Genomic DNA, 57,671 nt, shown 5'->3' with positions numbered 1-57,671 from the left:
CATGATTCAGGCCGACGCGCTCGCGGTGTTCTGCGCGCACGTCCTCGGCTGCCAGAAGCGGGTCCCGGTCGCCGGGGCCACCGTGATCGTCCGGATGAACCTCTCGGACCTCGAAACCGGCACCGGATCCGCGACCGTGGATGGTCTGGATCAGCCGGTCAGTGTGGGGGCGGCGCGGCGGATGGCCGCCGGCGGAGGGATCATCCCCTGCGTCCTCGGCGGGAACAGTGAAGTGTTGGACTGGGGGCGGGAGAAACGCCTGTTCACCCGGGCGCAACGCCTCGCCCTGGCCGAACGTGACGGCGGGTGCGCGATGTGTGGGCTGCCACCCGAGATGACGAAAGCGCACCACATCCGCTGGTGGAAACGCGACCACGGACCCACCGACCTCAGCAACGGGGTGTTGCTGTGTGAGACGTGTCACCACCGCATCCACGACAACGGATGGGACATCCACATCGACCATCCCCGATACGGGACCGGGACCGGGACCGGGGGACGAGTGTGGTTCCTCCCACCCCCGCACGTCGACCCCACCCGCACCCCACGACTCGGCGGACGCGCTCGCTTCGACATCGCCGCATGACCATGCATCCGCGGGGACCGGGCTCGGGGCACCGGGCAACGGTCGTGGCCCGCGTCACCTCAGGATCGTTGCGAGCGGCGACCGCCCACACCGGCCTTGCGGAGCTGATCGGCGATGAGGATTCCCAGGGCAGTGGTACCGACGCAGCTGGCCAGCGTGATCGTGAAGAACAGCGCCTGCACGGCGAGCGAGAAGCTGCCCAGATCGAACGACGCCCACGCCAGCACCGGATACACGAAGCTCACCACGACAGCGCCGACATAGTGCATCCACGTGCCCCAGTACCGCCAGATCACGAAGAGGAACGGCAGCTCGGTGAACGCCGCCCACCACAGATTCGTCGCCACGCTGCCGAACCCGTATCCCGAGAACGGCACGATCACGAGGCCGGCGAGCAGGCCCACCAGGAGCCCGACCAGCGGGCGTCGCAGCAGACGCAGCGCGATGACCGACGGCAGCATCCAGAGCCCGGCCAGCGCCACGCTCGCGAAGGGCGCCACGGGGAAGAGCAGCGTCGACAACCAGTTCGCCGGCGCCAGCAGCAGGCCGCCCGCCACACCGAGCGCGGCACAGGTCAGCAGGATCGCCGTGGGAAAGCGGAACCGCCCACCCGGCTTTCGCGCGGTACCGCCCGATCCTCGCCGGGAAACCGCCGCGTCCGTGCCACTCATGCCAGCGGCTCCGCTGCCGCCTCGCGAGCGGCCTTCGATGCCGGAGAAGCCGCGCCGATCTTCCAGTACCCGCAGAAGCTCACGGCGTTCTTGTCGACACCGCGCTCGCCCACCAGGTGCTTGCGGGCGCCCGAGGCGAGCGCCTGCTCACCGGCCGCATACGCGTGGAACGGGGCATCGGGCAGCGCGGTGCGGCCCAGCGTCTGCAGCGCCAGCACACCGGGAGCGACATCGTGAGGGCGCACGATCCAGACGACCTCGAGACCGGACGGATGCGGGAACTCCAGCGCATCGTCCTCGCTCGGCACCTCGATGATCGCGGTGCCGGTGGCATCCACGGGCAGCGATGCGCTGATCGAGGCGATCGCCGGCAGTGCCGTCTCGTCCCCGACGAGCACGACGCGATCCGTGCCGCGCTGCGGGTTGAAGGTGAGCCCCTCATCGATGATCAGCACATGCTCGCCCGGCTGGCAGGTCTCCGCCCAGCGCGATGCCGGACCGGCCGTGCCGTCGGCTGCCGAGCCGTGCAGCACGAAGTCCACGTCGATCTCGGCGCCGGCCTCCGCTGTCGCCGCACGATACGCGCGCACGCTGTAGTTGCGCATCACGGGCCGTTCGCCGTCGGGGATGCGCAGGAACTTCAGATACCCGAACATCTTGTTCGCCTTCGCGGGCACCCGCTCGAGGCCCGCATCGCCGCCGATCGGCAGGAACAGCCGGAACCACTGGTCGAAGCCCATCGGCCGGAACTTCTCGATCTCACCGCCGCCGAGAGTCACGCGGATCCAGTGCGCCGAAAGCCGCTCGGTGCGCAGGACCGTCAGATGGATGAGCTCGGTGGTCTCGGGTTTGACCAGCTTGCTGTATGCCATGGGGCGCCTTTCAGGGAAGCTGCCAGGGGAAGAAGGCGACGAAGATGGCGGCGGACGCCAGCAGTGTCGTGAGGGTGAAGACGGTGTCCCGCGTGCGGAACGGCACGAGATGCCGCTCGGTGCGGGTGGGATGGGCGCCGAAGGCCCGGGAATCCATCGCCAGGGCGACGCGCTCCGCATGGCGGATGGCACCGGCGAGGAGCGGCACGATGTAGCCCCAGCCGCGAGCGATGCGGGCGAACGGCCCACGCCCACCGTGGTATCCCCGCACACGGTGGGCCGCGCGGATCACGGCCAGCTCATGCCCGAACCTCGGCACGAACCGGAACGCTGCCAGCGCCGTGTACCCGACGCGGTACGGCACCCGCAGCTGCTGCACGCTCGCCCGCACGAGATCCGGACCGCTGGTGGTGAGTCCGCCGACGAGGGCGAGCGCCATGATCGAACCGAGGCGCAGCGCCGTCGCCGACCCGATCACCAGAGCCCCGCTGTACAGCGTCCAGTCGCCGATCCGCACGAGCGGCGTGCTGCCGTCGACGAGTCCGGCATCCACCCACAGCGAGAATCCGACCGCGACCAGCAGCATGCCCGCCGGGAGTCCGAGCAGCAGCAGAGCGAGCAGTCGACGCGTGAGGCGGGCGCCGACCAGGATAAGCACGTACGCGAGCAGGAGGAACGCGGCCGGGGTGGCGAGGTCGCGGACGAACACGAGCAGCACCATCGCCGGGGCGAAGCCCGCCACCTTCGCGAGCGGATTCAGGGCATAGAGGAACTGGCGCGGCGAGGTCGCCGTCATCCGGGCATAGGGATCGAACGCACGATCTCCGGCGGCGTCGGGAACGCGGCGTGCAGCGCTGCCCGTGACGTCGGCGCTCATCGGGTCACCTCGAGGCCTGCGGACGCCAGCACGCGCTGCAGCGCCGGCATGCGAAGCCCGGCGTCGGCGAACAGCTGCTGGTCGCGGAACAGCGACGCGGTGGGTCCCGACGCCCGCACCCGCCCGTCGGCGAGCATCACGATGTGCGTGCTGTGCTCCGCCACGAGCTGCAGGTCGTGCGTGACGATCACGATCGTCGTGCCTTCGGCGCGGAGGTTCTGCAGCAGATCGAGCAGCTCGGCCGCCCGCGCGCGGTCCTGCCCGAACGTCGGCTCGTCCAGCGCGAGGACGCGCGGCCGCGTGATCAGGGCCGTGCCGACCGAGAGTCGTCGCTTCTCGCCGCCCGACAGCAGGAACGGGTGCACGTCCGCCTTGTGCTCGAGGCCGAACCGCGTGAGCATCTCCTCGACGCGGGAGGCGATCTCCGGATCCGGCACATGCCGCAGCCGCAACCCGTGCGCCAGCTCGTCGAACACGGTGTGCGCGATGAACTGGTGCTCCGGGTTCTGGAACACGAAGCCGATGCGCGCGGCGAGGTCGCGGGGCGAGGCCGTGCCCGGATCGATGCCGTCGACCGACACCTGGCCCCGTGGCGGCGGCACGACGCCCGCGAGAGCCTGGATCAGGGTGGTCTTGCCGGCACCGTTCGCGCCCACGATCGCGGTGAGGCTCCCTGGTTCGAGGTCGAGGTCGATCCCGTGCAGGATCTCGGTCCGTCGGCGCCGCACGGTCAGCCCGCGGGCACGGATGATCGCCTCGGTGGCGCGTTCCTTCTCCTCGCCCTGCTCATCGCGCAGCTCCTCGCTCGACGACCGAGGCGGTGTTCCGCTCGTCGAGCGACCGGAGGAGGAAGAGGCGGCACCCTCCGCGAGGGCGGCGCCGAGCTCGTCCGGAGTCAGCGGCAGGGGATCGAAGGAGAAGCCCTGATCCCGCAGTCGCAGCGCGGCGAGCGTCGCCGCCGGCAGCCAGACGCCCATCCCGACGAGCTCGTCGGCATGCGCACGGATGATCTCGGCCGCCGGCCCGTCGAAGACGACCCTGCCTTCGCGGTCGAGCACGATGGTGCGCGTGACGAAGTCCATCGCCGCGTCGAGGTTGTGCTCGACGAGGAGGATCGCGCGGTCTCCGGCGGCCACCACATCGGTCAGTGCCGCGTAGACGTCATCGATGCCCTGCGGGTCGAGGTTGGCCGTCGGCTCGTCGAGCACGATCAGCGGCGAGCCCATCGCGAGGGCGCAGGCGATCGCGAGTCGCTGCCGCCCTCCGCCGGACAGGTGATCCGGGTTCTCGTCGCGCCGATCCCAGAGTCCCACCCGGCGCAGCGCCGCTTCGACGCGGCCCTGCACGACGTCGAGCGGGAGCAGGAGGTTCTCCGGCCCGAACGCCACCTCGTCGTAGACGGTGCCGGTGACGATCTGCGCATCCGGGTCCTGGAAGACCATGGCGACGTGCGTGCTGAGCGTAGCCGGCTGCGCGGTGGCGGTGTCGATTCCGCCGGCCTCGACCGTGCCGGTCATGGTCGCCGGCAGGGCGTGCGGGATCAGTCCGTTGAGGGCGAGCGTGAGGGTGGACTTGCCGGATCCGGATGGTCCGAGCAGCAGCACGACCTCTCCGGGGTGGATGTCGAACGTGACGTCGCGGGGCGAGGGGTGCGCGGCATCGGCGTGGGTGAGCGAGAGCTCACGCACGCTCAGCAGGGGCGCGGATGGGCGCACGGCGGAGTCCCGGGTCGACGGATCGTACCCGTCTAACTTAGCTGAGCCTTACCTGATCCGCCATCGACCAGAAACCCGGCGGTCAGCGCCGAGCGACCCCGGCCCTGCGCAGCGCCGAGCCGATCGCGAGCCCCACCGCGGTCCACGCGATCGGGCCGAGCACCGAGATCGCGAGGTACAGGATCTGTGCCCACACGGGCATGACCGACAGGTGCGCGGCGAAGAACACCACGACCGCGACGATCACACCGATCACGGCCGCCGAGATGAAGAAGCGCCACGGCCCCCAGGACCGGTAGCGCGTAAGGGCGGCGACGCCCTCCTGGATGAGCCCGAACAGCAGGGCGGTGCCGATGAACCGCAGCGCCCACGCCGGGTTGAAGGCACTCGCGATCAGCGCCGCGAACACGTGCGTGATCAGGGCGACCAGCGGCAGTCGCAGCACCTCCTGCGCGATGATCCCCGGCAGCACATGCGAGCCGAGCACGAGGCCGTAGAGGAACAGCAGAGGACTCGCCAGCAGCACGGGGGTCACCCATCCGGCGATGCCCGCGAGGATGCCCGTCGCGACGCCGATCGCTGCGCAGACGAGCAGTACTCGGGTCGTCAGGACGGGGGTGCGGGCCACCTCTCCAGCTTACTGTCGACCTATCGGGAGGGCGGCCGTGCATAACCCTGGCCGATCGGCGAAGGCCGGTTGGCCGATCGACCAGTTCTCTCTCCGGCGGCGAAGAGCGGGGCTATGTTGGCCGCGGTGCAGCAACGCGGTTGCACCGTGATCATCGGGAGCGGCACATGGGTCGAACACCCCTCCGGATGGCAGCAGCCACCACCCTGGCGACTCTGTTCATCGCATCGACGGCAACAACCGGCTACGCCGCGACCGAGGAGGTGACGCATCCTGTCCCGGTCGCGGGCACCCCCGGCCACTACATCGTGGTCATGAAGGCCGATCCGCTCGCCAGCTACGAGGGCGACGTCAAGGGCCTGAAGGCCACGAAGCCCGCCGAGGGCGAGCAGCTCGAGACGCAGTCGCAGGACTCCCAGCGCTACGTCAAGCACCTCCAGACCCAGCAGACCGACCTGATCAGCGATGTGGGCGTCACGCCCGACAACACCTATCAGGTCGCACTCAACGGCTTCAGCGCCGACCTCTCCGGCGAGCAGGTCGATGCGCTCCGTGCGTCGAAGGACGTCCTCGGCGTATACCCGGACGAGGTCAGGCACCCCGACGCGCAGACGTCCACCGACTTCCTCGGGCTCGGCGACGACCGCAAGGGTCGCGGCGGCGTGTGGCAGCAGACCGGCGGCGTCGAGAAAGCCGGCGAAGGCGTCGTGGTGGGCGTGATCGACACCGGCATCGCGCCGGAGCACCCCTCCTTCGAGGGCAAGAAGATCAAGAAGCAGAAGAAGCAGCAGAGCCGGCACAAGGGCAACCAGCCCTACACCGACGGCACCTACGTGTACTTCGACAAGTCCGACGGCGGGCAGTTCCAGGGTGCGATGGTCGAAGGCCAGGACTGGGACAAGAGCGACTACTCCTCGAAGCTCATCGGCGGACAGTACTTCTACACCGGAGCCGAGGCTGCCGGCTTCGACTTCCAGTACGACTACCTCTCGCCGCGCGACGGCGACGGCCACGGCTCGCACACCGCGAGCACCGCGGCGGGCAACTTCAAGGTCGACGCCGCGATCGAGGACGTCGACTTCGGCACGGTCTCGGGCGTCGCGCCCGGTTCGAAGGTCGCGGCCTACAAGGCCTGCTACGTCGGCCCGGACACGACCGTCACCACCGACGACATCTGCGCGCTGAGCGACCTCGTCGCCGCGATCGATCAGGCCGTCGCCGACGGCGTCGACGTGATCAACTATTCCATCGGCGGCGGGGCTGCGAGCACGGTGCTGGCGCCGGAGGACATCGCGTTCTTCAACGCCGCGGCTGCGGGCGTCTTCGTCGCGACGAGTGCCGGCAACGACGGCCCCGACCCGGTCACCGCCGACCATGCCTCGCCCTGGTACACGACCGTCGCCGCATCGACCATCCCCACCTGGGAGGGCACGGTGCAGTTCGACGGGTTCGAGCAGGCCGGAGCATCGGTGAGCGTGCCGTTCGGTGAGAGCGTCACCGGCCCGTCGATCGCCGCGGTGGATGCCGCCGCGGCCGGAGCCGTCGACCCGCAGCTCTGCCTGCCGGGCACCCTCGACCCCGCGAAGGTCGCCGGACACATCGTGGTCTGCGACCGCGGCGGCAACGCGCGCGCCGAGAAGTCGCAGGTCGTGAAGGACGCCGGAGGCATCGGCATGGTCCTCGTGAACGTGCCGGGTGGAGCGGACTCGCTCGACAACGACTTCCACGCCGTCCCGACCGTGCACCTGAACGCCGTGCACCGCGCCGCCGTGCTCGCCTACGTGCAGGGCGGCGTCGACCGCCCGATCACCCTCGTCGGCGAGAACACCACCGGTGTGACCACCCCGACCCCGCAGATCGCCGGCTTCTCGAGCCGCGGGCCGATGCTGGCCGACGGCAGCGATGTGCTGAAGCCGGATGTCGCCGCCCCGGGCGTCGCGATCCTCGCGGCGACGAACAACGGACCCGATGAGGAGCCGACCTTCGGCATCCTCTCCGGCACCTCGATGGCCTCGCCGCACGTGGCCGGTCTCGGCGCGCTGTACCTCGGTGAGCACCCGAAGGCGACGCCAGGTGAGATCCGGTCGGCGATGATGACCACCGCCTACGACACCGTGCTGCCCGACGGATCGAAGAACACCGACCCGTTCGAGCAGGGCGCAGGTCAGGTCGACCCGAAGCGGTACCTGAACCCCGGTCTGCTGTACCTCAACGGGGTCAAGGACTGGGCGGCGTTCCTCGATGGGAAGGGCCTGTCGGACTTCCCGGGGATCGAGCCCATCGACGGCAGCGATCTGAACCAGGCGTCGATCTCGATCGGCTCCCTCGCCAGCGCGCAGACCGTCACCCGCACGGTCACGTCGACCGAGAAGGGCACCTTCACCGCGAAGGCCTCCGTCCCGGGTGTCGACGTCAAGGTCACCCCGCAGCAGCTGAAGTTCGACAAGCCGGGTCAGACCAAGTCCTTCACCGTCACGTTCGACAACAAGAGCGCGCCGGTCGAGGAGTGGGCGACGGGTTCGCTCACCTGGAAGAGCGCGAAGAACTCGGTGCGTTCGCCGATCGCGGTGTTCCCGGTCACGGCGGATGCTCCGGCAGAGGTCACCGGCACCGGCGTCGACGGCAGTACGTCGGTGGAGATCATCCCCGGTCTCGACGGCGACCTGGCCCTCAACCTCTCGGGCCTCACCGCCTACGAGCTGCTCAGCGACCCGGACAACCCGGTCGAGGGGCACTCGGGCGACGAGAACTCGGGTGATGCGAATAAGGACGTCGCCTGGATCGTGGACGTGCCGGAGGGGACGACGCTCTCCCGGTTCGACCTCGACTCGTCGGACGACGACGGCAGCGACCTCGACCTCACCGTGTACCGCGTGGTGAGCCCGGACGACCTGCGGTACTACGAGAACTGGCAGTCGGCGACCGGCTCGGCAGACGAGCAGGTCACGGTTCCGGCACCGACCGCCGGGACGTACCTGGTGGTGGCGAACGTGTACTCGACGACGGGGCCGATGACCTGGGACATGTCCTACGCCAACGTGCAGCCGGGCGGCGAGGGCGCGTTCACCGCGACGCCTAATCCGATCCCCGCCGTCCGCGGTGAGAAGACGAGCTACGACCTCAGCTGGACCGGCCTCACCGCCGGCACCCGCTATCTCGGACTCGTCCAGTACGGCGACTCGGCCGTCCGCACCGTCGTGACGGTGACGACGCCGGACGCGGAGAAGCAGACGCCGCCGGCCGAGGCGCCGGAGACCCCGGCACCGGAGACGGATGCACCGGAGGCGGAGGCCCCGGAGACTCCCGCACCGGAGACCCCGGCGCCGACTCCGGCACCGGAGACCGGGGCACCGGAGACGCCGAAACCGGAGTAGCCCCCACAGCACAGCGCCCCGCGGTCTCCCTTCCGCGGGGCGCTGTGTGCGCACGGGCATCCGTTCATCGCGTGATCGGTGCCGCTCGTCGCAGCATCCGCTTCCGGCTCCGTGTCCGGCCTCCGCACTTTCCTAACGTGGGGGAACGCAATGTCGCGTATCCCGAGGAGACTGCCATGACCGCACCGGGCACCGAACCCGTCATCGTCACCGACCCGAAACTCCCCTCCGTCGCCCTCACCGAGGAGCATCACGAGAAGGCGAACCGCTGGACCCTGCCGAAGATCATCCTCTGGGCGGCGATCGCCCTGCTGGGTGCCGTCGCGTGGACCATGCTCGCGATCGTCCGCGGCGAGACCGTCAACGCGATCTGGTTCGTGTTCGCCGCGGTCTGCACGTACCTGATCGGCTACCGCTTCTACTCGAAGGTGATCGAGAAGTACATCACGCGGCCCGATGACCGCCGGGCCACGCCCGCCGAGGTCAAGCAGGACGGCAAGGACTACGTCCCCACCGACCGGCGCGTGCTCTACGGCCACCACTTCGCCGCCATCGCCGGCGCCGGACCGCTCGTCGGACCGGTGCTCGCCGCGCAGATGGGCTACCTCCCCGGCACCATCTGGATCATCGTCGGCGTCGTGCTCGCCGGTGCCGTACAGGACTACACGGTCCTCTTCTTCTCGATGCGTCGCGGTGGACGCACGATCGGCCAGATGGCCCGTCAGGAGCTCGGCAAGATCGGTGGCACGGCGGCGATCATCGCCTCGCTGCTGATCATGCTGATCATCGTCGCGATCCTCGCCCTCGTCGTCGTCAATGCGCTCGGCGAGAGCCCGTGGGGCGTCTTCTCGGTCGCCATGACCATCCCGATCGCGCTCTTCATGGGCGTCTACCTGCGCTACCTGCGTCCCGGCAAGGTCACCGAGGTCTCGATCATCGGCTTCGCACTGCTGATGGCCGCGATCATCGGCGGCGGCTGGGTCGCCGGCACCGAGTGGGGTCAGGCGATCTTCCACCTCGACCGCACCACCATCGCCTGGGGCATCATAATCTACGGCTTCATCGCCGCCGTGCTCCCGGTGTGGCTGCTGCTCGCCCCGCGTGACTACCTGTCGACCTTCATGAAGATCGGCGTGATCGTCATGCTCGCCGGAGCCATCGTGCTGGTGCGCCCCGAGATCACGGTCCCGGCGATCAGCATCTTCGGCGAGAACGGCATGGGGCCGGTCTTCGCCGGTCCCCTCTTCCCCTTCCTGTTCGTGACGATCGCGTGCGGAGCGCTGTCGGGATTCCACGCGCTGATCGCATCCGGCACCACGCCCAAGCTCATCGAGAAAGAGCGCCAGACGCGCTTCATCGGCTACGGCGGCATGCTCATGGAGTCGTTCGTCGCGATCATGGCCCTCGTCGCCGCGATCTCGATCGACCAGGGCATCTACTTCGCGATGAACGCGCCGGCCTCGGCGACGGGCGGCACGGTCGAAGGGGCCGTCGCCTTCGTGAACTCTCTGGGCCTGACGGGGGTGAACCTCACGCCCGAGATGCTCACCGGCACGGCCACGCTGGTCGGTGAGGAGTCGATCGTGTCGCGCACCGGTGGGGCTCCGACCCTGGCACTCGGTCTCGCGCACATCATGCAGCAGGCCCTCGGTGGCCAGGCGCTCATGGCGTTCTGGTACCACTTCGCGATCATGTTCGAGGCGCTGTTCATCCTCACCGCGGTCGATGCCGGCACCCGTGTCGCGCGCTTCATGCTGCAGGACTCGATCGGCGCGTGGTTCCCCAAGTTCCGTGACGTCTCGTGGCGTCCCGGCGTCTGGATCTGCACCGCGATCATGGTCGCCGGCTGGGGAGCGATCCTCATCCTCGGCGTGACCGACCCGCTCGGCGGCATCAACACCTTCTTCCCGCTGTTCGGCATCGCGAACCAGCTGCTCGCCGCGATCGCGCTCGCCGTGGTGCTGGCGATCGTCGCCAAGCGCGGCCGCAGCTACTTCAAGTGGCTGTGGATCATCGCGCTGCCGCTCGCGTTCACCGCGGTCGTGACCATCACGGCGTCGCTGTACAAGATCGCGTCCCCGGTGCCGGCCATCGGCTACTGGGCGAACCACTTCAAGTACGTGACCGCCCGTGACTCGGGCGACACCGCGCTCGGTGAGCCCGAGGTGCTCGACGCCGTCATCCGCAACACGGCCGTCCAGGGCACCCTGTCGATCATCTTCGTCACGCTCGCGATCGTCGTCATGGTCACCGCCGTGATCGCCACGGTGAAGGCGATCCGCAACGGCGGCGGCGAGAACACCGAAGACGAGCCGGTCGCCTCGCGCCGCTTCGCCCCGGCCGGGTTCCTGCCCAGCTCCGCGGAGCGCGAGCTCGAGAAGCAGTGGGAGCCGATCCTCGCCGACGAGCGCAAGGCCTCGTCGCACTGAGATGGCCGACACCATGAGTCGGACGGATGCCGCGACCACCCTCCTGCGGACGCTGCTGGGCGCCGTGGGGCGGGTGGGCCGCGGCATCCGCTGGTACATGACGAACCTGATGGGCGACAGTGCCTATGCGACCTATGTCGCCCATCAGCGGCGCGTGCACCCGGACGAGGAGCCGATGACCGAGCGGCAGTTCTGGCGGCAGCGGATGGACGACCAGGACCGCAACCCCGGTGCGCGCTGCTGCTGAGATCTGCGGCGGCGCCCTAGGCAAGCTATGACGAACATTCTGGTCATAACTCCGCGTTATGGCTAGTATGTTCGTCATAGCAACGTCGAGGAGGTGGCACGCATGGCCGGATATCGCATCACGCGGGACATGGAGGCGTTCGGCGAGCACGTCCGCGGATGGCGCATGGTGCTGGGGTTGACGGCCCAGCAGGTCGCGGAGCGAGCGAACATCTCCCGGGACACGCTGCGCAAGATCGAGACGGGCAACGCGTCGGTGACGTTCGAGAACGTCGCTCAGGTGCTGCGGGCGCTCGGCATCCTCGAGGCGGTCGTGAACGCCGCCGACCCGTTGAGCACCGACATCGGTCGGCTCCGCGCATCGAGCCTCGAGAAGACACGCGCGCGATGAGCGACTACGAGGTCTACAGCGACGACCGTGGTGACATGCAGCTGGTCGGACAAGCGCATTTCACGACGGGCAGGTCGCTCGCCACCACCTTCCTCTATGACGCTGCGTACCTCTCACGTGGCGGCGTGAACATCGATCCGTCGCTGCAGCTCGTTCCCGGCCCCCAGTATCAGCCGGGGATGCTGCGGGCGTTCTCGGACAGTTCGCCAGACCGTTGGGGCCGCAACCTCATCGACAAGGCCGAGCGGATAGCCGCCCGCGAGGCCGGTCGGGCTCCGCGGAGCCTCGACGACGTCAGCTACCTCTTAGGCGTCAGCGACGACACCCGCCAGGGCGCGCTGCGCTTCCGCGCCGTGGGGACGGAGAACTTCCTCGGTGCGGAAGCTCATGTCCCGGCGATCGTCGAACTTCCGAACCTCCTGCGCCGCAGCGACGAGCTCGCCGGCGACGACGACTACACCGAGGCGGTCAAGCAACTGCTGGATACCGGGACCACCGGCCTGGGAGGCGCGCGGCCGAAGGCATCGGTGCGACTCGAGGACGGGTCTCTCGGGTTCGCGAAATTCCCGCATTCCAGCGACGATTGGGACGTCATGGCCTGGGAGGCGACCAGCCTCGGTCTGTTGTCGGATTGCGGTATCGCCGTGCCGGAGTTCCGTCTCACACGACTGGGGGAACGCTGCGTTCTCATCCTGCGCCGCTTCGACCGGGACGCGACGCAGCAGCGCGTCGGATACATCAGCGCCATGACGGCGATCGGCGCCGCGGACGGCGAGCACCATGACTACGTCGAGATCGCCGACGCCATCCGCGACATCGCGCGTTCGCCTCGCGCCGGGCTCGCCGACCTCTACGACAGAGTGATCGCCAACGTCGTTCTCGGCAACACGGACGACCACCTGCGCAACCATGGTTTCCTCAGCGATGGCAACGCCTGGACGCTCAGCCCCGCCTTCGACGTCAATCCGAATCCGGATCTCGCCAGGAGCCGGTCGACCTCGATCGCCGGAGCCGACACGTATGACACGGAGATCGAGGGTCTTCTCGCGCTCGCGGACGACTGCGACCTGACGCAGCGCAGGGCGCGGGAGCACTTGGCGAGGGTGTCCGAGACGCTCTCGTCGTGGCCGGATCGTGCGCGACGCAATCGCATCTCCGAGAAGGAGATCTCACGCATGGATGAATCGGTCGCACCGAGGCTCGACCTCGTGGCCGCGGCCGGTCGAAAGTAGCTGAACCCATGACCGACGTCGTCCTCGCAGCGGTCCTCGGCGTGCTCGGCGGCGTCGTCCTGACGCTGCTGCTGCTGCTCGCCCGCCGGCTCGCGCGCGGGGCGACCTACCTCGGCAGCGACGCGGAGCAGGCGGCGCTCACGGCTCTGCATCAGGCGAGCCTCGCCGCTCCGCACCTGCGCGCAGGGCTCGCGGGCCCCGATGTCGTCAAGGCCACGCGCCATCTGCGGGTGCTGCTCGGCAGTGCCGCGGTGGCGATCGTCGGCTCCGACGACACCGTCTCGTTCGACGGCTCATCCGACGGGCTGGAGTCGGCGGCGGTCCGCATCGCGGCGCAGGTCAGGGCCTCCGGGCGTCGGCAGGTGTTCCCCGCATCGGGCCGTGACGACGCCCTCGAAGCCGTCGGCGCGCCGATCCGTGTCGACGGCCGGGTCGTGGGCGTCGTCGTGGCGTTCGCGGCACCCGTGGGGGCGGCACTCGTGCGGGCGGCCGAAGAGGTGGCCGACTGGTGCGCGGCGCAGGTCGAGCTCGGCGGACTCGACGCATCGAGGACGCAGTTGGCCGAGGCGGAGCTGCGGTCGCTGCGGGCGCAGATCTCGCCGCACTTCATCTACAACGCCCTCACCGCGATCGCCTCGTTCATCCTCACCGACCCCGAACGCGCCCGGGAGCTGGTGCTCGAGTTCGCCGACTTCACGCGCTACTCGTTCCGGCGGCAGGGGGAGTTCACCACGCTCGCCGAGGAGCTGGGCAGCATCCACTCCTACCTCGAGCTGGAGCGCGCACGCTTCGGCGACAGGCTGCGGGTGACGCTGCAGATCGCGCCGGAGACCCTCGCGACGGTCATCCCCTTCCTGTCCGTGCAGCCGCTCGTCGAGAACGCGGTGCGACACGGGCTCGAACCGGGCGAGGGCGGGGGAGAGATCCGCATCGCCTCGCGCGACGACGGCACGCACACCGAGATCACCGTCGAGGACGACGGCGTGGGGATGGACCCCGAGGCCCTGCGGGCCACGCTCACCGCGAGCGACGACGGCGTGCACGTCGGCCTCCGCAACGTCGACACCCGGCTGCGCCAGCTCTACGGTGCCGACGGCGGTCTGGTGGTCGAGACGAACACCGGCGCGGGTACCCTGGTGCGTATGCGGGTCCCGAAGTCCCAACCGCAGCACGATCCGGACACCGAGTGACGACGATGACGATGCCGACGAACAGCGCGCTCCCGGTCGATGTCCTCGTCGCGGATGATGAGACCCCCGCCCTGGACGAGCTCGTGCACCTGCTGCGCACCGATCCGCGGATCGGCGTGATCCTCACGGCGTCGTCGGGGGCCGAGGCGCTGCGGCTGATGTCGGAGCGCGCGGTGCGGATCGCCTTCCTCGACATCCACATGCCGGGGCTCAGCGGCACCGACCTCGCGCGGGCCCTGATGACTCTCGCCGTGCCGCCGGCGGTCGTTTTCGTCACGGCCGACGATGCCAAGGCGGTGGAGGCGTTCGAGCTGCGCGCGGCCGATTACCTCCTCAAGCCCGTGCGGGCCGCGCGGCTGCGCCAGGCGGTCGACCGGGTGGTCGAGGTCGGCGACGCTACGGCATCCGGCGACGACGAGGTGCTGCCGGTCACGGTCGGATCCGCGGTGCGGTTCGTGCGGCGCAGCGACGTGACCTGGGTACAGGCGCAGGGCGACTACTCCCGGCTGCACACCGGCGACGGTGCGGGCCATCTGGTGCGCATCCCCATCTCCGAGCTCGAGACGCGGTGGACGGATGCCGGGTTCCTGCGCATCCACCGCTCGTCGCTCGTGCGCGTCTCCGCCGTGACCGAGGCGCGTCTCTCCGGCGCGGAGGCCGCCGTCTCGATCGGCGGGCTCTCGCTTCCGGTGAGTCGGCGGATGGTGCCGGCCGTGCGCGAGGCGCTGGTGCGCGGAGAGGGCGCCGGATGACCGAGAAGCCGAAGCGGGTCCGCGTCACCGCCGACCTCCCCGATCGGCGACCGGCGACCCTCACCCGCGGCATCGCACTGCCCGGGGCTCCCGTGGACGAAGCGGATGCCGTGTACGCGCGGGCCCTGATGCGCAGCCAGCTCCGCCTCGCACTGGGGACGGTTGCCGGGTTCGTGGTCGTGGTCGTCGCGCTCACCCTGGCGATCGCGCTCATCCCCGAGATCGGCCGCATCCTGGTGTGGGGTCTGCCGCTGTCCTGGCTGCTGCAGGCGTACGCGTTCTACCCGATCATCGTGGTGTTCGCGGTGCTGTACGTGCGCACGGCCCGCCGCAACGAGCGCCGGTACCGGTCGCTGCGGGATCGCGAATGAACGCGGTGCTCGACCTCATCGGGGTCGCGCTCGTCATCGTCGCGACGCTGCTGATCGGCATCTACGGTCTTCGCATCTCGCGCACGACGAGTGACTTCTTCGTCGCCTCGCGCACCGTGCGGCCGGTGTGGAACGCCTCGGCGATCAGCGGCGAGTACCTCTCGGCCGGCACGTTCCTCGGCCTGTCGGGGCTGGTCCTGCTCGATGGTGCGCGCGGCTTCTGGTTCCCGATCGGTTATGCCGCCGGCTACCTCCTGGTCCTCGTGTTCGTGGCCGCCCCGTTGCGACGCAGCGGCGCCTACACGATCCCCGACTTCATCGAGGCCCGGCTGGAGTCGACCTCCGCGCGGCGCGTGACGAGCATCGCGGTGCTCGTCATCGGCTGGCTGTACATCGTGCCGCAGCTGCACGGAGCCGGGCTCACCCTGCTGGTCGTCGCCGGTCTGCCGGAGTGGGTGGGAGCGGTGACCGTCGCGGTGCTCGTGGCGGCGGCGGTCGCGGCCGGCGGCATGCGGGCGATCACCTACGTGCAGGCGTTCCAGTACTGGCTCAAGCTCACCGCCCTCCTGGTGCCGGTGGTGTTCATCGCCTTCGCCCTCAGCGGGGGCCCGCACGACTTCGATCCGGCACTCGTGTTCCCCGTCGAGGCGGGGCCCTCGGGGTTCGACGTCTACGAGACCGCTTCCCTCCTGCTGGCACTGCTGCTGGGCACGATGGGCCTGCCGCACGTCCTGGTGCGGTTCTACACGAGCCCGACCGGGGTGTCGGCGCGTCGTACGACGGTGATCGTGATCGGCATGGTGAGCGCGTTCTATGCGGTGTCGAGCACGATGGGGCTGCTGGCCCGCATCGCCGCTCCCGACCTCGCCGTCCCCGGGGTGGCGGACACGGTGGTGCTGCTGCTGCCCTCCCGCGTCTTCCCCGGGCTGCTCGGGGAACTGCTGACCGCGCTGATCGTCGCGGGGGCGTTCGCGGCATTCCTGGCGACCTCGGCCGGACTCGTCGTGTCGCTCGCGGGCGTGATCAGCCAGGACGTGTTCTCCGGCTCGGTGCGATCGTTCCGCCTGTCGGCCGTGCTCTGCGCCGTCGTGCCGCTCGCGGTCGCGCTGCTCACGGCTCCGGCGGGCCTCGGATCGAGCGTCGGCGTGGTGTTCGTGGTGGCGGCGTCGACGCTGTCGCCGGTGGTGCTGCTCGGCGTGTGGTGGCGCGGGCTCACGGCTCGAGGAGCGGTGGCCGGGATGGTGTCGGGCGGTCTGGCCGCCGGTCTCGCGCTGCTCGTGCACGCGGCGGTCGGGGGAGTGGGGGTCGCGGCGCCCTACCTCGCGCAGCCCGCGGCCTGGACCATCCCGCTCGCCACGGCGGTGACGGTCGCGGTGTCGCTCCTCGACCCGCGGGGGCCGTCGCCGCGCACGGAGCGGTTCCTTGCGCGCGTGCACACCCCGGAGCGCGGCTGAGTCAGGGATCTGGGGGAGTCAGGTGGAGAAGTCACACGAGCAGGCCTGCGCATCAGCGTCGACCGTTGGCTGGCCGCTCACGATGCCGAGGTGCGGCCTGGTGTCGTAGCCGAGGAACCGGAAGGCCGGAGTCTCACACCTGACGAGATCAACGCCCTGCCGGCCGGAAGTGTTGTGATGGCGGACCCGATCATCGAGTCACATTCGGGGCGTACGAGCAGCGCGTGTGGCAGAAGTTCGACGGTCAGCCGGACCGGCAGTTCGGAGTCCTGCGGCACGAGTGGCAGTCGACCGATGACGGTTTCGAGCGCGTTGACGAGCTCGACCGTCTCCGCGGCCGGTTCGGATTCAACCGCCGCGTCAGTCTCCTGTGGGTGCCTGTCAAGCAGGAAGGAGCGACAGGATGACGAGTGATTAGCGTTGCAACTCGTCGCGGCGTGCGTCGAGGGCTTGCACGCGTGAATCACAGCGGTGAGCACCTCGCGTGTCTGTTCGACACGCCGGCCCGAGCTGTGAGGGTCCCCAGCTTTCAACAGGGCGTCGGAGATATCGAGCGCGGCGTTGAGATCGTCAGTGATCTTGCCCATTCCCCGAAGCTAGCGAATCCTCACGCCGAGATCGACGAGTCGATGGCCCGGCAGCGGACATCCGCCCTGTGTCTACGGCTCTAGCACCGAAACCCGTATAGTCGGGCTCATGGAACCGCATCCAACGCGTGAACTCGTTGCCGTACTACAGCGACTGCTGGAACGTCCTAGGTTCTCGAAGCGTAGTGCCGAGGTAGTCGTCTCCAGCGAAGGAAACGAGCGGAGACTCTCGGTGCTCTACGACTACGAGTGCCGCCGGTGGTCGGTGTCTGATGGGGACACTGTCCGTGAGGGAGGTCCAGAGCGCAAGGTTCCGGATGCGGCCGCGCTTCTTGCCCCGGCTAACCTGCCGCTTTGGGGTAGGTCATATGATTTTTTCTTCCCTCGGACTGTTGAGGCCGTTGGAGACGATTTCAGGGTAACCGCGCAACAGCGCAATCACCCTGAAATCGTCTGTCAGGTCTTTATTGACTCATCTCGGGGGATTGCTCAATCATATTCGACGCCCCTCGAGTCATTCCATCTGCTGTCGACGACGCCCGAATTTTAGGCCCACACCGCTTCGTTTCCGTCAGGCCAACGGCACTGATTCTGGCCGTTATCGTCATTGCGATTGCAGACGAATCGGTAGCCTTCGTACACCTCCGGAAGATATTTGCTGAAACCGAACATCGGGACCTCGATCTGCATCTTGTTAATACGGAAATGGAAGATTCCCGTTTCGACCGAGCTGGTGTTGTAAAGGTATGTGGGGCCGCCGATGGACGAACCGCCCAAGATGCCTTGGTACTGGTGGAAATCGACCTCCTGAAGTCCGAATCCGGCAACATTTCGAACCAGGGCGACTTCGAAAGTCACCGACCCGGGGTTGGTGTAGGCCACGTCTGCCGCGCCGGTCAACATGTGACCGTTCCACCCGGGCCAGTTGGTGCCCCCAAAGTAAATGGCATCCCACCAGACCGTCTCGCCGCTGGGCTGGCGCTGGCCGTAGATCACGCAGACCGAATATTTCTCCTCGAGGGGGTTCGTAATCCATCGGGAATACGGCGTTGCTACGGAACACGGGAATGCCGAGCGGCTACTCGCCTGCCCATCATCACCTTCCGCGGCATGCTGAGTCGAGAGTTCAATCGACTCCGGCGTTGCAAGTTCAACAGTCGCCCCGGCGGGGGTGCACGAGAAGTCGATTGCCTTTCCCTCTAGACCGGCCGACTCCACGGCGGTATCAACCTGCTCGTCGCAGCTTTGCGCGCTCGACTCCGATGCGCTGCTCGGGACGGGCGAGGCGGCTACCGCCGGGCTCGCCAATGAGAACAGCGATAGAGCCATAAGCGATACGCCGATTCCGGCGATCGATCTCTTCATCCTCATGCTTGAACACTCTCCTTTAGGTGGACACTCACGCAGCGTCCTGTTGATCGTCGCGGGACTGCTCTGTCTGGATACTCGAAGGCTATAAGGTGCTGGCCGGAAAGCGCTGTCCCCTCTTAGGGGGACACGAACAGCGATATCCGCGTCCCGTTTGGCCAGCTCAGCTCAGTGGGCACGTGAGCTGCAACACCGAATCCGACAACCCAGAGACAGGAGAACCGACGATGAGCATCGACACGCTGGAGAATCCGGAGACGCTCGAGGGCGCGCACTGTTCATGCGCACGTCGTAGGTTCGAACCCCGCTCCCCGAGCCGTGGAGGTGCGGGCCCTCCACACATCTTCGAGAACAGCGGATCACTCGTCGAACGCGCTGAGCCCCACCAATCGGGTTCACCCGCGGGCCGCAGCAGCACCCGCACGAGGTCCGGACGTGAACGCGCGCTGCTGGGAAGTGACGACCTACTTCACGGCGGATACCCGTACGCGCTCGCCATCTGTCACGACTTCACGAGAGGCCGCGTCGGCGCAGAAAGACAGTGGGACGAGGACGAAAAACGGTGGCGATCATTCGCCTCGCCAAGACGCGCCTCACCCCGCTCATCATCATCCACGACCGGCCCATCGAAGACCACATGCACTCCGGAACGAAGAGTTCGCGCACCTCATGGGAGCTCGGTGCCGCAGTGCTGAACATCTTCTTCGCAACATTCGCGGGTCAGGAGCCTCACCGTGGGTAGCAACGACAAGGTCGCCGCAACGTTCCGCTCCTCAAGCGAGGCAGTGAAGACCGACCTGCAGGGCCGCCGCGAACTCAAGGCCATGACGAAAGCCGCAGCTCATCGACTACATCTGCGGCGACACCCACCCCTCCGCCCGCGAGCCCATCCTCTGCGAGGACCGATGCCTCGACGAGGAGAAGGACGCCCGTTGGCCTGACCGAGCGGTCATGCGACCCGCAGCGTTCTGGGAAGACGACTGATGGTCGACCCGAACCCGGTCATCACGTTCACGGTGACGGCCGACAACCTCGAAGAAGCCGCACAGTTCGCGAATCGACCAGGCTTCATGCTTCCTGAACTCACCGCCGAGTTCGTCCTCGCCAACGGCGACCAGCGGGACCACTGCTTCGAGCTCAAGGCTGAATTTCTTCAGCAGATCCCGGCATCACTCTGACTGCGCTGTGGCACGCTCCTCAGCGATCCGCTTCGCTACGTGTTCCCTAGTCGCCATGAATCGCTCGTACGCCTCGGCAGAGTCGTCGCCGCCCCCTCGAGCGGCATCCGCAGCCAAATCCCCGCCCAAGCGCAGCATGGTGACCATCTGCTCGTAGCTTTCATGCCCCTCCCGCTCCGCGAACTTCTTGACATCGGGGAGAGCGTCAAGGATATGGAGTACCTTCTCGCGAAGCTCCTTGGGCCCCCCGACCGCTACCGCTTTCCGTACTGAGTTGTCGAACTTTTCCGCCCGCCGATCTTCATAGGCGTCCCGTATATCTACCCATGACCAATCAACGGGAAAGCTCGCAAAGAAGTCGATCATGCCGTAGAACACCTCGGCGATAGCAAGGCACTCGGCGCGATTCTGCTCGGCGTGACGCGCCGTTCGCTCTGCATCGCGAGCGTCAGCGGCGTCGGTTCGTCGCCGCTTCTCCTGGTTTCCAGCAATCACGAGTGTCAGCAGGCCGCTCATTAGCACCGCGAGAGCGGATATCGCAGCCGCCGCAACCGTTGAGTCCATGACTCAATCATGGCAGCGCACCCTAGGGGCGCCCACGAACCAAGGGGGAGCAGACCACATGCCCAGGGCCCGTCGCCAATGCCCGACCCCGGGTGCGACAACCGCATCACCACCCCTCGCTACTGCCCGGAGCACACCGTCCACCGTTGGACAGGGCGCTGTCACGCAACAGGGACCGGACAAACACAGTGGCGCAAGGCCGTCCCGTGCCGAGCTAAAGGCATGTGCGAGATCCGTGGTCCCGGCTGCACACACAGAGCCAAGGACGCAGACCACAAGACACCAGTAGCCGAGGGTGGTGCGCGCTACGAACTCGGCAACGGCCAAGCCGCATGCGAACCGTGCCACAAGGCCAAGACGCAAGAAGAAGCAGCAAGAGGTCGCCCACAACGACGCGGGTAGGCCCCCTACCCCCTCTCCTGGCTGCCGGGCAGGGCGGTAGCCGGAGCGGCTGAGTCAGGACCGGGGAGTCAGGACTGGGCGGACCGCAGGGTCCAGGCCGGCCACCAGCCGTCGGGGAGGCGTGCGAGGAGGTCTGCGGCATCATCCAGCTGCTCCGCCGAAAGCGAGGGGTCGGGTTCGCCGCCGCCTGACCGTCTGCCACCGTCCGGAGTGCGCAGCTCGGTGTGCAGCCAGCGTCGCTGTCCGACCGGGAACACCTCCCGCAGGCCGCCGGCGGCGATCGCGAGCAGGGTCTCCTCGACCTGGTCGGCCACGGACTCCGCGGTCTCGTCGCACGCGTCGCAGGTGCAGCTGGGGACGATCTCCCGGGTCAGGGCTCCGGCCTCGATGCGGATGGAGTCGGCCGGCCCGGTGAGGGTGACCGTCGCCCCTGTCGTCGGTCGCAGGTGCCAGACGCGTTCTCCCGACTCTTCGGTCCGTCGATCGACGCCGACCTCGTACCAGGTCTCGAGATGGTCGACCAAAGCGTCGACGACGGACACCACCGGGGCGAACCGCTCCGGATGGGAGACCCGCGAGTAGGCGTCTTCCGGCGGCGAGTCGTCGCCCCAGCGGGATCCGTATTCGATCACCTGGCCGGACTCGTCGACGAACTCCGGGATCGCGAGCGCCGGACGCGTGAACGGCACCGGGGCGACGACGAAGTCGATGTCGACCTCGTCGCGCGAGAGAGCTGCGAGCTCCTCCGCGTCGCGGTCGGCCTGCGGCCAGGAGGCGAGCATCTCCAGGAACGCCTCGCGCTGCTCCGGGTGCTCCACGATCCCCCGCAGCAGACCGGCGACCGGAACCGACATGGTCGAGGTGCCCACCTCCGGCTCGCTCATGAAGCGCCACCCCGCCGCCGGATGCACCACGGCGATCGCATTCCCCAGGAACCGCGCCGTCGCCTCCGCCGTCTCGGGAGCATCGAGGAGCGCGGGATGCGCCCCCACGAAGTCCCACAGCGCGCTGAAGTCGGCGGCGAGGGCGGCGGGTTCCGCGCCGGCGACGCGCGCGAAGTCCTCGAAGGGCTCGAAGCCCTCCACGAACCGCGGGGCCGCGGCCGGCTCGACGCTCGGCCAGATCAGCATGGCGGAGGTCGTGGCGTCCGGCATCGGCGCGAGCGCGCCGGGGAAGATGTTCGACGTCGGCATCGGGCTCAGAGCTTCCGGCTCCGCGGCATGAGCCGCACGTCGGGAAGCGGCGGGGCCGGGATTCGCACGTCGTGCCCCTCGACGGCGCCGAAGCGGGGGGATGCCGCGCCGGTCGCGGACTCCGCCTCCCACTCCTCCCGCGCCGCGAGGATCTCGTCGTGCGTTCGTCCGGCGAAGTTCCACCACATCACGATGTCGTCCTCGAAGGGCTCGCCGCCGAGCAGGAACAGCAGGGCGCCCTCGACGCTTGCCACCTCGACCCCCTCGCGGGAGTCGCCCAGATAGAGCAGACCGTTGCGGTCGAGTGGATGCTCGGCGACCACGGCATCGCCCTCGACGAGCATGAGCGCGTGCTCCCAGTCCGCGCGCAGCGGCAGGCGCACCCGCGACCCGGGCGCGAGCACGATCTCCGCTCCGACGATCGGGGTGTGCACCGTGGCGGGAGAGCGCACGCCGGCGAACTCGCCGAGCACGACCGTGGCCTCGGCATCCGCTCCATCGTCAGCCGGGAGTGCGACGGAGGGCAGCTCGGTGTGCCGTTCGAATCTGGCCGCACCGTGGCGGGCGGAATCGGGGAGCACGACCCAGAACTGCAGGGCGTCGAGGGGCACCGGACCCTCGCCGATCGAGTACTCGGAGTGCGAGATGCCGTTGCCGGCCGTCATCAGGTTGAGCTGACCGCGCCGCAGGTCGGCGTCGCTGCCGAGCGAGTCGCGGTGGCGGATCTCACCGACCAGCGGCCAGGTCACCGTCTGCAGTCCGATGTGCGGATGCGGCTCGACCCGCATCTTCGTGTCGGCGGGCCCGAACCGGTCGAGGAAGCACCAGGCTCCGATCGTCGGCAGGTTGCGGTGCGGCAGTGCCCGCAGCACGTTCATGCCGCGCACTCCGCCGAGCGGCACCTCGCGCGGCTCGAGGATGAGGCGGCGCTGCCCGATCATTCGGCTCGACCCGTCGGGTCCTCACCTGCGGATCCGACGGGTCCGGAGGGAGACTTCGGCCAGCGGATATCGGCGCCGGGCACCTCATGCGTCTCGAGGTACTTGGCGATGTAGGGGCACAGGGGGACGATCGCCTCGCCGCGCTCGGTGGCATCCGCCAGCGCGGCCGCCGCGAGCTTTCCCGCCAGTCCTTGGCCCTGGAACGCCGGGTCGACCTCGGTGTGGAGGAAGCGGATGGTCCCGGGGCGCAGGTCGAACACCGCGAAGCCCGCGAGCACGTCGTCGGAGCGGATCTCGTAGCGCGACTCTTCGTCGTCGCGGGTCACGGTGATGTCGGCCATCGGCTGCTCCTTCGAACGGGGTGCCTCCAACCTACGCCCGCCCGTCGGGGGTGGGGGTGGTCAGCCGACCTTCTCCATCACGGAGGTTCCGTGCGCATCCTCCCGGCTCTTCTTGGGGAACAGGAAGGTCAGCGCCAGGAAGGCGACGAGCATGATCGCGGGGACGATCAAGGTCTGCTGATAAGCCTGCGCCGCCGTGCCCGACCCTGCGGCCTCGAAGAACACCGAGGCGAAGATCGCGACGCCGACCGCGCTCGCGATGGCCTGCACGGCCGTGAGCACGCCCGACGCCGAACCGATCTCGTCATCCTTCACCGCCGCAAGGATCGTGCTGAACAGTGCGGCGATGATCGCACCTCCACCGACCCCGAAGAGGGCGATGCCGGGGGCGATGGTCCAGATGCTGAAGTCGCCCGGCTGCTGCAGCTCGAACCACAGCAGCCCAGCGCCCAGCAGCTGGGTCACCGCGCCGAGTTGGAGCACGGATCGGCCGATCTTCTCCGCGAGCCACGCGCCGCTGATCGCACCGCCGACCGCGGAGCCGAGCGCGAGCGGAAGGTTGCCCAACCCCGCCTCACCCGCACTGAAGCCGTTGCCGACCTGCAGGAACAGCGTCAGCACCAGCTGGGTACCGGTCAGGCTGCTGAAGAACAGGGCGATGCCCACCAGTCCGAATGTGTAGGCGCGGCGGGTGAACATGGTCGCCGTGACGAGCGGGACTCCGCCGCGGGCGAGCAGCTGTCGCTGCTGCCAGCCGAAGATGACGAAGCCGGCCAGACCCGCGGCCACGCACGCCCACGCCCACACCGGCCAGTCCAGCTCGGGGCCGAAGGTGAGACCGAGCACGAGAATGCCGGAGGACGCGACGATGACGGCCGCGCCGAGCATGTCGATTCGGACGGCACGATCTCCGGATCGTCGCGGCAGGATGCGCCACGCCACGATCAGTGCGATGACGCCGATGGGGATGTTCACGAGGAAGACCGATCGCCATCCGAGACCGAGGATGTCGGCCTCGATCAGCCCGCCGCCGATGATGGGGCCCAGGATGCCTCCGAGGCCCAGCGCCGGACCGAAGATGCCGAACGCGACGGCGAGCTCAGTGCCGGAGAGGTTCTCGCGCAGCAGACCGAGGCCCTGGGGGAGCAGCAGCGCCCCGGCCGCGCCCTGGATCAGGCGGAACGCGATCAGCAGCTCAGCGGTCGGAGCGAGGGAGCAGAGCAGCGACGCGATCGTGAATGCGGCGAGTCCGAGGAGGAACATCCGCCGTCGTCCGTAGCGATCACCGAGGCGGCCGCCCAGGATCAGCCCCGCCCCCAACGCGAGCGCATAGCCGCCGATGACCCATTGCAGCCCCAGGGCATTCGTCCCCAGGGAGGACTCCAGCGAGGGACCGGCGACGTTGACGATCGTCGCGTCGAGCATGTCCATGATCTCGGCGGCGAGCATCACCCCGAGGATCGCCCAGCGCCAGCGATACGGAGTTTCGGTGGCCTTGTTCATTTCATCTCAATTCTTGATTATCAATCAAATTAGCAATAAGAAGTATTACCATGGAACGCATGGATGTCAAACGGCCCGAGCGGGCGCCGGAGGCGGGTTCGGCGTACGATCCGTCACGTCGGCACGACGCTGGCGAGATTCACGAAAGCGACATCCGCACCCGCGTGCAGCAGCTCACGATGAGGCAGCAACGCTTCGAGCGATCGATCGCGAAGCAGCTCGAACTCGATGCGCCGGGCCTAGAGGTGCTCGACCATCTCATCTCGCGTGGCCCCACGACTCCGACCGAGCTGGCTCATCGCGTCGAGATCTCGACCGCCGCCATGACCCTTGTCCTCAACAGGCTCGAGGACCGGGGGCACGTGCGTCGGGACCGGCATCCCTCCGACGGGCGCAAGCTCATCGTGACGGCGTCGGAGGATGCCGCAGCCGATGCCGAGCGCCTGATCGAACCGCTCATCGGCGAGGTCGAAGCGCAGATCGCCGCCATGAGCGACGAGGAACGAGCGACGGTGGCGAAGTTTCTCGACGACCTCATCCGCGCCTACGACCGGTCGACCGCGGGCTGAACCTCGTCGGCTGTGGATGACGCGCCGCCCGCGTCGGCGGGGGTCGTTACGCTGGAGGGATGCCGCAGACTCCCCGTGACCCGTACGCGGATCTGCCGTACGCCGACGAGCCCTACGACGACGGCTGGGAGTCGTCCGCACCGCCCGAGCCCATGGACTGGGAGCCGCAGGGCGCGGGCTACGAGCCGCCGCTCGACTGGGGGCAGGGGCCGGTCACTCCCGTGGCGCCTTCTTCATCCGCCGGCCGTGCGCCCGCCGTGCGCCGAGCCACCCCGAGCCGCTATCCGACCGCACGCGAGGCGCTGCACACCGTCTTCGGGTACGACGAGTTCCGCGGAGACCAAGCCGACATCGTCGAGCAGGTCATCGCCGGGGGAGACGCCGTCGTGCTGATGCCGACCGGTGGCGGAAAGAGCATCACGTACCAGGTGCCCGCGCTCGTGCGAGAGGGCACCGGGCTCGTCATCAGCCCGCTCATCGCGCTCATGCACGACCAGGTCGACGCGCTGCGTGCGAACGGCGTCAACGCTGCGTACCTCAACTCCACGCAGGCGATCGACGAGCGTCGTGAGGTCGAACGGGCCTACGTCGCCGGCGAGCTCGACCTCATCTACGTCGCCCCCGAACGTCTGTCGAACGCGCAGACCACGGCCCTGCTGCAGCGCGGAACGCTCAGCGTCATCGCGATCGACGAGGCGCACTGCGTGTCGCAGTGGGGTCACGATTTCCGCCCCGACTACCTGGCGCTCGGCGACCTGGGCGAGCGGTTCCCGGGGGTGCCGCGCATGGCGCTCACGGCCACCGCGACGGCCGCGACGCACAAGGAGATCACCGAGCGGCTGCACCTCGAGGGGGCTGCGCACTTCGTCGCGAGCTTCGACCGCCCGAACATCCAGTACCGGATCGTGCCCAAGGTCGACCCGCGCAAGCAGCTGGTCGCGTTCATAAAGGCGCAGACCCCGGTGAGCGACGACGGCGCGCAGCCCGCGGGCATCGTGTACGCGCTCAGCCGCAAGTCGGTCGAGCAGACGGCGACCTACCTCGCCGCTCAGGGGCTCGACGCGCTGCCGTATCACGCGGGTCTTCCCGCCGAGGTGCGGGCGGCCAACCAGGCACGCTTCCTCCGCGAAGACGGCGTGGTCATGGTCGCGACCATCGCGTTCGGCATGGGCATCGACAAGCCCGACGTGCGCTTCGTCGCGCACATCGACCTGCCGAAGTCCGTCGAGGGGTACTACCAGGAGACCGGTCGTGCCGGCCGCGACGGTGAGCCCGCGGTGGCCTGGATGGCGTACGGCCTCGGCGACGTCGTGCAGCAGCGCCGACTCATCGACCAGAGCCCCGGCGACCGCACGTTCAAGATGCGCATGGGGCAGCACCTCGACGCGATGCTCGCCCTGTGCGAGACGGTCGAGTGCCGTCGTCAGAACCTGCTCGGGTACTTCGGCCAGGAGTCGCAGCCCTGCGGCAACTGCGACACCTGCCTCGACGACACCGAGACGTTCGACGGCCTCGTCCCGGCGCAGAAGCTGCTCTCGACGATCGTGCGGCTCAAGCGCGAGCGCAACCAGTCGTTCGGCGCCGGACACCTGATCGACATCCTGCGCGGAGCCTCGACCGAGCGCATCCGACAGCAGGGGCACGACAAGCTCGCGACGTACAGCATCGGCAACGACCTCTCCGACCAGGACTGGCGCAGCGTCGTGCGGCAGCTGCTGGCCCGCGGCATCCTGGTGGCTCAGGGCGACTACGGCACCCTCGCGCCTGGCGAGCAGGCGGCGGGCGTGCTGCGCGGTGAGACCGCGGTGCCGCTGCGCAAGGACACGATCGGGCGTCCGACCTCGTCGTCGCGGGCACGCAAGGCGAGTGCTGCCGATGCGCTGGATGCCGGTGACCGCGGGCTGTTCGAGGCGCTGCGCGCCTGGCGGGCCGAGACCGCTCGTGAGCAGGGCGTACCGGCGTACATCGTGTTCGGAGACGCCACGCTCCGCGCCCTCGCCGAGCATCGTCCGGCTTCCCTCGCCGACCTCGACGGCATCACCGGCATCGGCGCCAAGAAGCGCGAGGCCTACGGCGAAGGCGTGCTGGCGGTCATCGCCGCCGCCTGACCGCCGCTGCGAAGGGTGCTCCTGTCGTGAGGTGACAACGCGAGGCGGGGGCATCCCGGTCCGCCGTTGGAGGATGCTCACAGCGCACTTCGTCTGGCTTTGTCGCAGACCTACCATGGGGGCACCCCTACTTTCCTGGAGGAATGCCATGGTCGACGCTGCCGTCCGTCCTTCGACGACACCCGATGAAACGCCCGCGACCGCGCTCGCCCCGCAGCTGGACGTCGCCCGAGTGAACGAGGCGCTGATGGGCACCTGGGGCGACGTACGCCGCCAGGCGCGCGAGATGATCAAGGACTCCGCATTCTGGCGCAAGGACGAGCTCGGCAAGGACGAGCACCGCGAGCGCGTGCTCAGCCAGCTGCACCTGCTGGTCGAGAACAAGGCCGTGCACCGCGCGTTCCCCAAGTCGCTCGGCGGCGAGGAGAACAACGGGGCGAACATCGCCGGCTTCGAAGAGCTCGTGGTCGCCGACCCGAGCCTGCAGATCAAGTCGGGCGTGCAGTGGGGTCTCTTCGGCTCGGCCGTGCTGCAGCTGGGCACGGCGGAGCACCACGAGAAGTGGCTCCCCGGCATCATGGACCTCTCCATCCCCGGCGCCTTCGCGATGACCGAGATCGGCCACGGCTCGGATGTGGCCGCCGTCGGGACGACCGCGACCTACGACGCGGCCACCGAGGAATTCGTCATCAACACCCCGTTCCGGGCCGCCACCAAGGAGTACCTCGGCAACGCGGCGCTGCACGGTGTCGCGGCGACCGTGTTCGCGCAGCTCATCACCAACGGCGTGAACCACGGGGTGCACTGCTTCTACGTGCCGCTGCGCGGTGACGACGGCAAGGACCTCCCCGGCATCGGCCGCGAGGACGACGGCCTCAAGGGCGGACTCAACGGCATCGACAACGGCCGCCTGTCGTTCGACCACGTGCGCATCCCGCGCACGAACCTGCTCAACCGCTACGGCGACGTCGCGGTCGACGGCACCTACTCGAGCGCGATCGGCAGCCCCGGGCGTCGGTTCTTCACGATGCTGGGCACCCTGGTGCAGGGCCGCGTGTCCCTCGACGGCGCGGCATCCTGGGCATCCGCTCTGGGCCTGCACATCGCGATCACCTACGCCACCCAGCGTCGCCAGTTCGACGGCGCGGACGGGCAGGAGGTCGTGCTCATGGACTACGGCAAGCACCAGCGTCGCCTGCTGCCGCGCCTGGCCACCACGTACGCGCAGATCTTCGCGCACGACGAGTTCCTGCAGAAGTTCGACGGCGTCTTCTCGGGTCGCACCGACACCCCGGCCGACCGCGAAGACCTCGAGACGCTCGCCGCAGCCCTCAAGCCGCTGTCGACCTGGCACGCTCTCGACACGCTGCAGGAGGCCCGCGAGGCCACCGGCGGTGCGGGCTTCATGTTCGAGAACCGCCTGGTGGGCCTGCGCGCCGACCTCGACATCTACGTCACGTTCGAGGGCGACAACAACGTGCTGCTGCAGCTCGTCGGCAAGCGCCTGCTGACCGACTACGCCAAGCAGTTCCAGGGCAAGGATGCGGCGGCGCTCGCCAAGTTCGCGGTCGGGATGACCGCGGGCAAGCTGTTCCACGGCGCCGGGCTCCGTCAGCTCGGCCAGGCCGTCTCCGATTTCGGGCAGGTGAGCCGCTCGGTCGAGCGAGGACTCCGTGAGGAGCAGCAGCACGATCTGCTCGCCGGACGCGTGCAGCAGATGGTCGCCGACATCGCGTCCCGCCTGCGTCCCGGCGCGAAGGACAAGGCTCTGGGCGCCCGCCTGTTCAACGAGAACCAGGCCGAGCTGATCGAGGCCGCCCGCGCGCACGGCGAGCTGCTGCAGTGGGAGGCGTTCACCGACGCCGTGCACCAGATCGACGACGCCGACACCAAGAAGGTGCTCACGTGGCTGCGCGACCTGTTCGGGCTGCAGCTCATCGAGAAGCACCTCGCCTGGCACCTGATCCACGGGCGTCTGTCGACCCAGCGCGCCGCGGCGGTGTCGAGCTACATCGACCGGCTGTGCGCGCGGCTGCGCCCGCATGCCCTCGACCTGGTGAACGCGTTCGGCTACGAGCCCGAGCATGTGCGGGCGCCGATCGCGAGCGGCATCGAGAAGCAGCGGCAGGACGAGGCCCGGGCGTACTACGCCGACCTCGCCGCCACCGGCAAGGCGCCGATCCAGGAGAAGGCGCTCAAGAAGCAGCAGCGCTGACCGTTCTGCAGCGGTTCATCTGTCGGGAGATCGTGCAAGGTGCAGGACGAATCCGCACGATCCTCCCGACAGATGTGCATCCTCCCGACCGGTGTACCGAGCGAGCCGGATGCTGACCGAGTCCGGCGAGACCGTGCCGGTCAGGATGACCACTTCGTGAGGTCGATGCCGCGCTCCTCCGCCAGCGCCCGGAGGTGCTCGGCGGAATCCGTCTCGACGCAGACGCACGCCTGCAATCCCGCGTCGTCCTCGTCGCGCAGCAGGTAGTAGCTGTTCGCGTCGGTCAGCAGCTCTCCCGCGGCGTCGCGGAACAGCCACCGGACCTTCACCAGGACGAGTCGCTCGGACAGCTCGTTCGTGTCGAGGAGCTCGTGGCTGACGGACGCGAGTCTGAGTTCGCGGTACAGGGGGTACGACTGCTTCAGCCCCGCGATCATCTCCTCCCGGGTGTCCAGGACGCCGGAGACCCGGTCATCCGCGATCATCCCGGGCGTCGACCACAGCGCCACCGCGGCCTCGGCGTCGAAATCCGACAGAGACGCTGCATAGCGGCCGAGGTACCCGTCGATGCGTTCGATGTCGATGCTCATGTGCCGAGGGTACGGAGTGCCCGCACGGACCGTCAGGGGCCTTGACGGACCGGGGTGGACGCCCCTCACGGGTAGGACGGGCGGCACGCGATGCGTAGGGTGGATGCCGCCACCAGAAGAAGGAGTCCCCGTGACCCGCGTCCACGCCTACGCCGCACCCCGCGAAGCCGCCCCGCTGGAGAAGACCGTGATCGAGCGGCGGGAGCTCGGACCGCTCGACGTGCTCATCGACATCGCGTACGCCGGCATCTGCCACTCCGACATTCACACGGTGCGCGGCGACTGGGGGCCGCAGAGGTATCCGCTCGCACCCGGACACGAGATCACGGGAACCGTCGCGGCGGTGGGCGAGGCCGTGACCCGGCACGCGGTCGGCGACCGCGTCGGCGTCGGCTGCCTGGTGAACTCGTGCGGCGAGTGCCGCAACTGCCTGCGCGGCGAGGAGCAGTACTGCACCGAGGGCGCGGTGCAGACGTACGGCAGCACGGACCGCGACGGCACCGTCACACAGGGCGGCTACTCCGAGCAGGTGGTGGTGACCGAGGCGTTCGTGCTGCGGATCCCGGACGCGCTGCCCTTGGATGCCGCAGCTCCCCTGCTCTGCGCCGGCATCACGACGTATTCGCCGCTGCGGCACTGGAACGTCGGTCCGGGCACCCGCGTCGCTGTGGTGGGTCTCGGCGGCCTCGGCCACATGGGCGTGCAGATCGCGCACGCGCTCGGCGCCGAGGTCACCGTGCTCTCGCAGACCCTGAGCAAGAAGGACGACGGCCTGCGACTCGGCGCCGACCACTACCGCGCGACGAGCGACCCGACGACGTTCCGCGAGCTGCGTTCGTCGTTCGACGTGATCCTGAACACGGTGAGCGCGGTGATCGATGTGCGCTCGTACCTGAGCCTGCTCGACGTCGGCGGCGCGCTGGTGTGCGTCGGCGCTCCCGCCGAACCGCTGTCGGTCGGTGTCATGTCGCTCATCGGCGGACGCCGTTCGCTCGCCGGATCCAACATCGGCGGCATCGGCGAGACCCAGGAGATGCTCGACTTCTGCGCCGAGCACGGTCTCGCCGCCCAGATCGAGGTGATCCCGGCATCCGAGATCAACGCCGCCTACGAGCGGGTGCTCGCCTCCGACGTGCGGTACCGGTTCGTGATCGACGCGGCCACCTTCGCCGACTGACGTCGGTGGGGGCCGATACGTTGACACGATGACCTCTCTTCTCACGGGCCCGGACGCCCGCGACCGCTGCGCCTGGGTGGGCGACGACGACGAGTACCGCCGCTACCACGACGAGGAGTGGGGTGTGCCCCTGCACGGCGACCGCGCACTGTTCGAGAAGATGGCGCTCGAGGGCTTCCAGGCCGGGCTCTCGTGGATCACGATCCTGCGCAAGCGTCCGCGGTTCCGAGATGTGTTCGCCGGCTTCGAGCCCGAGGCGGTGTCGGAGTTCGATGAGGCCGATGTCGAGCGGCTCATGACGGATGCCGGCATCATCCGCAATCGCGCCAAGATCCTGGCGACCATCGGCAACGCCCGTCTCGTGCGCGCGATGGCGCCGGGCGAGCTCGACGAGCTGATGTGGTCGTTCGCCCCGGTGGCATCCGCCACCCGTCCGGCGTCGTTCGCGGAGGTTCCGGCCGTCACCCCGGCATCGACGGCGATGAGCAAGGAACTGCGTCGACGAGGGTTCCGCTTCGTGGGGCCGACCACCATGTACGCCCTCATGCAGTCGGCCGGGATGGTCGACGATCACATCGCGGGGTGCTGGCGCGCCTAGCAGGTTGCCGTGGGGACTTCTCCCCATCGAGCGGAATATCAGTGCACGGTTAGGATGTACGAGTGCTCAGCGGCCAGTCGGGCCCGCGCACGAGTAATCGGAGAGTGTGACCCTGGGGGGGAACCGGGCATGAAGGCCTTGTCATGGATGCGCGCGCGACCCAAGACGCTGGCGTCCGCCGCGGGCGTCACCGTCGGCGTCATCGCCATCACGACCATGGCCTTCACCTATGAGGGGTTCCCGACCACCAAGGTCGACCTGAACGACGGCGGCGTCTGGATCACCAAGACGTCGAGCCTGCTCGTCGGCCACTTCAACAACGAATCCACGATCCTCGACGGCGGTCTGCGCACCACCAGCGAGAACTACGACATCCTCCAGGCCGCTGCCAACGTGCTCGTCGTCGACGAGAGCGCATCCACGGTCACCGCGATCGATCCGGCCAGGGTCTCGCTCGGCGACTCCACGATCATCCCCTCGTCCGCCAAGGTGGCGATGGGCGCCAACACGGCAGCCATCCTCGACGAGAAGTCCGGTGACCTCTGGGTCGTGCCGGTGCAGGGCATCGCCTCGTTCGAGATCGAGGCGGCCGAGCCCATCGTCGAACTCGGCGAGAACTCCGATGTGACGGTGGCCGAAGACGGCACCGTCTTCGCGCTCTCCGGGGAACGCGGCGAGGTCGTCACCGTCCCCGTCGACAACGAGGGTGCTCCCGGCGAGGCATCGGCCGCGTCGGTCGGCGAACTCGACCTGTCGGTGCGCCCCACCATCACCGCCGTCGGACGCACGCCGGTCGTGTTCGACGAGGCGGCCGGGGTCGTCACGACTCCCGGAGGCCTGCGCACCGAGCTTAAGGGCGCGGCGGACGCCGTGCTGCAGCAGGCGTCGGCCGAGACCGATGCCGTCGCGATCGCCACCCCGACGGCACTCGTGCGCGTCCCCCTCGACGGCGGTGAGCCGGAGCAGACCTCGGCGGGCGGCGACGGCACTGCGGCGGCGCCGGTCTGGCTCCGCGGCTGCACCTACGGGGCCTGGGCGGGATCGGCCACCTTCATCCGCGAATGCCCCGGCGACGGCAACGATGTGAACTCCCCGATCGACGGCGCCGAAGACTCCGCGAGCCTGACGTTCCGCGTCAACCGCGACGTGATCATCCTCAACGACGCGGTCGGCGGCGCCGCCTGGATGGCGAACGAGAGCCTGCAGCGCGTCGACAACTGGAACGACCTGACCCCGCCCGAGGGCGAGACGGAGAACCAGGAGGACTCGACCGAGGAGACGGTCGAGACCACGCTCCCGGAGCGCAGCGAGGAGAACACGCCTCCGATCGCCGAAGACGACTCGTACGGCGTGCGCCCCGGCGCCACGACGCTGCTCCCGGTGCTCGACAACGACAACGACCCCGACGGCGACGTGCTCGTCGCGGCGCTCGCCGAGGCACAGCCGTCCATCGGCACCGTGCAGCCGATCAACAACGGCGGCTCGCTGCAGATCACCGTGGGGGAGAAAGCCTCCGGCACGGCCAGCTTCACCTACGAGGTCGACGACGGCCGCAAGGGCAAGGACACGGCGGTCGTGTCGCTCGCGGTGCACGACTGGAACGAGAACGCCGCCCCCACGTCGAAGCGGAAGACCTCACTCGCGGTCGAGACCGGCGGCACGATCTCGTACAACATCCTCCCGGACTGGATCGATCCCGACGGTGACGACATCTACCTGAAGGAGGTGCTCGCCGCCCCGGGCGACGAGGTCGACTTCAGCAAGGACGGCCAGATCACCTACAAGGCGACCGCGAGCCTGCAGGGGCGGAAGGACGTGCAGGTCACCGTCGCAGACGCCTTCGGCAAGCTCGGCACCTCGACCATCGCCCTCGACGTGCGCCCGCAGGGCTCGACGAACCCCAAGACCAACGCCGACCACGTGATCACGCGGGCGGGCGAGCAGGTCACCGTCGCCCCGACCGCGAACGACACCAGCACCTCGCGCGAGCAGCTGCGTCTGAGCCGGGTGCTCGACACCCCCGGCGCCACGATCGTCCCGAACACGGCCAACAAGACCTTCTCCTTCATGGCCGAGAAGCCGGGCGTCTACTACGTGCAGTACCAGGTGACGACGGGTCCGAAGAACGGCGAGGGCATCGTCCGCGTCGACGTGATGCCCGAGTCGGAGACCGATCTGCCACCCGTCGCCGTCCGCGACGTCGCACTGCTGCCCACCGGCGGCGACGTGCTGCTGGGCGTGCTCAACAACGACACCGACCCCGCCGGCGGCATCCTCGTCGTGCAGTCGGTGTCGCTGGAGCCGAGCAGCGGCATCTCGGTGTCGGTCCTCAACCACGAGACGCTGCGGATCACGGATCAGGGCGCGCTCGAGGAGCAGGTGCGCGTCAAGTACCGCATCTCGAACGGCTCCAAGTCGGCCGAGGGCGAGGTGGTGGTCATCCCGATCCCCGCGCCGGAGGAGCTCCTGCAGCCGATCGCCAACCCCGACACGGCGACCGTCCGCGTCGGTGATGTCGTGACGATCCCTGTGCTCGACAACGACACCCACCCGAGCGACGACGTCATGCACGTCGAGCCCGAGCTCATCGAGCCGTTCGTCGACCCCGAAGACGGCGAGGCCTTCGTGTCGCAGGATGCGGTGCGCTTCAAGGCGGGCCCCGAGGCCAAGACGGTGTACCTCACGTACGAGGTCTCCGACTCGCGCCAGCAGAAGGCCGCCGGCTACGTCACGATCCAGATCCTCCCGATCGACGAGGAGAACAACGCGGCACCGCGTCCGCAGGACCTCGTCGCCCGCGCGCTCGCCGGCACCGAGGTGAACATCGCGGTGCCGCTCGACGGCATCGACACCGACGGCGACTCGGTCGAGCTCGTGGGCATCGAGTCGAGCCCCACCAAGGGACGCATCACCAACGGGCCGAACTACTTCACCTACGAGGCCTCCGACGGAGCATCCGGCGTCGACGTGTTCAAGTACCGGGTGCGCGATCGGCTCGGCAAGGAGGGCATCGCCACCATCCGCGTCGGCATCGCTCCCACCGAGCAGACCAACCAGCCGCCCTACGCGGTGAAGGATGCGGTGGTGGTGCGACCCGGTCGCGAGATCGCCGTGCCCGTTCTCGCGAACGACTCCGACCCCGAGGGCGACAAGGTCTCGCTCCTCAAGGACGGCCTCGAGCTTCCCGACGGCCTGGAGGCGCGCGTCTCCGGTGACCGGGTGCTCGTGCAGGCGCCGAACGGCCCGACCGAGACCTCCCTGCAGTACACCGCGGTCGACGCCCGTGGGGCCGAAGCCACGGCGACGCTGCAGATCACGGTCGACGAGGATGTTCCGCTCCAGGCGCCGGTCGCCCGCGACGACCGCCTGCAGCCGGTGGACCTGAAAGACGGCGGCCTGAGCGCCGACCTGGAGATCCTCGCCAACGACGAGGACCCCGACGGCACCACCGACAGCCTCACCGTCGAGGTCGGGGAGGGCGGCACGCAGCTCGAGAACGGCAAGGTGCGCGTCACCGTCACCGACGAGCTGCAGCTGATCCGCTACACCCTCGTCGACCGCGACGATCAGCGGGCATCGGCTTTCATCTTCGTGCCCTCGCGATCCGATCTGCGCCCGACGCTCACCTCGACGAAGCCGCTCGAAGTGGTCAGCGGCGAGACCGAGGAGATCCCGCTGTCGGAGTACGTCACCGTCGCCGGTGGTGGCGACGTGGTGATCACCGAGAAGGAGAGGATCAGCGCGAACCACGCCGACGGCGCCGACCTGCTCAAGGACGAGAGCACCCTCGTCTACACCTCGGCCAAGGGATTCTTCGGACCGGACTCGCTCACCTTCGAGGTGACCGACGGCGACGGACCCGACGACCCCGAGGGGCGCAAGGCCACGCTCAGCATCCCGATCAACGTGCTGCCGCCCGAGAACCAGCAGCCCACCTTCGTGCAGGGACAGGTCAACGTCGCGCCCGGAGAGCCGGCGACCTCGCTCGATCTGGCCGCCCTCACCGACGACCCCGACCCCGAAGACGAGGGCAAGCACGACTACTCCCTCGTCGGCGGCGAGGAGAAGGGCGTCTCCGCCCGGATCGACGGCGACGACAAGCTCGTCGTCGAGGCCGCATCGAACGCCAAGAAGGGCACCGCCGTCACGCTCAAGATCCGCATCTCCGACGGCACGACCGAACCGGTCGAGGGCACGGTCGAGGTCATGGTCACGGCCTCGACGAGGTCGATGCCGGCGGCGAACACCGACACGATCGCCGAGGCGGATGCGGGCAAGACCATCACCGTGCCCGCGCTCGCGAACGACTACAACCCGTTCCCCGAGACGCCCCTGAAGATCGTGACCGCGGTCGCGGAGTCGGGTTCCGGCGAGGTCACGTTCACGGACAGCGAGGTCACCGTCACGCCGAACGAGTCGTTCGTGGGAACGCTCGTGGTGCGCTACCGCATCCAAGATGCGACGCAGGATGCCGACCGCGAGGTCAACGGCCAGATCGTCGTCACCGTGCAGGATGTGCCGGATGCGCCCGGCGTCCCGGTCATCGCGAGCGTGCAGGACCGGACGGTCGTCGTGTCGTTCTCGGCACCCTCGAACAACGGCGCCGAGATCACGAAGTACACCGTGAAGTCGGTCGGCGGCAGCTCGTACAGCAAGGAGTGCCAGTCCACGACCTGCACGCTCGACGGCCTGACCAACAACGTCGAGTACACCTTCCAGGCGACCGCGACCAACCGCGTCGGCGAGTCCGAGCCGTCCGCGCTGTCGGCTCCCGCACGGCCAGACGCTCGTCCGGACACCCCGATCCCGCCGACCCTGGTCTTCGGCGACAAGTCGCTCAAGGTGGCGTGGACCACCCCGTCGACGCCGGGTTCTCCGGTCGACCGCTACACGCTCGAGATCTCGCCCGCGCCGCCCTCCGGCATCACGCAGAAGGAAGTCACGGGCAACTCCACCACGTGGGAGGGTCTCGAGAACGGCTCCGACTACCAGGTCAGGGTGCAGGCGCACAACAGGGCGCCCGACCCCTCCAGCTGGAGCGGCTGGTCGTCATCCGAGATCCCCGCCGGTCCTCCGCTTCCGGCAGCGGCTCCGACCACATCCGAGCTCGCGCCGGTCAACGGTCGCGCGCAGATGTCGGTGAACTGGGGCAACCAGGACAACAACGGCGACGCCATCCGCGGCTACCGACTCGAGGTGCTGCGGGGCGGCCAGGTCGTGGACACGATGACCCCCGGGCCGGAAGCCAGGAGCCAGACGGTCGTCGTCGACCCGTCGGAGACGGCGTACACCTATCGCATCCAGGCCTACAACAAGGCCGGTTGGGGCGAGATGAGCCCGCCCTCCGCGCCCCGACGCGGCGTGGTTCCGCCCGGAGCGCCGACGAGCCTGAAGGTCGTCGAAGAACGCGACCGTGCGCTGGTGATCGACTTCCGTCCGGGGTCGAGTGGTGGCGCGTCTGCGGGCGAGATCACCTACGAGTACCGGCTGGACCGCGGCGGCTGGAACGCTCTGCCGGGCAACAAGACCATCGGCGGGCTCACCAACGGCCACAACTACACCGTCGAGGTGCGGGCCATTAGCCGCCTCCTCACAACGGACTTCGCGGGGTCGAGCTATGCCGGCGCCGTCTCGAACGCCGCGCAGGGCAACCCGCACGGGAAGCCGTCCGCGCCCGATGTGAGGGCGGAGTCGCTCGAGACGCAGGTGCGCCTGAACTGGAACGCGAACGGCTCGGCGAACGGACGCAACATCGACACGGTGCAGATCAGCGTCGACGGGGGCGGGTGGCAGAACGTCGGCATGTCCGGATCGGTCAATGTCGGCACCTACAGCGAACATCACACCATCAAGGCCCGAGCGAGGGACAACACCGGTGCCTGGTCCGACGAGAGCCCGACCAGGGGCGCCACCGCGAAGGACCGACCGCAGCCGCGCTGGTGGGCCTCGCAGGGCGTGGACTCCCGCAACTGCAGTCCCGATACGTGCTATTACCTGAACCTGAACACGGCGAACGTCCCCGCGGGCACGTACATGATCCGCTGCCTCGACAACGGGCAGCCGTACCGCTCGTCGTCCGGGCAGACCTCGACATACAACCGGTACAACGTGCCCGCGAACGGCACGATCCAGCTCTCCTGCTGGCACGGCGGCATGGGCAGGACCCTGCAGGCCGATATCCAAGGCGTCGGTTGGTCCGAAGGCACCAGCTGGCCGTAGCGGCCACGGCTCCCGCTCCACGAACTCCCTCACGACAAGGAACCCCACACTCATGACAATGACCCCCGAGCAGGCCGCCTGGTTCCAGGGCACCTTCCAGCGTCTGGTCGAGAACGTCGACAAGGCGGTGCAGGGCAAGAAGGAGATCGTCGGTCTGGTGATGGCGTCGATGCTCGCCGAGGGCCACGTGCTCCTCGAGGACGCGCCCGGCACCGGCAAGACGAGCCTCGCCAAGGCGCTCGCGGCGACAGTGCAGGGCACGAGCGCACGCATCCAGTTCACGCCCGACCTGTTGCCGTCCGACGTCACGGGTGTGACGATCTACGACCAGCAGTCGCACCGGTTCGAGTTCCACAAGGGACCGATCTTCGCGTCGATCGTGCTGGCCGACGAGATCAACCGTGCGTCGCCGAAGACGCAGTCGGCGCTGCTCGAGGTCATGGAGGAGTCGCGGGTCACGGTCGACGGCGTCACGCACGAGGCCGGGCGCCCGTTCCTCGTCATCGCCACGCAGAACCCGATCGAGCAGGCGGGAACCTACAAGCTCCCCGAGGCCCAGCTCGACCGCTTCCTGATCAAGACCTCCATTGGATACCCCGACCTCGCGGTCACGGAGAGCATCCTCGCCGGAGCATCCGATCGCAACCCGTCGGCCGGGCTCTCGGCGATCATCACGACGAGCGCCGTCGCCGACATGGCCGACCTCGCCGCCACCGTGCACGTGGAGCCGGCCGTGCTGCGCTACGTGGCGGAGCTGGCCGAGGCGACCCGTGAAGACGGCGCGATCCGCCTGGGCGTCTCGGTGCGTGGCGCGATCGCGATGATCCGCATCGCCAAGGTGTGGGCCGCAGCGCAGGGCCGCCACTTCGTGCTGCCCGACGACATCAAGGCCCTCGCACGACCGGTCTGGCAGCACCGCCTGCTGCTCGACGCCGAGGCGGAGTTCGCCGGTACGAGCAGCGACACCGTGATCGCCCGCGTGCTCGACGGCGTCGCGGCACCCCAGGCCCGAGCAGCGGCCTGATGACCGCGGAGGCTCTTCAGGCGGCGCCGCCGCAGACGGAACGCGACGCCGGATGGCGTGACGTCGCGGCCGTCATCGGCGCGCGCCTTCTGACGCGCCTCCGGAAGATCACCGCGGCGATCCGCCCGCTGGCCTGGGTGCTGATGGCCATCGCCGTCGGCTTCTGGGTGATCGGGCAGGTCGCCGGCTGGGCGGAGTTCACGATCGCGGCCGCGGTGATCGCGATCGCCGTCGGCGTCTGCGCGCTGTTCCTGATCGGACGCACCGCCTACGACGTCTCGCTCGACCTCGCCCGCACCCGCGTGGTCGTAGGGGAGCGCGCAGTCGGCGCACTCACCCTGGCCAACCGCGGCAGCAGAGCGATCCTGCCCTCGCGCGTGGTGCTCCCGGTCGGCTCGGGTCGCGGCGAGTTCGGCATCCAGCGCCTCGCACCGGGGGAGGAGGCGGAGGAGCTCTTCGCCATCCCCACGCAGCGGCGCGGTGTGGTCAAGGTCGGTCCGGTGAGCGTCGTCCGCGGCGACCCGCTCGGTCTCTTCGAGCGCGCGCACCGCCGTGACGATCCGGTCGACCTGTTCGTGCACCCGCGTACCGTGCTGTTCGACGGGCAGTCGCTCGGTTACCTGCGCGACCTCGAGGGGCTTCCGGCCGCGGATCTCTCCCGTGACGACGTCTCCTTCCACGCACTGCTCGAGTATCAGCCCGGCGACGACCTGCGCCACGTGCACTGGCGCTCGACCGCCCGCACCGGGACGATGATGGTCCGCCAGTACGAGGAGACCCGTCGCTCGCACTTCGTGATCGGTCTTTCACGCTCGGCGGGCGACTACGCCACCGACGACGACTTCGAGCTCGGCATCTCGGCGGCGGGCTCGATCGGTCTCCGGGCACTCCGCGACTCGCAGCGCGTCGACGTGCGCGTGCAGGGCCGCGAGCTGCCCGCCGGCACCGGCAAGCAGCTGCTGGACTCCCTCGCCGCGGTCGAGAACAGCAAGGCGAAGGAGGGCGGCATCGCCGATCTCGCCGGTATCGTCTCGGCGACCATGCCGCTGGCCAGCGTGGTGGTGCTCGTGTGCGGCTCCCGCGTGCCCTCCGACGACCTCCGCCTTGCCTGCTCGCGCCTGCCCTTCGGGGCCAAGGTGCTCGCGGTCGTCACCGACACGACCGCGACCGCGCCGACGCTGCGGCGCATCGGCGACGCCGACGTCGTCACGGTCGGCGCGCTCGAACAGGTTCCCCTCGCTCTGCAGAAGGTGCTCGCATGACCGCGCCCGCCACCGCGTCCGCCGCGTCCACCACGCTCGCCCCTCGTCGCTGGATCCTCGACCTCGGGGCGACGGCGCTCCTGGTCGCGACGGCGATGGTGGGGTTCTGGCCCACCTTCGCGGGGCCCTCGTTCCTCCCGGCCGTCATCGGCGGCATCCTGCTCGGCCTCGCGATCGCGGCCGTAGCCACGTGGCGTCGCTGGGGCATCCTGATCATCGCGGGGCTCACCGTCGCCGCGTACTTCGTGTTCGGCGCGGCGTTTGCGCTGCCGCAGACCGCGATCCTCGGATTCATCCCCACCCTCGAGACGCTGCAGAAACTCGCGCTGGGCACGGTCACGGCTTGGAAGCAGATGCTCACCACGGTCGCCCCCGTGGCGGCGGCCGACGGGCACCTGATCGTCCCGTTCCTGCTGGCGCTCGTGGTCACGACGCTCACCGCCTCGCTCGCGCTGCGCCTGTCGCAGGTCGCCTGGGCGCTGCTGCCGGCCGGCGTGCTGCTCATGCTCGTGATCGCACTCGGCACCCCGGAGCCGGCGTTCCCCCTCGTGCAGGGGCTCGTGTTCGCCGTCGTGAGCATGTCGTGGCTGGCCCTGCGTCAGCTCTGGGCGCCGCAGAACATGGCGGTCTCGGTGAGCGAGGTCGACCCGTCCCGCGCGGCGCACATGCGCACCCGGCGTCTGCTGGCCGGAGTCGCCGTGCTGGCCGTCGCGGGTGGGGCCGGCGTCGCCACGGCCGCCGTCGCGACCCCCGCACAGCCTCGGCACGTGTTCCGCGACGTGATCATCCCGCCGTTCGACATCCGCGACTACCCGAGCCCGCTGCAGGCGTTCCGCAAGAACGTGCGCGACGAGGCCGAGGAGACGCTGTTCACCGTGCAGGGTCTGCCCAAGGGCGCCCGCATCCGCACGGCCGTGATGGACCAGTTCGACGGCATGGTCTACAATGTCACCGACGGCGGCCCGACCTCGTCGAGCGCGTTCGCCCCGCTGCGGTCGAACATGGCGCCGGAGGCGGAAGGCGTCCCCGTGACGCTGAAGTTCGCGATCGACGAGTACCGCGGCGTGTGGATGCCGACGGCGGGAGAGCTGTCGGAGATCCGGTTCGACGGCGACCGCGCCGAAGACCTGCGCCGCGGCACCTTCGTCAACACGGTGACCGGCACCGCGGTGGCCACCCCGAAGCTGAGTGCGGGCGACGAGTACGTGGTCGACGCCGTGATGCCGAGCGAGCCCGACGACGAGCAGCTGGCCGAGGTGGCGTTCGGCAAGGTCGCGATGCCCAAGCCCAGCAACGTGCCGGAGGAGCTGACCTCCCTGGCCGCCGAGACCGTGGCGGGCGCCGAGACGCCGATCGAGCAGGTGCGGGCACTGGAGACCTTCCTCTCCGAGGGCGGCTTCTTCAGCCACGGTCTCGAGGGGGAGGTGCTGTCGCGTGCCGGCCACACCGCCGAGCGCATCTCGACGCTCGTGGGCGCCGACCAGATGATCGGCGACGATGAGCAGTACGCCGTGGCGATGGCCCTGCTCGCCGGACAGCTCGACATCCCCGCCCGCGTCGTCATGGGGTACTACCCCGACGACGAGCAGGCGGGGGAAGCGGTCTTCACCGCCACCGGCGACAATGTGCACGCCTGGGTCGAGGTCAACTTCGAGGGCGTCGGATGGATGACGTTCAACCCGACCCCGCCCGAGGACCAGGTCCCCAACGACCAGAACACCAAGCCCCGCGTCGACCCGAAGCCGCAGGTGCTGCAGCCGCCGCCCCCGCCGCAGGAGCCCGTGGACCTGCCGCCGACTCTGCCCGACGACCGCGAGTCGGAGGACGAGAGCCTGAACCTCGCCGGCATCATCGGCGCGATCCTGCTGATCGGCGGGATCTCGCTCGCGGTGATCGCCGTGCTCGCCTCGCCGTTCATCGTGATCGGTGCCTGGAAGGCCGCGAAGCGCCGTTCGCGTCGCGCCGCAGCCCGCACCTCCGACCGCATCAGCGGTGGCTGGGACGAGCTGACCGACCGCGCCGTCGACTACGGTGCGCGCCTGGCCCCCGGCGGCACCCGCATCGAGGAGGCCGCGGTCGTGGCATCCTCGCTCACCGTCCCGCAGGTCACCGCGCTGGCCGAGCGGGCCGACGCCGAGGTGTTCGGTCCGACGGAACCCAGCCCGCAGGACGTGGAGTCGTTCTGGCACGAGGTCGATGAGATCGTCGGCGGCCTCGGAGCGGAGGCCGGCTTCTGGAAGCGCACGAAGGCCCGGCTGAGCATGCGCTCCCTGCTCGGAGGCACAGCCATGTCGAACGGGTTGCAGAGTCTGAAGGATGCGGCGACCGCGCGCGTTCGCCGCGAACCTGGCACCATCAAGAACAGCACGACGCCCCCGTCCTCCGAGAGTGAGACCCCATGACGCAGCCCGCGCTCGATCAGATCGCGCCGATCTCCCGTCGCGCGGTCGCCTACGTCATCGACGCCCTGATCGCCGGCGGACTCGGCATCCTTCTCGGCGGCGGTCTGCTGCTCGCCTCGACGCTCTCGGGTGGGCTCGAGGCCTCGATCGCCGTGCTGCTCATCGGCGGCCCCGTCGTGAGCCTGGTGCTGCTCGCCTGGTTCGTCGTCTACACGGTCATGCAGGCCGGCAACGGTTCCATCGGCATGCGCGCGCAGGGGCTGCGGCTCGTGTCGGCGGCGGATGGGAGCCCGCTCGGCTTCGGGCGCGCCCTGCTGCGCAACATCATCTTCGGCCTCGCCGGAGCCATCGTCGTCGGCTACTTCAGCCCGCTGTTCGACGGCTCGGGCCGTTTCCAGGGCTGGCACGACAAGGTCGCGTCGTCGCTGATGCTCGACGCCAGGGTGGCCGCATCCGGCTGGTCGCCCGCCCCCGGTGCCGCGACGGCGTCGCGTGCGGATGCGTCGGCCAAGCCGCAGTCGGGCCTCTCGACGGTGCCCTCCGCGCCGGCGATCCCCGGGCTTCCGCAGCCGGCGGCTCCGTCTGCCGCGCCTGCGCCGGCACCCGCGGCGCCTCCTGCACCCGTGCCGCCCCGGCCCGCGGCTCCGGTCGCCGAGACCGGATCGCTGATCGCCTTCGTGCCCGGCATCACGCAGGACGCGCCCCCGCGCCCCGCCCCGCCCCTGGAGTCCGAGCTCGACGCGACGATCCAGCAGCATCCCTCGCCCTCCTCGGCACCCGCGGCACCTCCCGCGCCTCCCGCACCTCCCGCGACGGCCGCGGCTCCCGTACCTCCTGCACCTGCACCTGCACCTGTACCTGCGGTTGCTCCGGCAGCGACGGCGCGTGCGGCGGAGGCCGACGACGCGGACGACGATCTGGAGGTCACCAGGATCAGTGTTCCCGGGCACCGACTCGTCTTCACGTGGGACGACGGCACGCGCGTGCCCGTCTCTCGGCGCACCGTCTTCGGCCGCAATCCCTCCCCGGAAGAGGGCGCGACGATCGTGTCCGTGCGTGATGAGACGCTCTCGCTGTCGAAGACCCATTTCGAGGCCGCAGCCGAGACGTCCGGCGGTTGGGTGCTGGATCGGCACTCCACGAACGGCATGACCATCGTCCGAGACGGGCAGCGCATCGCGTGCCCGGCAGGGCAGCGCGTGCCTGTGCGTCTGGGAGACGCGATCGAGATAGGTGACCGCATCATGACGATCGGCGGCTACGCATGAGGGCCGGACTGATCGTCTCCACCGGGTCTGCGACGCATCCGGGGCTCCGTCGCCTGCTCAACGAGGATGCGCACCTCGCATCGGCGCCCGTCTTCCTCGTCGCCGATGGAATGGGCGGGCATGAGGCGGGCGAGCGTGCGAGTGCGGCGGTCATCGCCGAGTTCTCCCGCTACATCGGTCGTCCTGCGCTCGAACTCGACGACGTGCGTCAGGCGCTGTCGGTCTCGCGGACGAACGTCGAGGATCTGTCGACATCGGGAAACGGCCGTGCGGGAACGACCCTCAGCGGTGTCGTCATCGCCTCGGTCGACGGCATGGGGTACTGGCTCGCGGTGAACATCGGCGATTCGCGGACCTACCGTCTGGCCGACGGCGAGCTCGAGCAGATCAGCGTCGACCACTCGGTGGTGCAGGAGCTGATCGAATCCGGTGAGCTCACCGCCGAGGATGCGATCTCCGACAGCCGCCGCAACATCATCACCCGGGCGATCGGCGCGAGCAGCACCGGCGATGCCGACTATTGGATGTTCCCCGCCGAGCTCGGCGACCGGATCATGGTGTGCTCCGACGGTCTCACCTCCGAGGTGCCGGATGCCCGCATCCGCGAGGTACTGACCTCCGAGCCCGATCCGCAGAAGGCCGCAGAGATGCTGACCGACGACGCCGTCAACGCCGGCGGCCGGGACAACATCACCGTCATCGTCGTGGACGCCGTCTCGGTGGCGTCGCGGCCGGGGACGCTCATGGCCACCGACGACACGGATATCGACCTGGACACGCGTCCACGAGAAGCCGCAGCAGGAGGGGTTCGCTGATGCAGACCATCTACCGACCGGGACAGTGGTTCCTGATCGTCATCCCCGGCGCGCTCGTCGCCCTGCCCCCGGATGTCCCCGGCGACGTCGTCGGGCGCCTGTGGGAGCGGATGCCGGAGGAGAAGACGCTCGCCACCGTCGTCGACGTCCTGACGACGCATGTCGGCGGCTCGTTCACGGCACTGCCGTCCTTCGTCGCTGCGGTCGCCGAGGGAGCCGACCTCCGCATCGCGCTGCGCGGCGCCGTGTCGGCGCACGTCGAGTGCGCGACCGAGTCGATCGAGCTCTCCGGCGAGGATGTCACGACCTGGAACGAGCGCTTCCTCGGCGGCGCGACGAAGATCGAGATCACGGTGGAGACGGCGGCGGACGCCGATGGACTGCCCGTGCAGAGCGGCATCGTGCGGGCAGCGGGCGTGAGCGCCGAGCTCGAGCCGAGCGACGCCGAACCCCTGACCGCAGCGCTCGGACCCGCTCCGATCGTGGGTGAATCCGCGGCCGGCACCGCGGCGGCCGAGCCGGTCGCGGGGGAACCCGCGTCCCAGCCGGAGCCCGAGCCGGAGCCCGAGCCGGAGCCCGAGCCGGAGCCCGAGCCGCAGCCGGAGCCCGTCGAAGAACCGCTCCCTCCCATCGAAGACGTCTTCCTCCCGCCCACCGAGGTCACGCTCGCGCCCATCGTCGACGACGACTTCGATCAGCTGTGGGGGGCGACCGTGCACACCGGCGGGACCCCTTCTGTCGCCCCGCCGGTCCCGAGCGCTCCGGAGGGCGACCACGACGGGTCGACGGTCTCGGCCGCCGAACTCCGTGCGCTGCGTCAGCAGCCGCCGGCTCCGAACGACGCGCCGACCGAGGTGCTCGATGTGGCTGCAGCTCAGGGCGCGGCAGCGGCAGGACGCATCCGCCTCTCCACCGGGCAGGTCGCTGCACTCGATCGCACCGTCATCATCGGGCGCCGCCCGCGTTCGACCCGTGCGTCAGGAGCGAACCTTCCGCACCTGATCGCGGTCGAGAGCCCGCAGCAGGACATCTCGCGCAGCCACCTGGAGGTGCGGCCCGAGGGCGACACGGTCGTGATCATCGACCTGCACACCACGAACGGCTCCACGCTGCTCCGGCCGGGTGCGGACCCGGTGCGTCTGCACCCCGGGGAGCAGACGCTCGTCCTCTCGGGCGACGTGGTGGATCTCGGCGACGGAGTGACCGTCGCGTTCGAGGATCTGCCGTGACCCGTCGTCCCTCGCCGCCGCCCGATCTGCCCGGCTTCACGTATGTGGAGCCGCTGGGGACCGGAGGCTTCGCCGATGTGTTCCTCTACGAGCAGGAGATGCCGCGCCGCCGCGTCGCGGTGAAGGTGCTGCTCGCCGACCGCATCTCGAGCAGCGCTGCGCAGGAGTTCGCCGACGAGGCGAACGTCATGGCGATGCTGTCCACGCATCCCGCGATCGTCACGATCTACCAGGCGGGTGTGGCCGGCGACGGGCGCCCGTACCTCGTGATGGAGTACTGTCCTCGGCCGAACCTCCAGATCCGCTCCCGCAAGGAGCCGTTCTCGGTCGCCGAGGCCCTGCGAGTCGGCATCCAGGTCGCCGGAGCGGTGGAGACCGCGCACCGTGCCGGAGTGCTGCACCGTGACATCAAGCCGGCGAACATCCTCGTCACCGAGTACAATCGCCCGGCGCTGACCGACTTCGGGATCGCGTCGACGACGGGGGCCACGGGTGAGGCGTCGGGCATGTCCATCCCGTGGTCGCCGCCGGAGTCGTTCGCCGAGCCGCCGCAGAGCGGGCCGCGCACGGATGTCTGGGCGCTGGGTGCCACCCTCTACACGCTGCTGGCCGGTCGTTCGCCGTTCGAGCGTCCGGGGGAGCGGAACTCCAGCGCCGACCTGATCGAGCGCATCGAGCGTGCCGCGCTCCCCTCGTTGAAGAGGCCGGATTCGCCGGACAGCCTGCAGCGGCTGCTCGAGCGGTCGATGGCCAAGAACGCGGACGATCGCTACCCCAGCGCGGTGGCGTTCGCGCGGGCGCTGCAGAAGGTGCAGATCGAACTCTCGCACTCGGTGACGCCGATCGACATCGTCGATGAGCACCCGCCGGCCGAAGAGCAGGAGGATGACGGCGACGGTCTCACCCGCGTGCGGGAGATCGTCAGCATCGACCCGGACCTGAACGCGTTCACGCGCCCCTCGGCCACGACGCAACGGAAGGAACCGCCGGCGGTGCTGTCGGGCGTCCCGCGCTTCGACGCTCCCGCACCCACGGAATCGGCCGTCGAGCAGACGCAGCTGCGCGCTCCCTCGGCTCCGGCGGTGGTGCCGCCCGCGCCAGGTGCCGAGGACCGCACGATCGCGCGCGCGCCGCGGGTCGTCGCCCCCGATGCCCCCGCTCCGGGCGCCTCCGCGCCGATCGCGCCCGCCTCGGCCGCTCCGACAGCCGTTCCGACGCCGCCGCGCAGCCGCAAGGGCCTGTGGATCACTCTCGCCGCTGCCGCCGTCGTCGTCGTGATCGGAGCGGTCATCGGGATGAACGCCCTGGTGGCCGGCATCACGCCCGAGGCGCAGGAGACCGCAGAGGCGGTGGATCCGCAGGATGTCGGTACCGACATGGTGCCCAAGGTCGCCGATCTCGCCGGTACGCGCCAGGGCGGTCAGGTGGTCTTCACCTGGACGAATGCGGCACCACTCGAAGGCGACTCGTTCATCTGGTCCAAGGTCGAGGTGTCGGGAGAGGTCGTTCCGATCCAGACGACGGACGCGACCGCGACCGTACCCGCCGAGGCGGAGACCGTCTGCATCGACGTGATGCTGCGGCGCGACGACGGTCGCGCCTCCGAGACGACGCGGGGGTGCGTGAAGTGAGCGGTGGAGGAGTGACTGTCGAGTTCGCGGGGGAGTACTTCCCCGTCCAGCGCGGCGGACGATTCATCGTGGGCCGCGAGGGCGACCTCGAGCTCGACGACAACCTGTTCCTGCATCGGCACTTCTTGGAGATCACCGACGCAGACGGCCTGTGGTGGCTGTCGAACGTCGGCACCCGCCTCACGGCGACGGTGACCGACTCGGCCGGAGGGGTGCAGGCCTGGCTCGCACCGGGTGCGCGCCTCCCGCTCGTGTTCGAGAAGACGACGATCGTGTTCAGCGCAGGTCCCACGACGTACGAGCTCACCTTGCACGCGGCGGAACCGACGTTCCATGCGACCAGGCGCGAGCATGACGACGGAGGCGACTCGACCATCGGCGACGTGCCGCTGACTCTCAGCCAGAAGCTGCTCATCCTCGCGCTCGCCGAACCGCAGCTGCGTCGCGACGGCACAGGGATGAGCGAGATCCCGACGTCGGCCAAGGCGGCCGAGCGCCTCGGATGGACGGTCACCCGGTTCAACCGCAAACTCGACAACGTCTGCGACAAGCTCGACCGGATCGGCGTCCCGGGGATGCGCGGAGGTCAGCGCAGCTTCGCGACCAACCGGCGTGCGCGGCTGGTCGAGCATGTCATCGCCTCGCGAATGGTGGGCAAGAGCGACCTGCACCTGCTCGACACCGCGCACTCCCTCGACGAGTCCGAGGGAGAGCAGGAGTGATCTGGGAGATCGACGACGGCGCTCCCGAGATCGAAGGACTCGACGCGCACGGACGCCCCGATCCGGCATACGCCGAAGCGTTGGGGCTGCGCGCCGCGGGACGCGGTTCGCGTGTGCTCGCCGCGCTCGTGGAGTTGGCCGTGGCGGTGATCATCGCCCTGCCCGCCGTCATCGCTCTGACGCCGGTGCTCGTTCAGACGGTCTCCGGGGGGTTCGAGCCCGCCGAATTCTTCGCCCGAGACGACCTGGTGTGGCTCATCGTGGCCGCTGCCGCCTCCCAGGGGCTGATGATCGCGTACACCGTGGTCCAACTCGTGTTGCACGGACGCAAGGGCGTGACGCTCGGCAAGGCGATCTGCGGCATCCGCTCCGTGAACGTGAAGACCCTCGAGCGTCCCGGCTTCTGGCGGGGCGCGGTGGTGCGCTACCTGGTGGCGTGCGCATCCCTCCTCGTCCCCCTCATCGGCCCGGTCCTGGTGATCATGCTCTCCCCGTTGTTCGACATCGAGCGGCGCGGACGGGGATGGCTCGACCTCGCGGCGGCGACGTGGTTCGTGGACGTGCGCGGCGGTCTGAATCCGTACGACCAGAAGCGCATGCGCATCGCGCGCAAACGCGTGAAGACGCCCGAGCATGAAGAGCGGGCGCCGCTGCCCTCCCTCGCGACTCCGGTCGATCGCGATGCTCCCGACGAGTACATCCCGAGCGCACGGCTCTCCGGCGGGGTCATCGGTGCGCATCGCTCTGCCCCGGGCGCGCCCCCGGAGCAGACCGATTCGCCGGCCATCGACTCGATGGTCTCGGCCGTGCCGCCGTCGCTGGCCACCGGAGCGGCACCGCCCGCAGCCACGGCTGTCCCCGCTCCGGCGCCAGCGCACGCCGCAACTCCCGCTCCTGCGCCGACGCCTGCCGCAACTCCTGCTCCAGCTCCTGCGCCCGCCGCAACTCCTGCGCCAGCCGCAGCCGCCGAACCTGCCACTCCGGCAGCGCCCGCCGGCGTGCGTGCCGTCCTCGTGCTCGACACCGGTGAACGCATCGAGGTGCGGGGGACGACCCTGCTCGGACGCTCGCCCAGCGCGGCCGCCGGCGAGGGCGTCGCGCATCTGGTGCCCGTCGTCGACGACACCCGCTCGGTGTCCAAGACGCACATCGCCGTGATGCCGGCGCGGCGCGGCGTGTTCGTGGTCGACCGCGCGTCGACCAACGGCAGTGCGATCGTGCGAGGCGGCACGGAGACCGAGCTCGTCGCCGGGCACCCGGCCGAGCTGCAGAGCGGGGACACGGTGCGCTTCGGCGACCGTTTCCTGCAGGTGGAACGGGCATGACCCGAAGCAGTGTGATGCGCCCTCGGCGCGGTGAGGACGAGCGATGAGAGTCAAGCTGACCCTGCGTCGACCCGCAGCACCCCTGACCGACGTCGTCGTGATGGCGGACTCGACGGCGACCATCGCCGACGTCGCGCGGCAGATCGCCACGACCGACCCCACCCGCGGCATCGTCGCCGCGCCGGAGGACGTGCTCACGCTCTCGGTCGCTCCGCCCACGAGTGAGCAGCTCACGATGCTCAACCCCGACCTGCTGGTCGGCGACGCGCCCATCGGCTCCGGTTTCCTCGCCGAGGTGGTGAACGTCGGACCGAACCGGGTCTCGGTGGGGAGCGCGAGCCTGCGCCCTGCGGCCGTGATCCGCGTGATCGCCGGTCCCGCCGCCGGCCAGGAGTTCCCGCTGCCCGTCGGCCATTTCCTGATCGGTCGCGACGCGGCGAACGACATCACGATCGCCGACCCGCTCGTCTCGAAGCGGCACGCGCGCATCGAGGTCGCTGCCACCTTCGTCGAGCTCGTGGATCTGAACTCCGCGAACGGCATCCTCGTCGACGGCGGGCTCGTGCAGCGCCTGCGCGTCATCCCCGGACAGACCTTCGCGCTCGGCGACTGCGAGTTCGTGGTGCACATGGTGAGCGACTTCGACGGCTCGGCCGCCGGCGATCCGGTGCTCGAGCGCGGGGGAGCGCTCATGTTCAACCGCAGCCCGCGCGTCGAGGAGCGCTTCGCCGGGCAGGATCTCGACGAGCCGCGGTATCCCCGCGATCAGGTCTCGCGGCTGTTCCCCTGGCCCATGCTCGTCGCCCCGATCCTGCTGGCGGTGACGATGTACAGCATCACGGGACGGCCGGCGTCCCTGCTGATCGCGGCCGCCTCGCCGATGATGATGTTCGGCAACTTCATCTCCCAGAAGACCAACATCGGTCAGCGCCTGCGCAAGGAGGTGGAGTCGTTCGAGGAGCAGTTCGAGCGGCTCGAGGAGAGGCTGTACCACGCGCACCCGAAGGAGCGGGAGGTGCGGCAGAACGAGGTTCCGGCGGTCGCGGTCGTCTTCGACGAGGCGATGCGCCTCGGTCCCCTGCTGTGGACGCGGCGCCCCGAGCACTGGAACTTCCTGGCCCTGCGCCTGGGTGTCTGCGAAGACGTGGCGCGCACCAGGATCAAGCGCACCGAGACCCCCGAGGCGCTGGTCGAGTACGTCGAGCGCGTCGACCGTCTCGAGGAGCGGTACCGCATGATCGCCGACGTACCGATCCTGGAGTCGCTGCAGAGCGTGGGCTCGATCGGCGTGGCAGGTCCCACCTCGCTGGCGAGCGACGCGCTGCGCGGGATCGCGGTGCAGCTGTTCGGCACGCATTCGCCGAACGAACTGGTCACGGTCGCCCTCACCGAGCCGGGGTGGGCCAACGAGCTCGACTGGCTCAAGTGGCTGCCGCACACCTCCAGCGAGCGCAACCCGTTCAAGGAGATGCCCCTCGCCGACTCCGCCTCCACAGGTGCGGCTCTCCTCAGCGGTCTCGAGGAGATCGTGCTGCGGCGCTCGCGCGAGGCGAAGTCGTCCCGCCCCCCGTACGGCGACGACTGGGATCCGATGCGCTACGGCACCGATGTCAAGCGCGCGGCGGAGGATGCGACCTTCCCCGGGCAGACGGCGGTCCTGGTCATCGTCACGAACGACGCACCGGTCGATCGCGCGCGGCTGACCCAGATCCTCGAACGCGGTGCCGACGTCGGCGTGTACGCATTGTTCGTCGCTCCGGTCGTCGCCGCCCTCCCCGCGGCGTGCCGCACGTTCATGGATGTCAGTGCGGGCCTCGACGGCGCCACGGTCGGCACCGTGCGCAGCGGCGTGGACTATCACGGCGTGCAGGTCGAGGGGGTCTCGCACGCGTACATGACCATGTTCGCCAAGCGTCTGGCACCCGTCGTCGACTCCAGCACGGTGATCGAAGACTCCTCCGACATCCCGAACTCCGTGAGTTTCCTCTCCTTGGTGGGCAACGAGGTCGCCGAGGACGCGAACGCGGTCATCGACCGCTGGCGGCAGAACAACACGATCATCGACCGCTCCGGAGCGCCCCAGTCGCGGCTGAAGAAGGCCGGCAACCTGCGGGCCATCGTCGGACAGTCGCAGACCGACGCCATGACCCTCGACCTGCGCACACAGGGCCCGCACGCGCTCGTCGGCGGCACCACCGGTGCGGGTAAGAGCGAGTTCCTGCAGGCGTGGGTCCTCGGCATGGCCGCCGCGCACAGTCCCGACCGCGTCACCTTCCTGTTCGTCGACTACAAGGGTGGCTCCGCGTTCGCGGACTGCGTCGATCTGCCGCACACAGTGGGTCTCGTGACCGACCTGAGCCCGCACCTCGTACGTCGCGCCCTCACCAGCCTGCGTGCCGAGCTGCACCACCGTGAGCACCTCTTCAATCGCAAGAAAGCCAAGGATCTGCTCGAGCTCGAGAAGCGCCGCGACCCCGAGACGCCGCCGGCGCTGGTGCTCGTGATCGACGAGTTCGCTGCGCTCGCCGGCGAGGTGCCGGAGTTCGTCGACGGCGTCGTCGACATCGCCCAGCGCGGTCGTTCGCTCGGCATCCACCTCATCATGGCCACGCAGCGCCCGGCGGGTGTCATCAAGGACAACCTCCGCGCGAACACCAACCTGCGCGTCGCGCTGCGCATGGCCGATGAGTCCGATTCCAAGGACGTGGTCGACGACCCGGTGGCCGCATCCTTCCCGCCCTCGCTGCCCGGTCGCGGCATCGCGAAGACCGGCCCCGGCCGTCTCGTGCCGTTCCAGTCGGCGTATGCCGGTGGCTGGACGACCGACGAGGCGCAGGTCGCCGAGGTCAAGGTGGCGGAGCTGCGCTTCGGTTCCATCCAGACCTGGGAGGCCGAGCAGGCTCCCGAGTCGGACTCGCACGACGAGGACCTCGGGCCGAACGACCAGAAGCGCATCGTGGCGACGCTCGTGAACGCGGCACGCGCGGCACGCATCCCCGCGCCCCGGCGGCCGTGGCTCGACGACCTGGAGGGGGCCGTCGATATGCGCGACCTCCCCGTCCTCGGCGACGGTCAGGTGCTGCTGGGCAAGATGGACGTTCCGGAACGGCAGTTGCAGGAGCCGGCGTACTTCCACCCCGACAAGGACGGCTCTCTCCTCGTCTACGGCACCAGCGGCTCGGGCAAATCCACCGTGCTGCGGACGATCGCGATCGCGGCGGGCTTCGATCCGGCGCACTCGAACGTCGAGGTGTACGGACTCGACTTCGGTTCCGGGGCGCTCAAGAGCCTGGAGGTGCTGCCGCATGTCGGGTCGATCATCTCGGGCGACGACGCCGAGCGCGTGCAGCGGGTGCTGCGCTCCCTCGCCCGGGTGCTCGACGACCGCGGCAAGCGCTTCAGCGCGGCCAATGCGTCGAGCCTCACCGAGTACCGGGAGATCACCGGCAAGGCCGAGGCGCGCATCGTGCTGCTGATCGACGGCTTCCCGCAGTTCCGCGGCGAGTGGGAGTCGACGACCGCGCGGATGCCGTTCTACCAGACCTTCATGCGGATCCTGGGCGAGGGGCGGCCGCTCGGCGTGCACGTCGTCGCGAGTGCCGACCGCTCGGGCTCGGTGCCGACGGCGGTCAGCGCGAACGTCTCGCGCCGCGTCGTGCTGCGTCTCTCGGACGAGTCCGGCTACGCGATGCTCAACGCCCCCAAGGATGTGCTGGACGAGCGATCTGCCCCCGGTCGCGCGATCATCGACGGTCGCGAGACGCAGATCGCCACGCTCGGCGGCACCCCGAACGTGGCCGAACAGACGAAGCTCCTCGAACAGCTCGCCGAGAAGCTGCGTGCCGCCGGGGCCAGGGAGGTGCCCGAGATCGGCGCGCTGCCCACCCGGCTGTCCGTGCGCGATCTGCCCGACCGGATCGGCGAGTTCCCGGTGCTCGGCGTCGCGGAGGACACGCTGGCCGCACGCGACTTCGACCCGGTCGGCACGTTCGTCGTCGCCGGTCCGCCGCTGGCTGGAAAGACGAACGCGCTCAAGGCGATCATCACGTCGATGCGGCGCCTCGATCCGGCCGTCGTGCTGTTCCACTTCGGTGGGCGTCGCGCCCAGCTCAAGGACTACGTCCCGTGGACGCGCAGTGCCGTCACGCCGGAGGAGGCGAAGGAGCTGGCCAAGGAGATCACCGAGCTGATCGCCGACGAGGCGCTTCCGACGCGGGTGCTGGTCGTCGTCGAAGACGTGCCGCAGTTCGCCGACAGCCCCGCCGAGCGCGAGATGAAGGCGCTGTTCCAGGCCATCAACCGCAGCGACCACCTGCTGATCGGCGACGCGGATGTCACGCAGGTGACGAGCGGGTTCGGGTTCATCGGCGACTTCAAGGCCGGGCGAAAGGGCATCATCCTCAAGCCCGACTCGTTCGACGGCGACGCCGTGTTCAAGGTGCCGTTCCCGAAGGTCAAGCGAACCGACTTCCCCGAGGGGCGAGGAATCTTCGTCCAGGCGGGGCGTCAGGTCACGGTGCAGCTGCCGCTCGTCGAGGGGTAGGCCCGTGGTGGGGAGTTGTCCCCATCGACGGAGTCGATGAGGGGTTGTTAGTGTTTCGGAGCCGGGACGGTTGCCGTCGCCGTGCAGGAAAGACCGGAGGGGAGACGCCAGATGGACATCATGCTCGACCTCGCTCAGCTGAAGGACGCGAAATCGGGTCTGGAAGCGGCGATCGGGGAGTTCGACCAGGCGGCGAACACCAATGACGACCTGGAGGGCGCGATCAAGCGCCCGGACGGACGGGGCGACCTGTTGAACCAGGTCATCGATTTCGAGGTGGCCTGGCGCGACAAGCGCGGGAAGCTGCAGGAGAACCTCACGAACATCAAGGACCAGCTCACGTCGATCATCGACGGCTGGACCGAATGGGACACGTCGACCGCGAGTGAGCTCGAGGGGTCGACGAGCACGCAGCAGGTCAGCGCGAGTAGGGCGGTCTGATGCGGTCTCCGAATACCGGCAACGAGCTCCAGATCCTCGAAGGCAACGCGGCCGATATCGTCGCTCGGGGCAACCAGCTCACGACGCTCGCCACGACGATGGACGAGACCGCGACCCAGCTGAAGAGCATCGGCGACTCGTCCGTGCACAAGAGCAAAGGCACCGACAAGCTCGCCGAGATGGCGACCGAGACCGCGACCGACCTTTCTGCTGCGGCCACCCGCTACTCCGGCACGGGCAAGACACTGACGACGTACGGCGAGGCACTGGGCGTCGCCAACTCCTGGCTGGCGAGCAACATCGGGGAGGTCGAGGCGGCGGAGCGGGCGTATCAGGCCGCTCTCGACGAGAAGGAAGACGCGGATCTCGCCGCCAGCCTGGCGACGTCGCGCGCTGCGGGGGCCGAAGCCGACTCGGCGGAAGCGGACGCGCTGGACGACGCCGAATCCTCGGCATCGGCGGCAGCGACGAGCCTGACGAACGCCACGACCGCGCGCAATGAGATGTGGTCCGCGTTCGACAGCGTCTTCGACGAGTGGTCCGACGCCTACGACGCCGCCGTGGACGGCATCGAGAAGGCCATCGATACGGCCGGGAACAACGACGGCTTCTGGGAGTTCATCGACCAGGTGCTCAACGTCATCGCGATCGTCCTGGTGGTGCTCAGCATCATCGCCCTGGTCATCGGCGCGCCGCTGACCGGGTTGCTCGGGGCCATCATCTTCGTCCTGGCGGCGGCGTCTTTCCTGCTGACCACGTTGAAGTTCGCGTTCGGCCGGGCGACATTGAGCGATGTCGCCTGGAGCGCGGTCGGGTTGCTCCCTTTCGGTCTCGGCAAGCTGCTGTCTCGGGGAGTTCCCACGCTGTCGAGCGTCGTCCAGGGCGGTCGTGGTGTCGTCACCGCCGCGATCCGGTCGGATCTGCCCCGGTTCTCGTTCCTGAGGCCGACGACGTGGGGTACGCCCTTCCGCTGGCTGTTCGCGCCCGTCCAGTCGGCGCGGGCGCTGCCGAAACCGGGGATGCTCACCAATCCGTTCGACGCGATCAGGTTCGGGGGATCGCAGACGGCCCAGACCTCGACCTTCCTCAACACCCTGCGCAGCTCGCCGTACGCCACCAATCCCGGCGTCCAGCAGTTCGTCTCCTCCACCGCGGCCAGCCTTCCCGGCGCGATCCGGCAGACCGTCAACGTGATGGCGTGGGGCGGCTTCAGCACCGCGGATCTGATGGGCATCTTCGGCAGCCAGCCCGAGATCCCGGGCCTTCGTGACGTCCGGGTAGGCTGAACGCGTGACAGCGGACCATGGCAGATCGGTATCGGTGGGTAAGTTCCTTCGTGTGGCTTTTGGCGTGGTGGTGCTCGTGCCGCCGACGTTGATGGTCTCTTACCTCATTGGCTCGCTGATATTCTCGGGCGGCCAGGTGGGCGAGGCCAAGGACCCGATGTGGGACGTCGTCTTCCCTTATCCGCTGTTCGTCGTTCCGACTACTCCACTCGTCATCATCGGGTTGCTCGCTGTCATCTTCGCGATCGCCGTCGCAGTCACGACCCGCGCATCCGATGTTCCCGGGGTGCGCCGGCTGATCGGCCCCACGGTGGCTGCCGCAGTATGCGCGTTCGGCTGGGCCCTTGCCACGCCCGAAGATCCAACTCGTTTCAACAACGGATTCATCGGGACGCAGTGGACCACATCGTTCTACTTCCTCGTGGCGCTCGGGGTGCTGCTCCTCGGCATAGTGGCGGCCCGAGCCCGAGCCCGCTCCCGGGAGAGTGCTCGCGGATGACGGCCCTCAGCGGGTTCCGCATCATGATGCCCCCCGGCTGGTCGCAGTACCGTGTCGATGAAGAGGGGCGGAAGCGGTACATCGCGAAGGTGTCGTCCCGGATGAAACAGCTGGGGCAGCCTGAGCTCGACGTGCGGCTGCGGATGCTGGCCACCTCGCAGTGGCGTCGACTGGAACAGACCCGCACCCACAGCATCTATCTCGCCGATCGGGAGGTCGAGGGGCTGACCCATCTGCCGCTGTCGATCGCGGTCCGCCAGCAGGTCGCCTCGGCCGGTTCCACCTTCGCGGCCGGCCTCCGCACGCTGACGACGGCCGAGATCGTGACTTTCGACACGGCCATCGGGCCGATCCTCCGCTGGGAGTGGACGAAGCCCGGTGAGGGTGAGCTCGAGGGGATCGCCGTCCGCTCGGTCGGGTACGGCTTCGCGCTGCCGGAGGAGAACTCCCGTCGTGGGCTCGTCTTCACCGCCTCGCTGCCCTATCCGGACGATGCGGATCCGCTCCTCGTGGAAGCTGCCATCGAGCTCGCCGATTCGATCATGGAGACCTTCCGGTGGCAGTAGAGCTGCAGTACGACTTCACCGTCGACGGTCGCCGCTGGGTCCCGATTCCGTTCAGCTTTCCGTGGAGTGAGTTCGCCACGGCGCAGGAGTGGGCATCTTTGCTGGCTTCAGATCTGCTCGCGGGCACCGGGGCGGAGTCCACCGCCGAGCTGCTGACCGAGCAGGCGTTGGCGCTGCAGGCGGCACCGACCCCGATTCCCGGGGGTGCGCACGAGCGTTTCTGGCGCACGGAGTACGTCGGCGGCTATCCGATCGTCATCCATCTCTACATCGGCGAGACGTCGGCGACCACGGCCGAAGACCTGCTGCAGTACGCG

47 protein-coding genes (2 of these 47 cut by a window edge) are annotated in these 57,671 nt (G+C 69.2%); 34 read left to right on the top strand and 13 right to left on the bottom strand.

Going from position 1 to position 57,671, the window contains the following annotated elements; translation table 11 throughout:
- On the top strand, positions 1 to 586 hold part of the coding region annotated (locus ACWGO6_RS15365; protein WP_452327148.1) for a DUF222 domain-containing protein (this coding region is incomplete at its 5' end). Its footprint begins 119 nt before the window's first position; 586 of 705 annotated nt are visible.
- 59 nt (positions 587 to 645) lie between these two features.
- Here ACWGO6_RS15365 and ACWGO6_RS15360 read toward each other — a convergent pair.
- The 5 genes from ACWGO6_RS15360 to ACWGO6_RS15340 form a co-directional block, all read right to left on the bottom strand.
- Positions 646 to 1,257: an ECF transporter S component gene (locus ACWGO6_RS15360; protein ID WP_452327147.1), complete on the bottom strand. Its 612-nt coding sequence runs from the start codon at positions 1,255 to 1,257 to the stop codon at positions 646 to 648.
- Positions 1,254 to 2,129 carry a siderophore-interacting protein gene (locus ACWGO6_RS15355; protein ID WP_452327146.1) on the bottom strand — a complete coding sequence of 292 codons (876 nt, stop codon included), beginning with the start codon at positions 2,127 to 2,129 and terminating at the stop codon, positions 1,254 to 1,256. Before ACWGO6_RS15355 ends, ACWGO6_RS15360 begins: the two co-directional genes overlap by 4 nt.
- A 10-nt stretch (positions 2,130 to 2,139) precedes the next feature.
- A complete protein-coding gene (locus ACWGO6_RS15350) occupies positions 2,140 to 2,925 on the bottom strand; it encodes an energy-coupling factor transporter transmembrane component T (RefSeq protein WP_452327151.1) in 786 nt (261 codons plus the stop codon).
- A gap of 77 nt (positions 2,926 to 3,002) precedes the next feature.
- Entirely contained in the window at positions 3,003 to 4,721 is a 1,719-nt protein-coding gene (locus ACWGO6_RS15345) for an ABC transporter ATP-binding protein (protein WP_452327145.1), read from the bottom strand.
- 82 nt (positions 4,722 to 4,803) lie between these two features.
- Positions 4,804 to 5,349, bottom strand: a complete 546-nt coding sequence (locus ACWGO6_RS15340) for an ECF transporter S component (protein WP_376102898.1) — start codon at positions 5,347 to 5,349, stop codon at positions 4,804 to 4,806.
- Between the two features lie 188 nt (positions 5,350 to 5,537).
- Between ACWGO6_RS15340 and ACWGO6_RS15335 the strand changes: the two genes are divergently transcribed.
- From ACWGO6_RS15335 to ACWGO6_RS15295, 9 genes are all read left to right on the top strand, one after another.
- Positions 5,538 to 8,723, top strand: a complete 3,186-nt coding sequence (locus ACWGO6_RS15335) for a S8 family peptidase (protein ID WP_452327144.1) — start codon at positions 5,538 to 5,540, stop codon at positions 8,721 to 8,723.
- Positions 8,724 to 8,899: 176 nt separating this feature from the next.
- Positions 8,900 to 11,152, top strand: coding sequence for a carbon starvation CstA family protein (locus ACWGO6_RS15330; protein ID WP_452327143.1), 2,253 nt, complete (start codon positions 8,900 to 8,902; stop codon positions 11,150 to 11,152).
- 1 nt (position 11,153) lies between these two features.
- On the top strand, positions 11,154 to 11,399 hold the full coding sequence (locus ACWGO6_RS15325; RefSeq protein WP_136040899.1) for a YbdD/YjiX family protein: 246 nt from the start codon (positions 11,154 to 11,156) through the stop codon (positions 11,397 to 11,399).
- A gap of 102 nt (positions 11,400 to 11,501) precedes the next feature.
- Positions 11,502 to 11,789 carry a helix-turn-helix domain-containing protein gene (locus tag ACWGO6_RS15320; RefSeq protein WP_136040900.1) on the top strand — a complete coding sequence of 96 codons (288 nt, stop codon included), beginning with the start codon at positions 11,502 to 11,504 and terminating at the stop codon, positions 11,787 to 11,789.
- Positions 11,786 to 13,021, top strand: a complete 1,236-nt coding sequence (locus ACWGO6_RS15315) for a type II toxin-antitoxin system HipA family toxin (RefSeq protein WP_452327142.1) — start codon at positions 11,786 to 11,788, stop codon at positions 13,019 to 13,021. The genes ACWGO6_RS15320 and ACWGO6_RS15315 overlap by 4 nt, the downstream gene beginning before the upstream one ends.
- 8 nt (positions 13,022 to 13,029) lie before the next feature.
- Positions 13,030 to 14,211, top strand: a complete 1,182-nt coding sequence (locus ACWGO6_RS15310; RefSeq protein ID WP_452327141.1) for a sensor histidine kinase — start codon at positions 13,030 to 13,032, stop codon at positions 14,209 to 14,211.
- 11 nt (positions 14,212 to 14,222) lie between these two features.
- Positions 14,223 to 14,963: a LytR/AlgR family response regulator transcription factor gene (locus tag ACWGO6_RS15305; RefSeq protein ID WP_452327140.1), complete on the top strand. Its 741-nt coding sequence runs from the start codon at positions 14,223 to 14,225 to the stop codon at positions 14,961 to 14,963.
- On the top strand, positions 14,960 to 15,334 hold the full coding sequence (locus ACWGO6_RS15300) for a heavy metal transporter (protein WP_452327139.1): 375 nt from the start codon (positions 14,960 to 14,962) through the stop codon (positions 15,332 to 15,334). The genes ACWGO6_RS15305 and ACWGO6_RS15300 overlap by 4 nt, the downstream gene beginning before the upstream one ends.
- Positions 15,331 to 16,788 carry a sodium/solute symporter gene (locus ACWGO6_RS15295; protein ID WP_452327138.1) on the top strand — a complete coding sequence of 486 codons (1,458 nt, stop codon included), beginning with the start codon at positions 15,331 to 15,333 and terminating at the stop codon, positions 16,786 to 16,788. Before ACWGO6_RS15300 ends, ACWGO6_RS15295 begins: the two co-directional genes overlap by 4 nt.
- Positions 16,789 to 16,865: 77 nt before the next feature.
- Here the strand turns inward: ACWGO6_RS15295 and ACWGO6_RS15290 are convergent, their stop codons facing one another.
- Positions 16,866 to 17,375 carry a hypothetical protein gene (locus tag ACWGO6_RS15290; protein WP_452327137.1) on the bottom strand — a complete coding sequence of 170 codons (510 nt, stop codon included), beginning with the start codon at positions 17,373 to 17,375 and terminating at the stop codon, positions 16,866 to 16,868.
- Between the two features lie 546 nt (positions 17,376 to 17,921).
- Positions 17,922 to 18,740 carry a hypothetical protein gene (locus tag ACWGO6_RS15285; RefSeq protein WP_452327136.1) on the bottom strand — a complete coding sequence of 273 codons (819 nt, stop codon included), beginning with the start codon at positions 18,738 to 18,740 and terminating at the stop codon, positions 17,922 to 17,924.
- 565 nt (positions 18,741 to 19,305) lie between these two features.
- On the opposite strand from ACWGO6_RS15285, the gene ACWGO6_RS15280 reads away from it, so the two are divergent.
- Together ACWGO6_RS15280 and ACWGO6_RS15275 are read left to right on the top strand one after the other, a co-directional pair.
- The gene (locus ACWGO6_RS15280) at positions 19,306 to 19,485 is read left to right on the top strand and encodes a hypothetical protein (protein WP_452327135.1); all 180 of its coding nucleotides are present in this window, start codon (positions 19,306 to 19,308) and stop codon (positions 19,483 to 19,485) included.
- 241 nt (positions 19,486 to 19,726) lie between these two features.
- On the top strand, positions 19,727 to 19,921 hold the full coding sequence (locus tag ACWGO6_RS15275) for a hypothetical protein (RefSeq protein WP_452327134.1): 195 nt from the start codon (positions 19,727 to 19,729) through the stop codon (positions 19,919 to 19,921).
- Here the strand turns inward: ACWGO6_RS15275 and ACWGO6_RS15270 are convergent.
- Positions 19,913 to 20,485, bottom strand: a complete 573-nt coding sequence (locus ACWGO6_RS15270; RefSeq protein WP_452327133.1) for a hypothetical protein — start codon at positions 20,483 to 20,485, stop codon at positions 19,913 to 19,915. The two genes, ACWGO6_RS15275 and ACWGO6_RS15270, sit on opposite strands and share 9 nt — an antisense overlap.
- A 9-nt stretch (positions 20,486 to 20,494) precedes the next feature.
- On the opposite strand from ACWGO6_RS15270, the gene ACWGO6_RS15265 reads away from it, so the two are divergent.
- Complete coding sequence (locus ACWGO6_RS15265; RefSeq protein ID WP_452327132.1) at positions 20,495 to 20,887, top strand: HNH endonuclease; 393 nt, start codon at positions 20,495 to 20,497, stop codon at positions 20,885 to 20,887.
- A 68-nt stretch (positions 20,888 to 20,955) separates the two neighbouring features.
- Here the strand turns inward: ACWGO6_RS15265 and ACWGO6_RS15260 are convergent, their stop codons facing one another.
- From ACWGO6_RS15260 to ACWGO6_RS15245, 4 genes are read right to left on the bottom strand one after another with little or no spacing between them, the layout of a single operon-like run.
- Positions 20,956 to 22,080 carry a DUF6226 family protein gene (locus ACWGO6_RS15260; protein WP_452327131.1) on the bottom strand — a complete coding sequence of 375 codons (1,125 nt, stop codon included), beginning with the start codon at positions 22,078 to 22,080 and terminating at the stop codon, positions 20,956 to 20,958.
- 5 nt (positions 22,081 to 22,085) lie between these two features.
- Complete coding sequence (locus tag ACWGO6_RS15255) at positions 22,086 to 23,021, bottom strand: pirin family protein (protein ID WP_452327130.1); 936 nt, start codon at positions 23,019 to 23,021, stop codon at positions 22,086 to 22,088.
- Complete coding sequence (locus ACWGO6_RS15250; protein WP_452327129.1) at positions 23,018 to 23,362, bottom strand: GNAT family N-acetyltransferase; 345 nt, start codon at positions 23,360 to 23,362, stop codon at positions 23,018 to 23,020. The genes ACWGO6_RS15255 and ACWGO6_RS15250 overlap by 4 nt, the downstream gene beginning before the upstream one ends.
- Before the next feature lie 60 nt (positions 23,363 to 23,422).
- On the bottom strand, positions 23,423 to 24,865 hold the full coding sequence (locus ACWGO6_RS15245; protein ID WP_452327128.1) for an MFS transporter: 1,443 nt from the start codon (positions 24,863 to 24,865) through the stop codon (positions 23,423 to 23,425).
- Between the two features lie 59 nt (positions 24,866 to 24,924).
- On the opposite strand from ACWGO6_RS15245, the gene ACWGO6_RS15240 reads away from it, so the two are divergent.
- The 3 genes from ACWGO6_RS15240 (at position 24,925) to ACWGO6_RS15230 (ending at position 29,757) form a co-directional block, all read left to right on the top strand.
- Entirely contained in the window at positions 24,925 to 25,434 is a 510-nt protein-coding gene (locus tag ACWGO6_RS15240; protein WP_136040910.1) for a MarR family winged helix-turn-helix transcriptional regulator, read from the top strand.
- 59 nt (positions 25,435 to 25,493) lie between these two features.
- Positions 25,494 to 27,542 (top strand): DNA helicase RecQ, encoded by a 2,049-nt coding sequence (recQ, locus tag ACWGO6_RS15235; RefSeq protein WP_452327127.1) that lies wholly within the window; start codon positions 25,494 to 25,496, stop codon positions 27,540 to 27,542.
- A 148-nt stretch (positions 27,543 to 27,690) separates the two neighbouring features.
- Positions 27,691 to 29,757 (top strand): acyl-CoA dehydrogenase family protein, encoded by a 2,067-nt coding sequence (locus ACWGO6_RS15230; protein WP_452327126.1) that lies wholly within the window; start codon positions 27,691 to 27,693, stop codon positions 29,755 to 29,757.
- A gap of 140 nt (positions 29,758 to 29,897) precedes the next feature.
- Here ACWGO6_RS15230 and ACWGO6_RS15225 read toward each other — a convergent pair whose 3' ends face one another.
- The gene (locus tag ACWGO6_RS15225; RefSeq protein ID WP_136040913.1) at positions 29,898 to 30,347 is read right to left on the bottom strand and encodes a hypothetical protein; all 450 of its coding nucleotides are present in this window, start codon (positions 30,345 to 30,347) and stop codon (positions 29,898 to 29,900) included.
- A 130-nt stretch (positions 30,348 to 30,477) separates the two neighbouring features.
- Here ACWGO6_RS15225 and ACWGO6_RS15220 point away from each other — a divergent pair, with 130 nt between their 5' ends.
- The 18 genes from ACWGO6_RS15220 to ACWGO6_RS15135 all read left to right on the top strand — a co-directional run.
- Positions 30,478 to 31,524, top strand: coding sequence for an NAD(P)-dependent alcohol dehydrogenase (locus tag ACWGO6_RS15220; protein WP_452327125.1), 1,047 nt, complete (start codon positions 30,478 to 30,480; stop codon positions 31,522 to 31,524).
- Positions 31,525 to 31,552: 28 nt separating this feature from the next.
- Entirely contained in the window at positions 31,553 to 32,122 is a 570-nt protein-coding gene (locus tag ACWGO6_RS15215) for a DNA-3-methyladenine glycosylase I (RefSeq protein ID WP_452327124.1), read from the top strand.
- A gap of 129 nt (positions 32,123 to 32,251) precedes the next feature.
- On the top strand, positions 32,252 to 38,341 hold the full coding sequence (locus tag ACWGO6_RS15210; protein WP_452327123.1) for an Ig-like domain-containing protein: 6,090 nt from the start codon (positions 32,252 to 32,254) through the stop codon (positions 38,339 to 38,341).
- Between the two features lie 52 nt (positions 38,342 to 38,393).
- Positions 38,394 to 39,365 (top strand): AAA family ATPase, encoded by a 972-nt coding sequence (locus ACWGO6_RS15205; protein WP_029261313.1) that lies wholly within the window; start codon positions 38,394 to 38,396, stop codon positions 39,363 to 39,365.
- A complete protein-coding gene (locus ACWGO6_RS15200; RefSeq protein WP_136040917.1) occupies positions 39,365 to 40,627 on the top strand; it encodes a DUF58 domain-containing protein in 1,263 nt (420 codons plus the stop codon). Before ACWGO6_RS15205 ends, ACWGO6_RS15200 begins: the two co-directional genes overlap by 1 nt.
- Positions 40,624 to 43,029: a transglutaminaseTgpA domain-containing protein gene (locus ACWGO6_RS15195; protein WP_452327122.1), complete on the top strand. Its 2,406-nt coding sequence runs from the start codon at positions 40,624 to 40,626 to the stop codon at positions 43,027 to 43,029. The genes ACWGO6_RS15200 and ACWGO6_RS15195 overlap by 4 nt, the downstream gene beginning before the upstream one ends.
- A complete protein-coding gene (locus ACWGO6_RS15190) occupies positions 43,026 to 44,297 on the top strand; it encodes an RDD family protein (protein WP_452327121.1) in 1,272 nt (423 codons plus the stop codon). Before ACWGO6_RS15195 ends, ACWGO6_RS15190 begins: the two co-directional genes overlap by 4 nt.
- Complete coding sequence (locus ACWGO6_RS15185) at positions 44,294 to 45,112, top strand: PP2C family protein-serine/threonine phosphatase (protein WP_452327120.1); 819 nt, start codon at positions 44,294 to 44,296, stop codon at positions 45,110 to 45,112. Before ACWGO6_RS15190 ends, ACWGO6_RS15185 begins: the two co-directional genes overlap by 4 nt.
- Positions 45,112 to 46,341 carry an FHA domain-containing protein gene (locus tag ACWGO6_RS15180; protein WP_452327119.1) on the top strand — a complete coding sequence of 410 codons (1,230 nt, stop codon included), beginning with the start codon at positions 45,112 to 45,114 and terminating at the stop codon, positions 46,339 to 46,341. Before ACWGO6_RS15185 ends, ACWGO6_RS15180 begins: the two co-directional genes overlap by 1 nt.
- The gene (locus ACWGO6_RS15175; protein ID WP_452327118.1) at positions 46,338 to 47,972 is read left to right on the top strand and encodes a protein kinase domain-containing protein; all 1,635 of its coding nucleotides are present in this window, start codon (positions 46,338 to 46,340) and stop codon (positions 47,970 to 47,972) included. The genes ACWGO6_RS15180 and ACWGO6_RS15175 overlap by 4 nt, the downstream gene beginning before the upstream one ends.
- A gap of 11 nt (positions 47,973 to 47,983) precedes the next feature.
- Positions 47,984 to 48,694 carry a hypothetical protein gene (locus tag ACWGO6_RS15170; RefSeq protein WP_452327117.1) on the top strand — a complete coding sequence of 237 codons (711 nt, stop codon included), beginning with the start codon at positions 47,984 to 47,986 and terminating at the stop codon, positions 48,692 to 48,694.
- Complete coding sequence (locus tag ACWGO6_RS15165; RefSeq protein ID WP_452327116.1) at positions 48,691 to 50,019, top strand: RDD family protein; 1,329 nt, start codon at positions 48,691 to 48,693, stop codon at positions 50,017 to 50,019. Before ACWGO6_RS15170 ends, ACWGO6_RS15165 begins: the two co-directional genes overlap by 4 nt.
- Positions 50,020 to 50,062: 43 nt before the next feature.
- Positions 50,063 to 54,562: an FtsK/SpoIIIE domain-containing protein gene (locus ACWGO6_RS15160; RefSeq protein ID WP_452327115.1), complete on the top strand. Its 4,500-nt coding sequence runs from the start codon at positions 50,063 to 50,065 to the stop codon at positions 54,560 to 54,562.
- 111 nt (positions 54,563 to 54,673) lie between these two features.
- Positions 54,674 to 55,003 (top strand): hypothetical protein, encoded by a 330-nt coding sequence (locus tag ACWGO6_RS15155; RefSeq protein ID WP_136040485.1) that lies wholly within the window; start codon positions 54,674 to 54,676, stop codon positions 55,001 to 55,003.
- Positions 55,003 to 56,289 carry a DUF2721 domain-containing protein gene (locus ACWGO6_RS15150; protein WP_136040484.1) on the top strand — a complete coding sequence of 429 codons (1,287 nt, stop codon included), beginning with the start codon at positions 55,003 to 55,005 and terminating at the stop codon, positions 56,287 to 56,289. The genes ACWGO6_RS15155 and ACWGO6_RS15150 overlap by 1 nt, the downstream gene beginning before the upstream one ends.
- Before the next feature lie 64 nt (positions 56,290 to 56,353).
- Positions 56,354 to 56,788, top strand: a complete 435-nt coding sequence (locus tag ACWGO6_RS15145; RefSeq protein WP_452327114.1) for a hypothetical protein — start codon at positions 56,354 to 56,356, stop codon at positions 56,786 to 56,788.
- A complete protein-coding gene (locus tag ACWGO6_RS15140) occupies positions 56,785 to 57,354 on the top strand; it encodes a hypothetical protein (RefSeq protein ID WP_136040482.1) in 570 nt (189 codons plus the stop codon). The genes ACWGO6_RS15145 and ACWGO6_RS15140 overlap by 4 nt, the downstream gene beginning before the upstream one ends.
- Positions 57,345 to 57,671 carry the 5' portion of a hypothetical protein gene (locus ACWGO6_RS15135; RefSeq protein WP_452327113.1) on the top strand. The gene runs 270 nt beyond the window's last position, so only the first 327 of its 597 coding nucleotides appear in the window; its start codon is at positions 57,345 to 57,347; its stop codon lies off the right edge, out of view. Before ACWGO6_RS15140 ends, ACWGO6_RS15135 begins: the two co-directional genes overlap by 10 nt.

This window comes from Microbacterium sp. NPDC055665 (genome assembly GCF_053618035.1).
This window is presented reverse-complemented; position numbering and strand designations above follow the sequence as displayed.

Excerpts from the sequence above, each read along its gene's own strand:
- ACWGO6_RS15360 (WP_452327147.1), bottom strand. The coding sequence starts at position 1,257 with ATGAGTGGCACGGACGCGGCGGTTTCCCGGCGAGGATCGGGCGGTACC.
- ACWGO6_RS15355 (WP_452327146.1), bottom strand. The coding sequence starts at position 2,129 with ATGGCATACAGCAAGCTGGTCAAACCCGAGACCACCGAGCTCATCCAT.
- ACWGO6_RS15350 (WP_452327151.1), bottom strand. The coding sequence starts at position 2,925 with ATGACGGCGACCTCGCCGCGCCAGTTCCTCTATGCCCTGAATCCGCTC.
- ACWGO6_RS15335 (WP_452327144.1), top strand. The coding sequence starts at position 5,538 with ATGGCAGCAGCCACCACCCTGGCGACTCTGTTCATCGCATCGACGGCA.
- ACWGO6_RS15330 (WP_452327143.1), top strand. The coding sequence starts at position 8,900 with ATGACCGCACCGGGCACCGAACCCGTCATCGTCACCGACCCGAAACTC.
- ACWGO6_RS15325 (WP_136040899.1), top strand. The coding sequence starts at position 11,154 with ATGGCCGACACCATGAGTCGGACGGATGCCGCGACCACCCTCCTGCGG.
- ACWGO6_RS15320 (WP_136040900.1), top strand. The coding sequence starts at position 11,502 with ATGGCCGGATATCGCATCACGCGGGACATGGAGGCGTTCGGCGAGCAC.
- ACWGO6_RS15315 (WP_452327142.1), top strand. The coding sequence starts at position 11,786 with ATGAGCGACTACGAGGTCTACAGCGACGACCGTGGTGACATGCAGCTG.
- ACWGO6_RS15310 (WP_452327141.1), top strand. The coding sequence starts at position 13,030 with ATGACCGACGTCGTCCTCGCAGCGGTCCTCGGCGTGCTCGGCGGCGTC.
- ACWGO6_RS15305 (WP_452327140.1), top strand. The coding sequence starts at position 14,223 with ATGCCGACGAACAGCGCGCTCCCGGTCGATGTCCTCGTCGCGGATGAT.
- ACWGO6_RS15300 (WP_452327139.1), top strand. The coding sequence starts at position 14,960 with ATGACCGAGAAGCCGAAGCGGGTCCGCGTCACCGCCGACCTCCCCGAT.
- ACWGO6_RS15295 (WP_452327138.1), top strand. The coding sequence starts at position 15,331 with ATGAACGCGGTGCTCGACCTCATCGGGGTCGCGCTCGTCATCGTCGCG.
- ACWGO6_RS15290 (WP_452327137.1), bottom strand. The coding sequence starts at position 17,375 with ATGGGCAAGATCACTGACGATCTCAACGCCGCGCTCGATATCTCCGAC.
- ACWGO6_RS15285 (WP_452327136.1), bottom strand. The coding sequence starts at position 18,740 with ATGAAGAGATCGATCGCCGGAATCGGCGTATCGCTTATGGCTCTATCG.
- ACWGO6_RS15275 (WP_452327134.1), top strand. The coding sequence starts at position 19,727 with ATGGTCGACCCGAACCCGGTCATCACGTTCACGGTGACGGCCGACAAC.
- ACWGO6_RS15270 (WP_452327133.1), bottom strand. The coding sequence starts at position 20,485 with ATGGACTCAACGGTTGCGGCGGCTGCGATATCCGCTCTCGCGGTGCTA.
- ACWGO6_RS15265 (WP_452327132.1), top strand. The coding sequence starts at position 20,495 with ATGGCAGCGCACCCTAGGGGCGCCCACGAACCAAGGGGGAGCAGACCA.
- ACWGO6_RS15260 (WP_452327131.1), bottom strand. The coding sequence starts at position 22,080 with ATGCCGACGTCGAACATCTTCCCCGGCGCGCTCGCGCCGATGCCGGAC.
- ACWGO6_RS15255 (WP_452327130.1), bottom strand. The coding sequence starts at position 23,021 with ATGATCGGGCAGCGCCGCCTCATCCTCGAGCCGCGCGAGGTGCCGCTC.
- ACWGO6_RS15250 (WP_452327129.1), bottom strand. The coding sequence starts at position 23,362 with ATGGCCGACATCACCGTGACCCGCGACGACGAAGAGTCGCGCTACGAG.
- ACWGO6_RS15245 (WP_452327128.1), bottom strand. The coding sequence starts at position 24,865 with ATGAACAAGGCCACCGAAACTCCGTATCGCTGGCGCTGGGCGATCCTC.
- ACWGO6_RS15240 (WP_136040910.1), top strand. The coding sequence starts at position 24,925 with ATGGATGTCAAACGGCCCGAGCGGGCGCCGGAGGCGGGTTCGGCGTAC.
- recQ (WP_452327127.1), top strand. The coding sequence starts at position 25,494 with ATGCCGCAGACTCCCCGTGACCCGTACGCGGATCTGCCGTACGCCGAC.
- ACWGO6_RS15230 (WP_452327126.1), top strand. The coding sequence starts at position 27,691 with ATGGTCGACGCTGCCGTCCGTCCTTCGACGACACCCGATGAAACGCCC.
- ACWGO6_RS15225 (WP_136040913.1), bottom strand. The coding sequence starts at position 30,347 with ATGAGCATCGACATCGAACGCATCGACGGGTACCTCGGCCGCTATGCA.
- ACWGO6_RS15215 (WP_452327124.1), top strand. The coding sequence starts at position 31,553 with ATGACCTCTCTTCTCACGGGCCCGGACGCCCGCGACCGCTGCGCCTGG.
- ACWGO6_RS15210 (WP_452327123.1), top strand. The coding sequence starts at position 32,252 with ATGAAGGCCTTGTCATGGATGCGCGCGCGACCCAAGACGCTGGCGTCC.
- ACWGO6_RS15205 (WP_029261313.1), top strand. The coding sequence starts at position 38,394 with ATGACAATGACCCCCGAGCAGGCCGCCTGGTTCCAGGGCACCTTCCAG.
- ACWGO6_RS15200 (WP_136040917.1), top strand. The coding sequence starts at position 39,365 with ATGACCGCGGAGGCTCTTCAGGCGGCGCCGCCGCAGACGGAACGCGAC.
- ACWGO6_RS15195 (WP_452327122.1), top strand. The coding sequence starts at position 40,624 with ATGACCGCGCCCGCCACCGCGTCCGCCGCGTCCACCACGCTCGCCCCT.
- ACWGO6_RS15190 (WP_452327121.1), top strand. The coding sequence starts at position 43,026 with ATGACGCAGCCCGCGCTCGATCAGATCGCGCCGATCTCCCGTCGCGCG.
- ACWGO6_RS15185 (WP_452327120.1), top strand. The coding sequence starts at position 44,294 with ATGAGGGCCGGACTGATCGTCTCCACCGGGTCTGCGACGCATCCGGGG.
- ACWGO6_RS15180 (WP_452327119.1), top strand. The coding sequence starts at position 45,112 with ATGCAGACCATCTACCGACCGGGACAGTGGTTCCTGATCGTCATCCCC.
- ACWGO6_RS15160 (WP_452327115.1), top strand. The coding sequence starts at position 50,063 with ATGAGAGTCAAGCTGACCCTGCGTCGACCCGCAGCACCCCTGACCGAC.
- ACWGO6_RS15155 (WP_136040485.1), top strand. The coding sequence starts at position 54,674 with ATGGACATCATGCTCGACCTCGCTCAGCTGAAGGACGCGAAATCGGGT.
- ACWGO6_RS15150 (WP_136040484.1), top strand. The coding sequence starts at position 55,003 with ATGCGGTCTCCGAATACCGGCAACGAGCTCCAGATCCTCGAAGGCAAC.
- ACWGO6_RS15140 (WP_136040482.1), top strand. The coding sequence starts at position 56,785 with ATGACGGCCCTCAGCGGGTTCCGCATCATGATGCCCCCCGGCTGGTCG.